At 71.5% G+C, this 56,390-nt stretch carries 57 protein-coding genes; 36 read left to right on the forward strand and 21 right to left on the reverse strand.

The annotated features are described in order from the left end of the window. Positions 1–103 precede the first annotated feature (103 nt). The gene (locus AWC30_RS13275; protein WP_085110705.1) at positions 104–526 is read right to left on the reverse strand and encodes a metallopeptidase family protein; all 423 of its coding nucleotides are present in this window, start codon (positions 524–526) and stop codon (positions 104–106) included. 131 nt (positions 527–657) lie between these two features. On the opposite strand from AWC30_RS13275, the gene AWC30_RS13280 reads away from it, so the two are divergent. The 12 genes from AWC30_RS13280 to AWC30_RS13335 all read left to right on the forward strand — a co-directional run bounded on the left by AWC30_RS13280 (position 658) and on the right by AWC30_RS13335 (position 13,590). Next, positions 658–1,050: a DUF3499 domain-containing protein gene (locus AWC30_RS13280; protein ID WP_109562065.1), complete on the forward strand. Its 393-nt coding sequence runs from the start codon at positions 658–660 to the stop codon at positions 1,048–1,050. Between the two features lie 91 nt (positions 1,051–1,141). Further along, positions 1,142–2,530 (forward strand): phosphomannomutase/phosphoglucomutase, encoded by a 1,389-nt coding sequence (locus tag AWC30_RS13285; RefSeq protein ID WP_085110706.1) that lies wholly within the window; start codon positions 1,142–1,144, stop codon positions 2,528–2,530. Between the two features lie 10 nt (positions 2,531–2,540). Then, positions 2,541–3,617: a TobH protein gene (locus tag AWC30_RS13290; RefSeq protein WP_085110707.1), complete on the forward strand. Its 1,077-nt coding sequence runs from the start codon at positions 2,541–2,543 to the stop codon at positions 3,615–3,617. Positions 3,618–3,626: 9 nt separating this feature from the next. Continuing rightward, complete coding sequence (gene manA, locus AWC30_RS13295) at positions 3,627–4,883, forward strand: mannose-6-phosphate isomerase, class I (protein ID WP_085110708.1); 1,257 nt, start codon at positions 3,627–3,629, stop codon at positions 4,881–4,883. Further along, entirely contained in the window at positions 4,880–5,806 is a 927-nt protein-coding gene (locus tag AWC30_RS13300; protein ID WP_085110709.1) for a cation diffusion facilitator family transporter, read from the forward strand. Before manA ends, AWC30_RS13300 begins: the two co-directional genes overlap by 4 nt. Beyond that, the gene (locus AWC30_RS13305; RefSeq protein WP_085110710.1) at positions 5,803–7,317 is read left to right on the forward strand and encodes an APC family permease; all 1,515 of its coding nucleotides are present in this window, start codon (positions 5,803–5,805) and stop codon (positions 7,315–7,317) included. Before AWC30_RS13300 ends, AWC30_RS13305 begins: the two co-directional genes overlap by 4 nt. 77 nt (positions 7,318–7,394) lie before the next feature. Continuing rightward, a complete protein-coding gene (locus AWC30_RS13310) occupies positions 7,395–8,684 on the forward strand; it encodes an alkane 1-monooxygenase (RefSeq protein WP_085110711.1) in 1,290 nt (429 codons plus the stop codon). Further along, positions 8,681–8,863 (forward strand): rubredoxin, encoded by a 183-nt coding sequence (locus AWC30_RS13315; RefSeq protein ID WP_085110712.1) that lies wholly within the window; start codon positions 8,681–8,683, stop codon positions 8,861–8,863. The genes AWC30_RS13310 and AWC30_RS13315 overlap by 4 nt, the downstream gene beginning before the upstream one ends. 53 nt (positions 8,864–8,916) lie before the next feature. Further along, the gene (gene alkX, locus AWC30_RS13320; protein ID WP_085110713.1) at positions 8,917–9,546 is read left to right on the forward strand and encodes a TetR family transcriptional regulator AlkX; all 630 of its coding nucleotides are present in this window, start codon (positions 8,917–8,919) and stop codon (positions 9,544–9,546) included. Positions 9,547–9,638: 92 nt separating this feature from the next. Next, a complete protein-coding gene (gene ahcY / locus AWC30_RS13325; RefSeq protein ID WP_085110714.1) occupies positions 9,639–11,096 on the forward strand; it encodes an adenosylhomocysteinase in 1,458 nt (485 codons plus the stop codon). A gap of 102 nt (positions 11,097–11,198) precedes the next feature. Further along, positions 11,199–11,843, forward strand: a complete 645-nt coding sequence (gene dosR, locus AWC30_RS13330; RefSeq protein ID WP_085110715.1) for a hypoxia response regulator transcription factor DosR/DevR — start codon at positions 11,199–11,201, stop codon at positions 11,841–11,843. Between the two features lie 7 nt (positions 11,844–11,850). Then, positions 11,851–13,590, forward strand: coding sequence for a GAF domain-containing sensor histidine kinase (locus AWC30_RS13335; protein WP_085110716.1), 1,740 nt, complete (start codon positions 11,851–11,853; stop codon positions 13,588–13,590). Here AWC30_RS13335 and AWC30_RS13340 read toward each other — a convergent pair. Continuing rightward, positions 13,523–14,572, reverse strand: a complete 1,050-nt coding sequence (locus AWC30_RS13340) for an Acg family FMN-binding oxidoreductase (protein ID WP_085110717.1) — start codon at positions 14,570–14,572, stop codon at positions 13,523–13,525. The two genes, AWC30_RS13335 and AWC30_RS13340, sit on opposite strands and share 68 nt — an antisense overlap. 213 nt (positions 14,573–14,785) lie before the next feature. Here AWC30_RS13340 and AWC30_RS13345 point away from each other — a divergent pair, with 213 nt between their 5' ends. The 5 genes from AWC30_RS13345 to lpqB all read left to right on the forward strand — a co-directional run bounded on the left by AWC30_RS13345 (position 14,786) and on the right by lpqB (position 21,027). Next, positions 14,786–16,189: a WS/DGAT/MGAT family O-acyltransferase gene (locus AWC30_RS13345; protein ID WP_085110718.1), complete on the forward strand. Its 1,404-nt coding sequence runs from the start codon at positions 14,786–14,788 to the stop codon at positions 16,187–16,189. 28 nt (positions 16,190–16,217) lie between these two features. Beyond that, on the forward strand, positions 16,218–16,850 hold the full coding sequence (locus tag AWC30_RS13350) for a dTMP kinase (RefSeq protein WP_085110719.1): 633 nt from the start codon (positions 16,218–16,220) through the stop codon (positions 16,848–16,850). 79 nt (positions 16,851–16,929) lie between these two features. Continuing rightward, positions 16,930–17,616 (forward strand): two-component system response regulator MtrA, encoded by a 687-nt coding sequence (mtrA, locus tag AWC30_RS13355; RefSeq protein ID WP_085110764.1) that lies wholly within the window; start codon positions 16,930–16,932, stop codon positions 17,614–17,616. Positions 17,617–17,638: 22 nt separating this feature from the next. Continuing rightward, positions 17,639–19,282: an MtrAB system histidine kinase MtrB gene (gene mtrB / locus AWC30_RS13360; RefSeq protein ID WP_085110720.1), complete on the forward strand. Its 1,644-nt coding sequence runs from the start codon at positions 17,639–17,641 to the stop codon at positions 19,280–19,282. After that, positions 19,279–21,027 (forward strand): MtrAB system accessory lipoprotein LpqB, encoded by a 1,749-nt coding sequence (lpqB, locus tag AWC30_RS13365; protein WP_085110721.1) that lies wholly within the window; start codon positions 19,279–19,281, stop codon positions 21,025–21,027. The genes mtrB and lpqB overlap by 4 nt, the downstream gene beginning before the upstream one ends. Before the next feature lie 37 nt (positions 21,028–21,064). Here the strand turns inward: lpqB and AWC30_RS13370 are convergent, their stop codons facing one another. From AWC30_RS13370 to AWC30_RS13380, 3 genes are read right to left on the reverse strand one after another with little or no spacing between them, the layout of a single operon-like run. After that, positions 21,065–21,853 (reverse strand): slipin family protein, encoded by a 789-nt coding sequence (locus AWC30_RS13370; protein WP_275993825.1) that lies wholly within the window; start codon positions 21,851–21,853, stop codon positions 21,065–21,067. 8 nt (positions 21,854–21,861) lie between these two features. Beyond that, positions 21,862–22,494: a hypothetical protein gene (locus tag AWC30_RS13375; RefSeq protein WP_085110723.1), complete on the reverse strand. Its 633-nt coding sequence runs from the start codon at positions 22,492–22,494 to the stop codon at positions 21,862–21,864. A gap of 1 nt (position 22,495) precedes the next feature. Beyond that, entirely contained in the window at positions 22,496–24,835 is a 2,340-nt protein-coding gene (locus tag AWC30_RS13380) for a nitric-oxide reductase large subunit (protein WP_085110724.1), read from the reverse strand. A 205-nt stretch (positions 24,836–25,040) separates the two neighbouring features. On the opposite strand from AWC30_RS13380, the gene AWC30_RS13385 reads away from it, so the two are divergent. The 3 genes from AWC30_RS13385 (at position 25,041) to secA (ending at position 29,425) form a co-directional block, all read left to right on the forward strand. Continuing rightward, entirely contained in the window at positions 25,041–25,694 is a 654-nt protein-coding gene (locus tag AWC30_RS13385) for a ComF family protein (RefSeq protein WP_085110725.1), read from the forward strand. A gap of 161 nt (positions 25,695–25,855) precedes the next feature. After that, complete coding sequence (gene hpf, locus AWC30_RS13390) at positions 25,856–26,551, forward strand: ribosome hibernation-promoting factor, HPF/YfiA family (protein WP_085110726.1); 696 nt, start codon at positions 25,856–25,858, stop codon at positions 26,549–26,551. Between the two features lie 75 nt (positions 26,552–26,626). Continuing rightward, entirely contained in the window at positions 26,627–29,425 is a 2,799-nt protein-coding gene (gene secA / locus AWC30_RS13395; protein ID WP_085110727.1) for a preprotein translocase subunit SecA, read from the forward strand. Between the two features lie 25 nt (positions 29,426–29,450). Here the strand turns inward: secA and AWC30_RS13400 are convergent, their stop codons facing one another. Next, entirely contained in the window at positions 29,451–29,942 is a 492-nt protein-coding gene (locus AWC30_RS13400; protein WP_234808081.1) for an Rv3235 family protein, read from the reverse strand. A gap of 182 nt (positions 29,943–30,124) precedes the next feature. On the opposite strand from AWC30_RS13400, the gene AWC30_RS13405 reads away from it, so the two are divergent. From AWC30_RS13405 to AWC30_RS13425, 5 genes are all read left to right on the forward strand, one after another. Then, the gene (locus AWC30_RS13405) at positions 30,125–31,534 is read left to right on the forward strand and encodes a WS/DGAT/MGAT family O-acyltransferase (protein WP_085110728.1); all 1,410 of its coding nucleotides are present in this window, start codon (positions 30,125–30,127) and stop codon (positions 31,532–31,534) included. Beyond that, a complete protein-coding gene (ppk2, locus tag AWC30_RS13410; protein ID WP_085110729.1) occupies positions 31,531–32,361 on the forward strand; it encodes a polyphosphate kinase 2 in 831 nt (276 codons plus the stop codon). Before AWC30_RS13405 ends, ppk2 begins: the two co-directional genes overlap by 4 nt. 9 nt (positions 32,362–32,370) lie before the next feature. Beyond that, positions 32,371–32,871, forward strand: a complete 501-nt coding sequence (locus AWC30_RS13415) for a DUF6912 family protein (protein WP_085110730.1) — start codon at positions 32,371–32,373, stop codon at positions 32,869–32,871. Between the two features lie 47 nt (positions 32,872–32,918). Then, entirely contained in the window at positions 32,919–34,088 is a 1,170-nt protein-coding gene (locus AWC30_RS13420) for a ferredoxin reductase (RefSeq protein WP_085110731.1), read from the forward strand. Positions 34,089–34,177: 89 nt separating this feature from the next. Continuing rightward, complete coding sequence (locus AWC30_RS13425; RefSeq protein ID WP_085110732.1) at positions 34,178–35,452, forward strand: fatty acid desaturase family protein; 1,275 nt, start codon at positions 34,178–34,180, stop codon at positions 35,450–35,452. A gap of 11 nt (positions 35,453–35,463) precedes the next feature. Here AWC30_RS13425 and rsgA read toward each other — a convergent pair whose 3' ends face one another. Beyond that, a complete protein-coding gene (gene rsgA, locus AWC30_RS13430) occupies positions 35,464–36,444 on the reverse strand; it encodes a ribosome small subunit-dependent GTPase A (RefSeq protein ID WP_085110733.1) in 981 nt (326 codons plus the stop codon). Further along, entirely contained in the window at positions 36,441–37,730 is a 1,290-nt protein-coding gene (aroA, locus tag AWC30_RS13435; protein ID WP_085110734.1) for a 3-phosphoshikimate 1-carboxyvinyltransferase, read from the reverse strand. Before aroA ends, rsgA begins: the two co-directional genes overlap by 4 nt. Before the next feature lie 44 nt (positions 37,731–37,774). Between aroA and AWC30_RS13440 the strand changes: the two genes are divergently transcribed. Beyond that, positions 37,775–38,626 carry an SOS response-associated peptidase gene (locus AWC30_RS13440; protein ID WP_085110766.1) on the forward strand — a complete coding sequence of 284 codons (852 nt, stop codon included), beginning with the start codon at positions 37,775–37,777 and terminating at the stop codon, positions 38,624–38,626. A gap of 59 nt (positions 38,627–38,685) precedes the next feature. Here AWC30_RS13440 and AWC30_RS13445 read toward each other — a convergent pair whose 3' ends face one another. From AWC30_RS13445 to AWC30_RS13465, 5 genes are all read right to left on the reverse strand, one after another. After that, positions 38,686–38,868 carry a rubredoxin gene (locus AWC30_RS13445; RefSeq protein WP_085110735.1) on the reverse strand — a complete coding sequence of 61 codons (183 nt, stop codon included), beginning with the start codon at positions 38,866–38,868 and terminating at the stop codon, positions 38,686–38,688. Next, on the reverse strand, positions 38,865–39,038 hold the full coding sequence (locus AWC30_RS13450) for a rubredoxin (protein WP_085110736.1): 174 nt from the start codon (positions 39,036–39,038) through the stop codon (positions 38,865–38,867). The genes AWC30_RS13445 and AWC30_RS13450 overlap by 4 nt, the downstream gene beginning before the upstream one ends. Further along, positions 39,038–40,285 carry an alkane 1-monooxygenase gene (locus AWC30_RS13455; protein WP_234808082.1) on the reverse strand — a complete coding sequence of 416 codons (1,248 nt, stop codon included), beginning with the start codon at positions 40,283–40,285 and terminating at the stop codon, positions 39,038–39,040. The genes AWC30_RS13450 and AWC30_RS13455 overlap by 1 nt, the downstream gene beginning before the upstream one ends. Positions 40,286–40,438: 153 nt before the next feature. After that, positions 40,439–41,287: an SDR family oxidoreductase gene (locus AWC30_RS13460; protein ID WP_085110737.1), complete on the reverse strand. Its 849-nt coding sequence runs from the start codon at positions 41,285–41,287 to the stop codon at positions 40,439–40,441. A gap of 9 nt (positions 41,288–41,296) precedes the next feature. After that, positions 41,297–41,824 carry a YbaK/EbsC family protein gene (locus AWC30_RS13465; RefSeq protein WP_085110738.1) on the reverse strand — a complete coding sequence of 176 codons (528 nt, stop codon included), beginning with the start codon at positions 41,822–41,824 and terminating at the stop codon, positions 41,297–41,299. Between the two features lie 160 nt (positions 41,825–41,984). Between AWC30_RS13465 and AWC30_RS13470 the strand changes: the two genes are divergently transcribed. Together AWC30_RS13470 and rsrA are read left to right on the forward strand one after the other, a co-directional pair. Next, positions 41,985–42,686 carry a sigma-70 family RNA polymerase sigma factor gene (locus AWC30_RS13470; protein ID WP_085110739.1) on the forward strand — a complete coding sequence of 234 codons (702 nt, stop codon included), beginning with the start codon at positions 41,985–41,987 and terminating at the stop codon, positions 42,684–42,686. Further along, on the forward strand, positions 42,683–42,985 hold the full coding sequence (gene rsrA, locus AWC30_RS13475) for a mycothiol system anti-sigma-R factor (protein ID WP_085110740.1): 303 nt from the start codon (positions 42,683–42,685) through the stop codon (positions 42,983–42,985). The genes AWC30_RS13470 and rsrA overlap by 4 nt, the downstream gene beginning before the upstream one ends. A gap of 33 nt (positions 42,986–43,018) precedes the next feature. On the opposite strand, the gene AWC30_RS18325 is transcribed toward rsrA, so the two are convergent. Then, complete coding sequence (locus AWC30_RS18325; protein ID WP_011728008.1) at positions 43,019–43,093, reverse strand: 50S ribosomal protein bL37; 75 nt, start codon at positions 43,091–43,093, stop codon at positions 43,019–43,021. Between the two features lie 172 nt (positions 43,094–43,265). Here AWC30_RS18325 and AWC30_RS13480 point away from each other — a divergent pair, with 172 nt between their 5' ends. Both AWC30_RS13480 and AWC30_RS13485 read left to right on the forward strand, forming a co-directional pair. Next, positions 43,266–43,481: a biotin/lipoyl-binding carrier protein gene (locus AWC30_RS13480; RefSeq protein ID WP_085110768.1), complete on the forward strand. Its 216-nt coding sequence runs from the start codon at positions 43,266–43,268 to the stop codon at positions 43,479–43,481. A 15-nt stretch (positions 43,482–43,496) separates the two neighbouring features. After that, positions 43,497–45,005, forward strand: coding sequence for a two-component system sensor histidine kinase PdtaS (locus tag AWC30_RS13485; RefSeq protein ID WP_085110741.1), 1,509 nt, complete (start codon positions 43,497–43,499; stop codon positions 45,003–45,005). Positions 45,006–45,062: 57 nt separating this feature from the next. Here AWC30_RS13485 and AWC30_RS13490 read toward each other — a convergent pair whose 3' ends face one another. Beyond that, a complete protein-coding gene (locus AWC30_RS13490) occupies positions 45,063–45,317 on the reverse strand; it encodes a WhiB family transcriptional regulator (protein ID WP_085110742.1) in 255 nt (84 codons plus the stop codon). Between the two features lie 270 nt (positions 45,318–45,587). Further along, positions 45,588–46,562: a diacylglycerol/lipid kinase family protein gene (locus tag AWC30_RS13495; RefSeq protein WP_085110743.1), complete on the reverse strand. Its 975-nt coding sequence runs from the start codon at positions 46,560–46,562 to the stop codon at positions 45,588–45,590. Between the two features lie 251 nt (positions 46,563–46,813). Between AWC30_RS13495 and ectA the strand changes: the two genes are divergently transcribed. Genes ectA through AWC30_RS13520 form a run of 5 tightly spaced genes read left to right on the forward strand, consistent with a single transcriptional unit; the run spans position 46,814 to position 50,435 of the window. Continuing rightward, a complete protein-coding gene (gene ectA, locus AWC30_RS13500) occupies positions 46,814–47,386 on the forward strand; it encodes a diaminobutyrate acetyltransferase (RefSeq protein ID WP_085110744.1) in 573 nt (190 codons plus the stop codon). A gap of 21 nt (positions 47,387–47,407) precedes the next feature. Continuing rightward, complete coding sequence (ectB, locus tag AWC30_RS13505) at positions 47,408–48,688, forward strand: diaminobutyrate--2-oxoglutarate transaminase (RefSeq protein ID WP_085110769.1); 1,281 nt, start codon at positions 47,408–47,410, stop codon at positions 48,686–48,688. 27 nt (positions 48,689–48,715) lie between these two features. Next, positions 48,716–49,108: an ectoine synthase gene (locus AWC30_RS13510; protein WP_085110745.1), complete on the forward strand. Its 393-nt coding sequence runs from the start codon at positions 48,716–48,718 to the stop codon at positions 49,106–49,108. Then, on the forward strand, positions 49,105–50,007 hold the full coding sequence (thpD, locus tag AWC30_RS13515; RefSeq protein ID WP_085110746.1) for an ectoine hydroxylase: 903 nt from the start codon (positions 49,105–49,107) through the stop codon (positions 50,005–50,007). The genes AWC30_RS13510 and thpD overlap by 4 nt, the downstream gene beginning before the upstream one ends. Then, the gene (locus AWC30_RS13520) at positions 50,004–50,435 is read left to right on the forward strand and encodes a hypothetical protein (protein ID WP_085110747.1); all 432 of its coding nucleotides are present in this window, start codon (positions 50,004–50,006) and stop codon (positions 50,433–50,435) included. The genes thpD and AWC30_RS13520 overlap by 4 nt, the downstream gene beginning before the upstream one ends. Here AWC30_RS13520 and AWC30_RS13525 read toward each other — a convergent pair. From AWC30_RS13525 to AWC30_RS13535, 3 genes are read right to left on the reverse strand one after another with little or no spacing between them, the layout of a single operon-like run. Beyond that, positions 50,387–50,869, reverse strand: coding sequence for a GNAT family N-acetyltransferase (locus AWC30_RS13525; RefSeq protein WP_085110748.1), 483 nt, complete (start codon positions 50,867–50,869; stop codon positions 50,387–50,389). The two genes, AWC30_RS13520 and AWC30_RS13525, sit on opposite strands and share 49 nt — an antisense overlap. Continuing rightward, positions 50,866–51,987, reverse strand: a complete 1,122-nt coding sequence (locus AWC30_RS13530; RefSeq protein WP_085110749.1) for an isochorismate synthase — start codon at positions 51,985–51,987, stop codon at positions 50,866–50,868. The genes AWC30_RS13525 and AWC30_RS13530 overlap by 4 nt, the downstream gene beginning before the upstream one ends. Then, positions 51,984–52,586 carry an acid phosphatase gene (locus tag AWC30_RS13535; protein ID WP_234808083.1) on the reverse strand — a complete coding sequence of 201 codons (603 nt, stop codon included), beginning with the start codon at positions 52,584–52,586 and terminating at the stop codon, positions 51,984–51,986. The genes AWC30_RS13530 and AWC30_RS13535 overlap by 4 nt, the downstream gene beginning before the upstream one ends. Positions 52,587–52,707: 121 nt before the next feature. Here AWC30_RS13535 and AWC30_RS13540 point away from each other — a divergent pair, with 121 nt between their 5' ends. Further along, positions 52,708–53,508, forward strand: coding sequence for a ParA family protein (locus tag AWC30_RS13540; RefSeq protein WP_085110750.1), 801 nt, complete (start codon positions 52,708–52,710; stop codon positions 53,506–53,508). Between the two features lie 11 nt (positions 53,509–53,519). On the opposite strand, the gene AWC30_RS13545 is transcribed toward AWC30_RS13540, so the two are convergent. Then, positions 53,520–54,734, reverse strand: a complete 1,215-nt coding sequence (locus AWC30_RS13545) for an Rv3212 family protein (RefSeq protein ID WP_085110751.1) — start codon at positions 54,732–54,734, stop codon at positions 53,520–53,522. Positions 54,735–54,749: 15 nt separating this feature from the next. Then, entirely contained in the window at positions 54,750–56,285 is a 1,536-nt protein-coding gene (locus AWC30_RS13550) for a DEAD/DEAH box helicase (RefSeq protein ID WP_085110752.1), read from the reverse strand. Positions 56,286–56,390 lie beyond the last annotated feature (105 nt).

Consider the following 56,390-nt stretch of genomic DNA (forward strand, 5'->3'; position numbering starts at 1 on the left):
CCAGACACATCCACTCCGTCAGGAGGTCCTCCCCATTTCAAGCAGGCACGCCGTCAACAACCTCTCAGGTCACAACATCAGACCGCGGCGACCGCCACCTCGCTCAGTGGTCGTCGATCGTCGGGTCGATCACCGACGGATCGATGTCGAGGTAGGTGGCGACCTGGGCCACCAGGATTTCGTGCAGCAGGTCGGTGAGGTCCTCTGAGTCCTTGGCGCGTCGCTCGATGGGCTTGCGGAACAACAGGATCCGGGCTCGTGTTGCGTTACCCCGGACGTCCACCCCGGCCGGGATCAGCCGGGCCAGCGCGATCGGACCATCGGCGACCACCTCCGGCGGCCACTGCACGTTCTCCGGGTCGCGCGGGGAGATCCGCGGGATCTCGTCCACCGCGACGTCCAACTCCGCGATCCGCTCACCGAGTCGTTGCTCGATGGGCTCGTAGGCCTCCAACACCGCCATGTCGAAACGCTCTGCCCGGCTTCGCCAGCCCGGCACCGTGGGCGGCAACAGCGGACCCCGCACGTCGCGACCACGCCGGGCGGCGGCGGCACGCCGATCCCTCATCGGGCTGATGATAACGGTTCCACATCGCCGCACCCCCGCATGCGCGTGTCCGGCGCGGCGCGACCGCGCGCCCACGATAGCCTTCCGGCGTGAGTGTTGTTCGTCGCTGCTGTCGGCCCGGATGCCCGCACTATGCGGTGGCGACGTTGACGTTCGTCTACTCGGATTCCACCGCGGTGGTCGGCCCGCTGGCGACCGCACGGGAGCCGCACTCCTGGGATCTGTGCGTCAGCCACGCCGGGCGTATCACCGCTCCCCGCGGGTGGGAACTGGTCCGCCACGCCGGGCCGCTGACCGCCCCCGCCGAAGACGACGACCTGGTGGCGCTGGCCGACGCGGTGCGGGAAAGCCGCACCGGGGTCGCCGCGACCGCCGCCGGATTCGTGCCGCCGGCGGGGCCGCCGGCCCACGACCCGGGTGGCCCGGTCCGCGGCGGCGGGCGTCGCCGCGGACATCTGCGGGTCCTGCCCGACCCCAGCTGATTACACCCGGTGAGGTGGCCTCGCACCGCCCGGACCGGCCGGTAGGCTGACAGCCACACGACTCGAGCCCGTCACCGTCAGGAGCACCGCCATGTCCCGGCCCGCCGCGGCTGTCCACCGCGTGATCAAGGCGTACGACGTGCGCGGCCTGGTCGGCAGTGAACTCGACGAGGCGTTCGTCGCCGACGTGGGCGCCGCCTTCGCGGCGCTGATGCGCACAGAGGGGGCCGCCCGGGTGGTGATCGGCCACGACATGCGCGACAGCTCGCCGTCGCTGGCCGCCGCGTTCGCCGGCGGGGTCCGCGCCCAGGGCCTCGATGTGGTGCGTATCGGACTGGCCTCCACCGACCAGCTGTACTTCGCCTCCGGGAGCCTCGACTGCCCGGGCGCGATGTTCACCGCCAGCCACAACCCGGCGGCCTACAACGGCATCAAACTCTGCCGGGCGGCGGCCCGCCCGGTCGGCGCCGACACCGGGTTGCGCGAGATCGGCGACGCCGTGATCGCCGGGGTGCCCGCCCACAACGGCCCGGCCGGGGCGATCACCGACACCGACGTCCTGGCCGACTACGGCGCGCACCTGCGGGCGCTGGTCGACACCACCGGGCTGCGGGCGCTGCGGGTGGCCGTCGACGCGGGCAACGGGATGGCCGGGCACACCGCACCGGCGGTACTCGGACCGATCGCCGGGGTCACGGTGCTGCCGCTGTACTTCGAACTCGACGGCACCTTCCCCAACCACGAGGCGAACCCGCTGGACCCGGCCAACCTGCGCGACCTGCAGGCCCACGTCCGCGAGACCGGCGCCGACATCGGGCTGGCATTCGACGGCGACGCCGACCGGTGTTTCGTCATCGACGAACGCGGCGAGCCGGTCTCACCGTCGGCGGTGACCGCACTGGTCGCCGCCCGCGAACTCGACCGCGAACCCGGCGCCACCGTGATCCACAACCTGATCACCTCGCACGCCGTGCCGGAACTGGTCACCGAACGCGGCGGCACCCCGGTGCGCTCCCGGGTCGGGCACTCCTACATCAAGGCGCTGATGGCCGAGACCGGCGCCGTCTTCGGTGGCGAGCACTCCGCGCACTACTACTTCCGGGATTTCTGGGGCGCGGACTCGGGCATGCTGGCCGCCCTGCACATGCTGGCCGCGCTGGGCGGTCAACAGCGGCCGCTGTCGGAGTTGACCGCCGACTACCAGCGCTACGCGGCCTCCGGCGAGATCAACTTCACCGTCGCCGACGCGGATGCGGCGGTGGCCTCGGTGCTCACGGCCCTCGACGGGCGCATCCGCGACGTCGACCGGCTCGACGGGGTGACCGTCGACCTCGGCGACGGCAGCTGGTTCAACCTGCGCAGCTCCAACACCGAGCCGCTGCTGCGGCTCAACGTCGAGGCGCCCGACGCCGACGCGGTGGCCGAGCTGGTGGCGCAGGTCGGCGGGCGGATCACCGCCGCCGAGAAGGCGCCGCGGTGAAGGCGCCGCGGTGACCGCGAGCCACGCGGCGATCGACCTCGACGACGGCGACGACCTGCTCGCCGCCGACACCGACGGGCTGCTTCGGGCGGTCGCGATGGCCGGCGCGCAGGTTCGGGCGGCCGCCGCCGCGGTCGAGGAGGGCGCGCTCGCCGCGCTGGGCGGCGAGCCGGCGCGCACGCTGATCCACCTGGCCGGCCGGGGCTGCGCCGGGACCGCCGGTGCGCTGCTGGCCGCCACCCAATCGGGCTCGGTGGCCACCCCGCTGGTGCAGGCCGCAGAGGTGCCGCCATGGATCGGGCCGCTGGACGTGCTGGTGGTCGCCGGCGACGACCCCGGCGACCCGGCGCTGGTGACCGGGGCGGCGACCGCGGCGCGCCGCGGGGCGCGGGTGCTGATCGCCGCCCCCTACGAGGGCCCACTGCGCGACGCCGCGGCGGGACGCGCGGCGGTGCTGGCGCCGCGCATCCCGGTGCCCGACGAGTTCCGGCTGCCCGGCCACCTGGCGGCCGGGCTGGCCGCCATCGGGGTCGTCGACCCGCGCAGCCGCACCGACCTGGCCGCGCTGGCCGACGTGCTGGACGAGGAGGCGCTGCGCGACGGGCCGGGCCGCGAGGTGTTCACCAACCCGGCGAAGAACCTGGTCGAACGGCTGACCGGGCGGGCGGTGGCGCTGGCCGGTGACGACCCGGTCGGCCTGGCGCTGGCCCGGCACGGCAGCGCCACCCTGCTGCGGGTGGCCGGCATCGCCGCCGGCGTGGGCGGGCTCGGTGACGCGATCGCAGCCCAGCGGTCGGCCCCGACCGCTAGCATCTTCCACGACGATCAGATCGACGGACCGGCACCGCGCCGGCCGCGTGTGCTGGCGCTGGCGTTGGCCGAGCACCGCATGGTGGTGGCCGCCCGGATCGGCGGGCTCGACGACGTCGACCTGGTCACCGCCGACGTCGACCCGGCCACCGCCGGCGACGCCGATGCGGCCGCCGGGGCGGGCCGGGCGCCGGCCGAACAGCAGGCGGCGGTGCTGGCCGTGCGGCTGGAGCTGGCCGCGGTGTACCTGCGGCTGAGCGGGGAGAGACGGGGATAGTTCAAGACAGTGGAACTGCTACGCGGTGCGATACGCACCTACGCCTGGGGGTCGCGTACCGCGATCGCCGAGTTCACCGGCCGCCCCACCCCGACGGTGCACCCGGAGGCCGAACTGTGGCTGGGCGCCCACCCCGGTGATCCGGCGTTCCTGGCCACCGAGGGCGGGGAGACCTCGCTGCTGGAGACCCTGACCGCAGACCCGGAGGGCCAGCTCGGGGCGGCCACCTGCGACCGGTTCGGCGACACGCTGCCGTTCCTGGTCAAGATCCTGGCCGCCGACGAACCGCTGTCCCTGCAGGCCCACCCCAGCGCCGCCCAGGCGGCCGAGGGCTTCCGGCGCGAGGAGGCCACCGGAGTGCCGGTGGGCGCGCCGGTGCGCAACTACCGCGACACCAGCCACAAACCGGAGCTGCTGGTGGCGCTGCAGCCGTTCGAGGCGTTGGCCGGGTTCCGCCCGGTGGCCCGCACGATCGGGCTGCTGCGCGCCCTGGCGGTCTCCGACCTGGACCCGTTCATCGACCTGCTCGGTGCCGGCGCGGACGGTGCCGCCACCGACGGCGACCAGCCCGACGCCGACGGGCTGCGGGCCCTGTTCACCACCTGGATCACCGCACCGCAACCCGACCTGGACGTGCTGGTGCCCGCCGTGCTCGACGGCGCGATCCAGTACGCCGCGTCCGGGGCGCAGGAATTCAGCGCCGAGGTGCGCACCCTGCTGGAACTGGGGGAACGCTATCCCGGTGACGCCGGGGTGCTGGCCGCCCTGCTGCTCAACCGGATCCGCCTGGAGCCGGGGGAGGGGCTGTTCCTGCCGGCCGGCAACCTGCACACCTATCTGCACGGCGTCGGCCTGGAGGTGATGGCCAACTCCGACAACGTGCTGCGCGGCGGGCTGACCCCCAAACACGTCGACGTCCCCGAACTGCTGCGGGTACTCGACTTCAGCCCCACCGACGAGGCGGCGCTGCGCACCCCGACCCGCTCGGACGGCTTCGCGCTGGTCTACCAGACCCCGGCCGAGGAGTTCGCGGTGGCCGCGCTGCGTCTCGACGGGGCCGACCTGGGCCACGAGGTCGACGCGCCCTGCCCCTACGACGGCCCGCAGATCCTGGTCTGCACCGAGGGGGCGATGACGGTCCATGCCAAGGCCACCACGCTGACGCTGGAGCGCGGCATGGCCGCCTGGGTGGGTGCCGAGGACGGGCCGATCCGGCTGCTGGCCCGGTACCCGGCGACGGTGTTCCGGGTCACCGTGGGCGCGTGAGCAGCGGCAGCACCCGCGCCATCCTGGCGGCGCTGGGCGCCAACGCCGGGATCGCCGCGGCCAAGTTCCTCGGCTTCGCGGTCACCGGCAGTTCGGCGCTGCTGGCCGAGGCGGTGCACTCGGTGGCCGACACCGGCAACCAGACACTGCTGCTGTGGGGCCAGCGGGCCGCGCGCCGCGCCGCCGACGCCGACCACCCGTTCGGCCACGGCCGCACCCGCTACTTCTGGTCGTTCGTGGTGGCGCTGGTGCTGTTCACGCTGGGCGCGGTGTTCGCGCTCTACGAGGGCTACCACAAGATCGTCGCGCCCACCGCGATCAGCGCCCCGGTGGTGGCGCTGAGCATCCTGGCGGTCGCCATCGCCCTGGAGACCTACAGCTTCAGCACCGCGGTCCGGGAATCGCGGCCGCTGCGCGGCACCGGCAGCTGGTGGCAGTTCATCCGCACCTCCCGCAGCCCGGAGCTGCCGGTGGTGCTGCTCGAGGACACCGGGGCGCTGGTGGGGCTGTGCTTCGCGCTGGCGGGCGTCGGGTTGACCGTGCTCACCGGCGACCCGGTTTGGGACGGCGTGGCCACCGTCGGCATCGGCGTGCTGCTGGGGGTGATCGCGGTGATCCTGATGGTCGAGATGTACAGCCTGCTCATCGGGGAGGGCGCCACCGCGGCCGAGGACGCCGCGATCCGCGCCGCGGTCACCGGCACCGACAACGTCGACCGGCTGATCCACCTGCGCACCCAGTACCTGGGTCCCGACGAGCTGCTGGTGGCCGCCAAGATCGCGGTGGCCGCCGACGTCGACCTGGCCACCGTCGCCGCCACCATCGACGACGCCGAGGCCCGCATCCGCGCCGCGGTGCCCGCCGTGCGGCTGATCTATCTCGAACCCGACCTGGACCGCACGCCGCCCGGGGGCCGGCGATGAACCGGTGGCGCACCAAGTCGGTGGAACAGTCCCTGGCCGACACCGAGGCGGCCGGCACCCGGCTGCGCCGCGACCTGACCTGGCGCGACCTGACCGTGTTCGGCGTCTCGGTGGTCGTCGGCGCGGGCATCTTCACCGTCACCGCCTCGACGGCGGCGGACCTGACCGGCCCGGCCATCTCGGTCTCGTTCGTGATCGCCGCGGTCACCTGCGGGCTGGCCGCGTTGTGCTACGCCGAGTTCGCCTCGACGGTGCCGGTGGCCGGCAGCGCCTACACGTTCTCCTACGCCACCTTCGGCGAGTTCATCGCCTGGATCGTCGGCTGGAACCTGGTGCTGGAGTTCGCGCTGGGCACCGCGGTGGTCGCCAAGGGCTGGTCGAGTTATCTGGGCACCGTCTTCGGGTTCGGCGGCGGAACGGTGCGGCTTTGGTCGCTCACCCTGGACTGGGGGGCACTGCTGATCGTGGTCGTGGTCGCGGTGCTGCTGGCGGTGGGCACCAAGCTGTCCTCGCGGTTCTCGGCGGTGATCACCGCGGTCAAGGTGGGGGTGGTGGTGCTGGTCGTGGTGGTCGGCGCCGGCTACGTCAAGGCCGCGAACTTCAGCCCGTTCCTGCCGCCCGCGGAGACCGGCGGCACCACCGGGACCGGGATGGAGCAGTCGGTGCTCTCCCTGCTCACCGGTGCGCAGGGCAGCCAGTACGGCTGGTACGGGATGCTGGCCGGCGCCGCGATCGTTTTCTTCGCGTTCATCGGTTTCGACGTGGTGGCCACCACCGCCGAGGAGACCCGCAACCCGCAGAAGGACGTCGCGCGCGGGATCCTGGCCACCCTCGCGGTGGTGACCGTGCTCTACATCGCGGTCTCGGTGGTGCTCTCCGGGATGGTCTCCTACACCGAGCTGCGGACCGGCGCCGGCGGCGCCCCGCCGAACCTGGCGACCGCATTCGCCCTCAACGGGGTGGGGTGGGCCAGCGGCGTCATCTCGGTGGGTGCGCTGGCCGGGCTGACCACCGTGGTCATGGTGCTCATGCTCGGCCAGTCGCGGGTGCTGTTCGCGATGGCCCGCGACGGACTGCTGCCCCGGCCGCTGGCCCGCACCGGCGCGCGCGGCACCCCGGTGCGCATCACCGTGCTGGTCGCGGTGCTGGTGGCGGTCGCCGCGTCGGTGTTCCCGATGGACAAGCTCGAGGAGATGGTCAACGTCGGCACGCTGTTCGCGTTCGTGCTGGTCTCGGCCGGGGTGCTGGTGCTGCGGCGCACCCGCCCCGACCTGCCGCGCGGCTTCCGGGCGCCGTGGGTCCCGGTGCTGCCGGTCGTGGCGATCCTGGCCTGCCTGTGGTTGATGCTGAACCTGACCGCGCTGACCTGGCTGCGGTTCGGGATCTGGATGGTGGCCGGGGTGGCGGTCTACCTCGGCTACGGCCGACGGCACTCGGTGCTGGCGGCGCGGGCGGCCGAGGACCGGTCGTCCGATCCGGACGCCCCCGACCAGCATGTTTTACAAACATAGGGTGAATGTCTAGACAAACGACATAGACATCGGTAACGTCCACGGTGAGTGGTGAGACTCACAAGGAGGTTGGCCCGATGCGGACCGAAACACGAACCGACGCGAACACCCCGGAGACCCCGGCCTGGCGGGACCGGAAGCGCTACCTGTGGCTGCTCGGCCTGATCGCCCCCACCGCGCTGTTCCTGGTGCTCCCGTTCGTGTGGGGTCTCAACCAGGCCGGCTGGTCGACCGCCGCACAAGCGCTGTTCTGGATCGGGCCGATCCTGATCTACCTGCTGCTGCCGGCGCTGGACCTGCGGTTCGGCGCCGACGGCCAGAACGCCCCCGACGAGGTGATGGCGGCGCTGGAGAACGACAAGTACTACCGCTACTGCACCTACGCCTACATCCCGTTCCAGTACGCCAGCGTGGTGCTGGGCGCCTACCTGTTCACCGCCTCGAACCTGAGCTGGCTGGGCTTCGACGGCGGCCTGGGCTGGCCGGCCAAGATCGGGCTCGCCCTGTCGATCGGGGCGCTCGGCGGCATCGGCATCAACACCGCCCACGAGATGGGGCACAAGAAGGAGTCCCTGGAGCGCTGGCTGTCGAAGATCACCCTGGCCCAATCCTGCTACGGCCACTTCTACGTCGAGCACAACCGCGGCCACCACGTGCGGGTCGCCACCCCGGAGGACCCGGCGTCCGCACGGTTCGGCGAGACCTTCTGGGAGTTCTTGCCGCGCACCGTGTTCGGCAGCCTGCGCTCCGCGCTGCACCTGGAGGCTCAACGCATCCGCCGGCTCGGCAAGAACCCGTGGAACCCGCGGACCTGGCCCGGCAACGACGTGCTCAACGCCTGGGCGATGTCGATCGTGCTGTGGGGTGTGCTGATCGCGGTGTTCGGGCCGGGCCTGATCCCGTTCGTACTCATCCAGGCCGTCTACGGCTTCTCGCTGCTGGAGTCGGTGAACTACCTCGAGCACTACGGCCTGCTCCGCCGGAAACGCGACAGCGGACGCTACGAGCGCTGCACCCCCGAACACAGCTGGAACTCCGACCACATCGTGACCAACCTGTTCCTCTACCACCTGCAGCGCCACAGCGACCACCACGCCAACCCGACCCGGCGCTACCAGACCCTGCGCAGCATGGCGGAGGCGCCCAACCTGCCCAGCGGCTACGCCTCGCTGATCGGGGTGACCTACTTCCCGCCGGTGTGGCGGAAGCTGATGGACCATCGGGTGCTCGAGCACTACGACGGTGACATCACCCGGGCCAACATCCACCCGCGGGTGCGCGACAAGGTGCTCGCCCGCTACGGCGGGGACCCGCGAATCCCACCGCGCGAGGCTTCCGGCCGCGCCGACCTGGAGGTGACCCGATGAGCGACTACAAACTGTTCGTCTGCGTGCAGTGCGGCTTCGAGTACGACGAGGCCAAGGGCTGGCCGGAGGACGGCATCGACCCCGGCACCCGCTGGGCCGACATCCCCGAGGACTGGAGCTGCCCGGACTGCGGCGCCGCCAAAACCGACTTCGAGATGGTCGAGGTCGCCCGCCCGTGACCGCGCCGGGAGCACCGGCGACTAGTCTCGCCCGGGTGAGCCGAAACCCGCGGATGCCCTACGCCGAGGCATCCCGTGCGCTGCTGCGGGACTCGGTGCTCGACGCGATGCGCGAACTGCTGCTGGCCCGCGACTGGTCGGCGGTGACCCTGGCCGACGTGGCCGGGGCCGCCGGGGTGAGCCGGCAGACCATCTACAACGAGTTCGGGTCGCGGCACGGCCTGGCCCAGGGGTATGCGCTGCGGCTGGCCGACCAGCTCGTCGACGTCATCGACGCCGCCCTGGACAACAACGTCGGCGACATCCACGGCGCCTTCCTGGAGGGCTTCCGGCTGTTCTTCGCCCGGTCGGCCGCCGACCCGCTGGTGATCTCCCTGCTCACCGGTGTCGCCAAACCCGATCTGCTGCAGATCATCACCACCGACAGCGCGCCGATCATCACCCACTGCTCGCAGCGGCTGACCACCACCTTCACCCACAGCTGGGTGCAGGTCAGCGACACCGACGCGGGCATCCTGGCCCGCGCGATCGTGCGGCTGGCGATCAGCTACGTGTCGATGCCGCCGGAATCCGACCACGACGTCGCCGCCGACCTGGCCCGGCTGTTCACCCCGGCCGCCGAGGCCTACGGCACGGTGCGCGACGACGCCGCGGTGCGGGACACCGACCGCGGCCACCGCTAGCGTCGGGTCGGCCGCACCGGCAGCGCCGGGTGGTTCCGCCGTCGGTAACGTGTAGGCGAGCTATCCGATTCGACTTCGACGAAGGGCCCCTGATGACTGTGACCGCCGACAGCCGCAACGGCATCGAGTACAAGGTCGCCGACCTGTCGCTGGCCGAGTTCGGCCGCAAGGAGATCCGGCTGGCCGAGCACGAGATGCCGGGCCTGATGGCGCTGCGGCGCGAGTACGCCGACGTCAACCCGCTGAAGGGGGCCCGAATCTCCGGGTCGCTGCACATGACCGTGCAGACCGCGGTGCTGATCGAGACGCTGGTCAGCCTGGGGGCGGAGGTCCGGTGGGCGTCCTGCAACATCTTCTCCACCCAGGACCACGCCGCCGCCGCGGTCGTCGTCGGCCCGCACGGCACCCCCGAGGAGCCGCAGGGCACCCCGGTTTTCGCCTGGAAGGGCGAGACGCTCGAGGAGTACTGGTGGGCCGCCGAGCAGGCGCTGACCTGGGAGGGGGAGCCGGCCAACATGATCCTCGACGACGGCGGCGACGCCACCATGATGGTGCTGCGCGGCGCCCAGTACGAGAAGGCCGGCGTGGTGCCGCCGATCGAGGAGGACGACCCGGCCGAATGGAAGGTGTTCCTCACCCGGCTCGCGCAGCGGTTCGAGACCGACAAGACCAAGTGGACCCGCATCGCCGAGGCGGTGCGCGGGGTCACCGAGGAGACCACCACCGGGGTGCTGCGGCTCTACCAGTTCGCCGCCGCCGGTGAGCTGACCTTCCCCGCGATCAACGTCAACGACTCGGTCACCAAATCGAAGTTCGACAACAAGTACGGCTGCCGGCACTCGCTGATCGACGGCATCAACCGCGGCACCGACGTGCTGATCGGCGGCAAGAAGGCGCTGGTCTGCGGCTTCGGTGACGTCGGCAAGGGCTCGGCGGAGTCGCTGGCCGGTCAGGGGGCGCGGGTGACGGTGACCGAGATCGACCCGATCAACGCACTGCAGGCGCTGATGGAGGGCTATGACGTGGAGACCGTCGAGCAGGCCATCGCCGACGCCGACATCGTCATCACCACCACCGGCAACAAGGACATCATCACCCTCGAGCACATGAAGGCGATGAAGGACCAGGCGATCCTGGGCAACATCGGCCACTTCGACAACGAGATCCAGATGGCCGCCCTGGAACGCTCCGGCGCGGTCCGCGACACCATCAAACCGCAGGTCGACCAGTGGACCTTCCCGGACACCGGCAAGTCGATCATCGTGCTCTCCGAAGGCCGGCTGCTCAACCTGGGCAACGCCACCGGCCACCCGTCGTTCGTGATGAGCAACAGCTTCTCCAACCAGGTCATCGCCCAGATCGAGCTGTGGACCAAAAACGACCAGTACGACAACGAGGTGTACCGGCTGCCCAAGCACCTCGACGAGAAGGTCGCGCGCATCCACGTCGAGGCCCTCGGCGGCACCCTGACCAAGCTGACCAAGGACCAGGCCGAGTACATCGGCGTCGACGTCGAGGGCCCCTACAAACCCGACCACTACCGGTACTGACCGACCCGCCGGGCCCGCCTGCGTTGCCTCCGCCGTCGTGACATCGGAGAATCGGGACAGGCGAGGTCGGCGGCGGGGCCGCGGGCCGGCGAGGAGGCGGGCGTGGTCACGGTGTTCCTGGTCGACGACCACGAGGTGGTGCGGCGCGGGCTGATCGACCTGCTCGGCGCCGACCCGGACCTCGAGGTGGTCGGGGAGGCCGGCACCGTCGCCGAGGCGATGGCCCGCATCCCGGCCGCCCGGCCCGACGTCGCCGTGCTCGACGTGCGGCTGCCCGACGGCAACGGCATCGAACTGTGCCGGGAGCTGTTGTCGCGCATGCCCGACCTGCGGTGCCTGATCCTGACCTCGTTCACCTCCGACGAGGCGATGCTCGACGCCATCCTGGCCGGGGCCAGCGGCTACGTCGTCAAGGACATCAAGGGCATGGAACTGGCGCGGGCGGTCAAGGACGTCGGTGCCGGCCGCTCGCTGCTGGACAACCGGGCCGCCGCGGCGCTGATGGCCACCCTGCGCCGCGTCGACGAGCCCGCCGACCCGCTGTCGAGCCTGACCACGCAGGAACGCACCCTGCTCGGGCTGCTCGCCGAGGGGCTGACCAACCGACAGATCGCCGACCGGATGTTCCTGGCGGAGAAGACCGTCAAGAACTACGTGTCGCGGCTGCTGGCCAAACTCGGCATGCAGCGCCGCACCCAGGCGGCGGTGTTCGCCACCAAGCTGTCCCAGACCCGGCCGTCGCGGTGAACCGCCGATGACCGGTCCCGCCCATCCCGAAGACCCGCACCGGCAGATGCGCGACACCCTCTCGCAGCTGCGGCTGCGCGAACTGCTCGGCGAGGTGCAGGAGCGCGTCGAGCAGATCGTCGAGGGCCGCGACCGTCTCGACGGGCTGATCGAGGCGATGTTGCTGGTGACCTCCGGACTCGACCTCGATGCCACGCTGCGGGCCATCGTGCAATCCGCCACCAGGCTGGTCGAGGCCCGCTACGGTGCGATCGAGGTGCACAGCCGCGACAACCGGCTGATGGAGTTCGTCTACGAAGGTGTCGACGAGGAGACCGTGGCCCGCATCGGCCAGCGCCCCCGCGGCCGCGGGGTGGTCGGGGCGCTGATGGCCGACCCGCGACCGACCCGGCTCGACGACATCGCCGATCACCCGGCGTCGGTGGGCTTCCCGCCGCACCACCCGCCGATGCGGACCTTTCTGGGCGTGCCGATCCGGATCCGCACCCGGGTGCTGGGCAACCTCTACCTCACCGACAAGTCCGGCGGCCAGCCGTTCACCGAGGACGACGAGGTGTTGGTGCAGGCGCTGGCCGCCGCCGCGGGCAGCGCCATCGCCAACGCCCGGCTCTACGAACAGGCCACCGCCCGCCAGTCCTGGATCGAATCCACCCGCGACATCGCCACCGAACTGCTCTCCGGCGCCGACCCCGCGGAGGCGTTCCGGGTCATCGCCACGGACGCGGCCAAGCTGACCGGCGCCGACGCCGCCCTGGTGGCGGTGCCGACCGACACCGAGAACCCGCACACCGAGGAGCTGCAGGTCATCGAGACCACCGGCGCGGCCCTGGCGGCGTTGGACGGACTCACCGTGCCCGCGGGCGGCACCGTGATCGGGGAGGCGTTCACCGCCCGCGCCCCGCGCCGGCTGGACCGGCTCACCCTCGACCTCGTCCTGGGCGGCGCACTCGACCCCGCCCGGCACGGCCCCGGTGAACTCGGCCCGGCGCTGGTGCTGCCGATGCGGGCCACCGACACCGTCGCCGGCGTCGTGCTGGTGCTGCGCGGCCGCCACGCGGTGCCGTTCCGCGACGACCACCTGGAGATGGCGGCCGCCTTCGCCGACCAGGCGGCGCTGGCCTGGCAGCTGGCGACCTCACAGCGGCGGATGCGCGAACTCGACGTGGTCGCCGACCGGGAGCGCATCGCCCGCGACCTGCACGACCAGGTCATCCAGCGGCTCTTCGCGGTCGGGCTGTCCCTGCAGGGCACCATCCCGCGGCTGCGCGCCGGGGCGGTGACCGACCGGCTCACCGCCGCCGTCGACGACCTGCAGGACGTCATCTCCGACATCCGCACCACCATCTTCGACCTGCACGGCGGTGACACCCCCGGGCTGCGGCACCGCATCGACGAGGTGCTCGCCCACTTCGCCGGGGCCGGCCCGCGCAGCACCGTGCAGTACACCGGCCCGCTGTCGGTGGTCGACGGGGAGCTGGCCGACCACGCCGCCGCGGTGGTCCGCGAAGCCGTCAGCAACGTGGTGCGCCACGCGCAGGCCTCCACCCTCGCGGTGCAGGTGCGGGTCGACGACGAGCTGCGCATCGAGGTCAGCGACAATGGCCGCGGCATGCCCGAGGCGGTGTGCCGCAGCGGGCTGCGGAACCTGGCCCGCCGCGCCGAACAGAGCGGCGGGCGGTTCAGCGTGGACAGCCGGCCAGCCGGCGGGACGGTGCTGCGGTGGTCGGCGCCGCTGGTGACCGGGTAGCGCCGCGCTCCCACACCTCGGTCAGTGCGCGGCGCGGGGCGGCGGGCAGCGGGTCGGCGTTGACCGGGGCCCAGCCGACCCGCACCAGCATCTGCGGGTGACCGGCGTCGCCGAACACGTCGGTGCGCACCGCGGCGCGGGTCTGCTCGACCTCCAGCGGCTCGGTCACCGGGCAACTGGCCAGCCCCAGCGCCGTGGCGGTCAACAGCACCACGCTGGTGGCCTCCCCGGCCCGCAGCCACGCGGTCGGGTCGTCGGTCGCGGTGCCCAGTGCCAACAGCACCGAGTGGTCGTCGGCCGGATCGGCGTCGGGCGGCTGCGCCAGCGCCGGACCGGCGAACACCCGGGCGGGTAGGCCCGCGGCGGGATCGGGTCGCGGTGTGTTGCCGGCCGGGACGCCCGCGGTCGAGCCGTACCGCCCGCTCCACGCGGTCAACTCGGCCAAATAGGCGGCGTCGGCGACGTGGTGGCGCACCGCCGCGGCGATCACCGGGCGCAACCGGTCCACCGAGTCGAGCCGGCGCAGCATCACCCCGCCGCGTGCCGCGCGTGCGGCCATCAGCGCGATATCGCCGTCGGCCACCGGCCAGCTGCTGTACAGCCTGCGGTCGGTGCGCCGCCGCGGGATCGCCGCGGCCAGCCCGACCGTGGCCGCCTCGGCCCGGTCGCGTCGCAGTTCCAGCACCGCCAGGTGGGTCGGGTCCGACGGGTCGGGCAGCCGGCCCACGGTGGCGTGCCAGCCCAGCGCGGCGAACGCGACCACGGCGTGGTGCAGGGCGGCGCCACAGCTGATCAGCAGATCCCGGCCGGCCGGGTCCACCCGGCGCAGCCGGCGCGCCGGGTCGGCGAACAGGTGCACCCGCGCTGGGCTGGCCGGGTCGGTGCGCCAGCGCCAGGGCTGGGAGTTGTGCACCGACGGCGCCCGCACGGCCAGCTCCAAAGCGGTGCCGACCGTGACGGCGTCGGGGTGTGGGGCGTCCATCGGCCTGCCTTCCCTCGGCCGGGCCGTCGCCCGGCTGCTGCTCCCAGCATGGCCTGCCGTGGGGCGCGTGCGCAGGGGCCGAAGGTCCCGGCCGGCAGGGACTTTCCCCGCCAGGTCGGGACTTCCGGCCCTGGTGCGGGCCCCCCGGCGGCACCGATAGTGAAGTCGTGGGTCGCGCCCGTATCGGCCCCGAGACCTCGGGAGGTCACCGCCATGGATCGGATGGGAGTGCTCGACGCCGGATTCCTGCAGGCCGAGGATTCCGACCGCCACGTCAGCTTGGCCATCGGCGGGCTGGCCGTGCTGGAGGGGCCGGCCCCCGACTACGACCGGCTGCTGACCACGCTGGGGGCGCGGATGTCGGCGTGCCCCCGCTTCAAGCAGCGGATCCGGTTGCGCCCGTTGGACATCGGGCCGCCGGAATGGGTCGACGACGAGGACTTTCAGTTGCGGCGCCATGTGCGGCGCGTCGGTGTGCCCGCTCCCGGCGGTGAGGCCGAACTGCACGCGCTGGTCGCCGAGATGATGTCGTGGCGGCTGGACCGCACCCGCCCGCTGTGGGAGATCTGGATCATCGAAGGTCTGGCCGAGAACCGCTGGGCGATGCTGATGAAGGTGCACCACTGCATCGCCGACGGCATCGCGACCGCGCACATGCTGGCCGGACTGTCCGACGACGGCGTGGCGGCCGCCTACCCGCCGCCCGAGGCGCCCGGCCCGGTCGTGGCGGCGCAGGCCGCCCGCGCCGACGGGGGGAGCGGCTGGCTGGCCGGGCTGCGCGACGCCTCGGTGTCGGCGGCAGCGGTGACCGCCCGCGCGGTGCGCGGGGCGGGGGAGATCACCGCCGGGCTGCTGCGCCCGGCCGCCACGTCGTCGCTCAACGGTCCGATGACCGGCCGCCGCCGCTACGCCGCGGTCCGGGTCCCGCTCGCCGATGTGCGGCGGGTCTGCCGGACCTTCGACGTCACCGTCAACGACGTGGCGCTGGCGGCGCTCGCCGAGAGCTACCGCGACACCCTCATCCGGCACGGCGAGATCCCGCAGCACGATTCGCTGCGCACGCTGGTCCCGGTGTCGGTGCGCGGCGACGACGAGGCCGACCGCACCGACAACCGGGTGTCGGTGATGCTGCCGTACCTGCCGGTGGAGGAGGCCAACCCGGTGCAGCGGCTGCGGATGGTGCGGGCCCGGATGGCGCGCACCAAATCCGCCGGCCAGCGGCAGGCCGGGAGCGCCGCGGTCGGCATCGCCAACGCGGTGGTGCCCTACCCGCTGACCGCGTGGGCGGTGCGGCTGGCCACCCGGCTGCCGCAGCGCGGCGTCGTCGCACTGGCCACCAACGTGCCCGGCCCGTCGCGGCCGCTGTCGATCATGGGCTGCCGGGTGCTGGCCGTGCTGCCGGTGCCGCCGATCGCGATGCGGCTGCGCACCGGGGTGGCGATCCTCAGCTACGCCGACGAGCTGTACTTCGGGGTGCTGGCCGACTTCGACGCGCTGCCCGACATCGATGAGCTGGTCGGTGGTATCCGGGTGGCGGTCAGCCGGCTGGTGGCGGCCGGCAAGCGGCGCAAGACCGCGCGTGACCGCCGCGGACTGCAGCTGGTCGTCAACGCCTGAACGCGGCGCACCGCGCTAGGCTGCGCGGGTGCTGATCGCGATCGAAGGGGTGGACGGCGCCGGCAAGCGCACCCTGGCGGCGGGCCTGCGGGCTCGCTGGGAGCAGCGGGGCCGCTCGGTGGCGGCACTGGCGTTCCCGCGCTACCGGCAGTCGATCACCGCGGACCTGGCGGCCGAGGCGCTGCACGGCGAGCACGGCGACCTGGCCGACTCGGTGTACGCGATGGCGGTGCTGTTCGCCCTGGACCGCGCCGCCGCGCGCGCCGACATCGCCGCGGCGTGCCGCGACCACGACATCGTGCTGCTGGACCGCTACGTCGCCTCCAACGCCGCCTACAGCGCCGCGCGGCTGCACCAGGACGCCGGCGGCCCGATGGTCGACTGGGTGCACCGCCTCGAGTACGACCGGTTGGCGCTGCCGGCACCGGACCGGCAGGTGTTGCTGGCGGTGCCCACCGAGCTCGCCGGCGAACGGGCCCGGCACCGCGCGCGACACGAGGCCGACCGGGCCCGCGACAGCTACGAACGCGACACCGGTTTGCAGGCCCGCACCGGGGCGGTCTACGCCGGGCTGGCCGCCGCCGGCTGGGGCGGGCGCTGGCGGGTGGCCGGCGTCGACACCGACCCGGGTGAACTGGCGGCCGAGCTCGTCGGCGACTGAGGTCGAACACGCCGTTTCGGGCTGATCGGTGCAGCTACCGGCGTGTGGTAGCCGGGTTTTGTCACGATCTGGTGACACCATAGACGCCATGAAACAAAGGATCCTTGTCGTCGACGACGACGCCTCGTTGGCCGAGATGCTCACCATCGTGCTGCGTGGGGAGGGTTTCGACACCGCGGTCGTCGGTGACGGCACCCAGGCGCTGACCGCGGTGCGCGAGTTGCGGCCTGATCTGGTGCTGCTGGATTTGATGTTGCCGGGCATGAACGGCATCGACGTCTGCCGGGTGCTGCGTGGCGACTCCGGCGTGCCGATCGTGATGCTCACCGCCAAGAGCGACACCGTCGACGTGGTGCTGGGGCTGGAGTCCGGCGCCGACGACTACATCGTCAAACCGTTCAAGCCCAAGGAACTGGTGGCCCGGGTGCGGGCGCGGCTGCGGCGCAACGACGACGAGCCCGCCGAGCTGCTCTCGATCGGCGACATCGAGATCGACGTGCCCGCCCACAAGGTGACCCGCCAGGGCGAACAGATCTCGCTCACCCCGCTGGAGTTCGACCTGCTGGTGGCGTTGGCGCGCAAGCCGCGGCAGGTGTTCACCCGGGATGTGCTCCTCGAGCAGGTGTGGGGATACCGGCACCCGGCCGACACCCGGCTGGTGAACGTGCATGTGCAGCGGTTGCGGGCCAAGGTGGAGAAGGACCCGGAGAACCCGCAGGTGGTGCTGACCGTCCGAGGGGTGGGGTACAAGGCCGGACCCCCGTGATCGGAGCCGGGGTGCGCCGCCGATGATCTGGAGTTCACGGCGGCGCATCCGCCGCTCCACCCCGCTGCTGCGGGGCCTGACGGCGCTGAGCCGCGCGGTGAGCGTGGTGTGGCGGCGTTCCCTGCAACTGCGGGTGGTGGTGCTGACCCTGGGGCTGTCGCTGGCGGTGATCCTGGCACTCGGGTTCGTGCTCACCAGCCAGGTCACCGACCGGGTGCTCGACGTGAAGGTGCGCGCGGCCACCGAGCAGATCGAGCACGCCCGCGCCACCGTCAGCGGCGTCGTCGGCGGCGAGGAGGCCCGGTCGCTGTCCTCGAGCCTGCAGCTGGGTCGCAACACCTTGACCTCCAAGACCGACCCGAGTTCCGGTGCGGGGCTGGCCGGGCCGTTCGACGCCGTGCTGGTGGTGCCCGGCGACGGTCCGCGGGCGGCCACCGCCGCAGGCCCGGTCGATCAGGTCCCGCCCGCCCTGCGCGACTTCGTGCGCGCCGGGCAGGTCAGCTACCAATACACCACCGTGCACACCGACGGTTTCTCCGGACCCGCGCTGATCGTCGGCAGCCCCACCATGTCCAAGGTCAGCAACCTCGAGCTGTACCTGATCTTCCCGCTCAACAGCGAACAGACCACGATCAAGCTGGTGCGGGGCACGATGGCCACCGGCGGGCTGGTGCTGCTGGTGCTGCTGGCCGGCATCGCCCTGCTGGTGTCCCGGCAGGTGGTGCTGCCGGTGCGGGCCGCGGCGCGCACCGCCGAACGGTTCGCCGAGGGTTACCTCTCCGAGCGGATGCCGGTGCGCGGTGAGGACGACATGGCCCGGCTGGCGGTGTCGTTCAACGACATGGCCGAGAGCCTGTCCCGCCAGATCGAGCAGCTGGAGGAATTCGGAAACCTGCAGCGCCGCTTCACCTCCGACGTCAGCCACGAGCTGCGCACCCCGCTGACCACGGTGCGGATGGCCGCCGACCTCATCTACGACCACGTCGACGAACTGGACCCGGCGCTGCGGCGCTCCACCGAACTGATGGTCAACGAACTCGACCGGTTCGAACTGCTGCTCAACGACCTGCTGGAGATCTCCCGCCACGACGCCGGGGTGGCCGAGTTGTCGGTGGAGGCCATCGACCTGCGGGCCACGGTCAGTGCGGCGCTGGACAGCGTCGGGCACCTGGCCGCCGAGGCCGGGGTCGAACTGGAGCAGGACCTGCCCGACCACGAGGTGATCGCCGAGGTCGACACCCGCCGGGTGGAACGCATCCTGCGCAACCTGATCGCCAACGCCATCGACCACGCCGAGCACAAACCGGTGCAGATCCGGATGGCCGCCGACGTGGACACCGTCGCGGTCACCGTCCGCGACCACGGGGTGGGGCTGCGCCCCGGTGAGGAGAAGCTGGTGTTCAGCCGGTTCTGGCGCGCCGACCCGTCCCGGGTGCGCCGCTCGGGCGGCACCGGCCTGGGCCTGGCGATCAGCGTCGAGGACGCCCGGCTGCACCAGGGCCGGTTGGAGGCGTGGGGGGAGCCGGGCAACGGCGCCTGCTTCCGGCTGACCCTGCCGCTGGTGCGCGGCCACAAGGTCACCACCAGCCCGCTGCCGCTGAAACCGATCCTCCCTGAACGCAACCCCGCCGCCCGGGCGCCCGAGACGGTCGAGGACACCCCATGACCGCGCGGCTGCTGACCGTCCTGCTGGCGGCGGCGCTGGCGCTGTCCGGCTGCGCCGGGGTGCCGAGTTCCTCGGCGCCGCAGGCGATCGGCACCGTCAAGCGGGCCGCGCCGCCGAACCTGCCCAAACCCACCCCGGACATGGAACCCGAGGTGCTGCTGCGCGAGTTCCTCAAAGCCACCGCCGACCCGGCCAACCGGCACCTCGCGGCCCGGCAGTTCCTCACCCAGGCCGCCTCCGACGGCTGGGACGACGCCGGTCGCGCCACCCTGATCGACAACGTCCGGTTCGAGCAGACCCGTGACCCGCAGAAGGTGTCGGTGGCGATGAGCGCCGACATCCTGGGCACCCTGTCGGACATCGGGGTGTTCGAGACCGCCGCGGGCCGGCTGCCCGACCCGGGGCCGATCGAACTGGTCCGGACCGCGGAGGGCTGGCGCATCGACCGGCTGCCCAACGGCGTCTTCCTGGACTGGCAGCAGTTCCAGGAGACCTACAAACGCAACACCCTGTACTTCGTCGACCCCACCGGGCAGACCATGGTGCCCGACCCGCGCTACGTCGCGGTCTCCGATCCCGACCAGCTGGCCACCGAACTGGTCTCCAAGCTGGTCGCCGGACCGCGCCCGGAGATGGAGCGCAGCGTGCGCAACCTACTGGCCTCGCCGCTGCGGCTCAACGGCCCGGTGACCCGCGCCGACGGCGGCAGCACCGGCATCGGCCGCGGCTACGGCGGGGCGCGCATCGACCTGCAGGGGCTGACCACCACCGACCGGCAGAGCACCAAACTGCTCGCGGCGCAACTCATCTGGACCCTGGTGCGCGCCGACATCAAGGGCCCGTATGTGATCGACACCGACGGTACCGCGCTCGACGACCGGTTCGCCGAGGGCTGGAGCACCGCCGACGTGGCCGCCACCGACCCCGGCTCGGCCGAGGGCGCCGCCGCCGGCATCCACGCGCTGGTCGGCGGGGCGCTGGCCGGTGTCGACGGCCAGCGCTCGGTCACCGTGCCCGGGGCTTTCGGCGCCACCACCGATCAGCTGTCGGCGGCGCTGTCCCGCGACGGCCGGCGGGCCGCCTCGGTGGTCGGCGAGCCGGACAAGGCCACGCTGTGGATCGGGGAGCTGGGCGGCGGGGCCGGGCAGGCCGCCGAGGGCCGCACCCTGTCGCGGCCCAGCTGGTCGCTGGACGACGCGGTGTGGGTGGTGGTCGACGGCAAACTGGTGCTGCGGGTGATCCGGGAGGCCGCCTCCGGGCGCCCGGCGCACCTGCCGGTGGACAGCTCCGCGGTCGCCGCCCGCTTCCCGGGCGAGATCGCCGAACTGCAGCTGTCCCGCGACGGCACCCGCGCGGCGATGGTCATCGGCGGCGAGGTCGTGCTGGCCGGGGTGGAGCAGACCTCGACCGGCCAGTTCGCCCTGGTCTACCCGCGCCGGCTGGGATTCGGGCTGGGCTCGTCGGTGGTGTCGCTGTCCTGGCGCACCGGCGATGACATGGCGGTCAGCCGCACCGACCCGGAGCATCCGGTGTCCTACGTCAACCTCGACGGGGTCAACTCCGACGCCACCGCCCGCAACCTGCACGCACCGGTGTCGGTGATCGCCGCCGATCCGTCGGCGGTCTACGTCGCCGACCCGCGCGGGGTGATGGTGCTCTCGGCGGTCAACCCGCCGCAGGAGCCGGCCTGGACGCCGGTGGCGCCGTTCCAGTCGCCCGGCGCGGTACCGGTGCTGCCCGGGTAGCACCCCGGCGAGGCCCGCCGGGCGGCTCGGATGCGGTTCAGTCGTCGCGGCCGTTGACCGCGTCGGCGACCTCGGCGAGCAGCCGCGGGTGCCGCAGGAACGGGGTGATGATGTCGACCGGCAGCGGGAACACCACCGTCGAGTTCTGGTCGGCGCCCAACTCCAGCAGCGTCTGCAGGTAGCGCAGCTGCAACGACGCCGGGCTCTTCGACAGGGTCTCGGCGGCCGCCCGCAACTCCTCGGAGGCCTGCAGCTCGCCGCGGGCGCTGATCACCTTGGCCCGCCGCTCCCGTTCGGCCTCGGCCTCCCGCGCCATCGCCCGCTGCATCGACTCCGGGATCTCCACGTCCTTGATCTCGACGACCCGGACCTGCACCCCCCACGGTTCGGTCTGCTTCTCGATGATCACCCGCAGGTCGGCGTTGAGGTCCTCACGGTGGGCCAGCAGGGTGTCCAGGTCGGCGCGCCCGAGCAGTGAGCGCAGCGTGGTCTGGGCGATCTGGGAGGTTGCGACCGCGTAGTTCTCCACCGCCATGATGGCCTTGACCGGATCGATCACCTGGAACATCACCACCGCGTTGACCCGCGCCGGCACGTTGTCCCGGGTGATGAGTTCCTGCGGGGGGATGGTCAGGGTCACCACCCGCTGGTCCACCCGGTCCATCTTGTCGGCCAGCGGCAGCAGGAATTTCAGCCCCGGCTGGTACAGCGGGCGCAGATGGCCCATCCGGAACACCACGCCGCGCTCGTACTCGCGCAGCACGGTCAGCGACAGCACGGCGAGCACCGCCAGCACCGTCAGCACACCGGCGACCACGATGACCATCGGTCCGCTCACGTCTCGTCGGTCTCCTTCTCGGCGTAGCCCCCACCCCAGCGGGTGGAGTAGCGGTCGATGGTGGCGGCGACCTGGTCCTCCAGGCCGCTGCGGTGCGGCAGCGCCTCCGGCGGCGCGTTGCCCGGCGTCTTCCACAGGTGGCGGGCCAGCGGCAGGCTCAGCAGCAGCACCACCGCGATGGTGGCCAGCAGCACCAGCACGTCGGCGGTGTCGTGCTTGCCCAGCAGCATCCCGGCCGGCATCACCACCCCCAGCAAGGCCACGAAGCAGGCGATGCCGCGGTTGAACCGGCCGGCCTCGGAGTGCGGCCACGGGTCGATCTCGCGGCTGATCTCGCGGCCGTGGTCGGAGGCGGTGCACGAGTCCTTGACCGGGCAGCTGTTGCACACCACCGCCGAGGCCCGGTATCGCATCACCCGGTTGGTGGGGTCATAGGAGGTCGGCCACAGCCAGTGGTCCTCGGGGCAGACCCAGGCGTCGTGGTCGGGGCGGTAGGTGAACTGACCGCTGCGCCACTGGGCGGCCCGCGCCGAGGCGCGTTTGGCCATCCCGTCGAACGCCCAGGCGATGGCCACCAGGACCAGCGCGTAGCCGGCGACCATCAGCACCGAGGTCGAGGGCGGGGCCATCTCAGTCCTTCGCGGTCGCGTCGGCCGCCGCGACCGGCACGAACAACGGGTCCTCGGGCATCTCGTCGATGACCTTGCCGGCCCGGAAGTAGCGCAGCGCCAGCAGCGAGACGTAGACGAACGGCAGGACCCCGCCGCCGATGAGGATGACGTCGCCGGGCAGGCGCAGCCACTCGATCAGGGCGTTGCCCGGTTGGGTGATGTAGCCCAACGACCGGGCTTCGAAGTAACCGTCGCTGACCGAGTGGAACAGCTGCAGGATGCCCAGCGGCAGCAGGGTGGCGAACACCATCCAGGCCAGGCCCAGGTTCATCGACCAGAACGACAGCCGCACCCACTTGGTCGGCCACTTCTCCGGCGGGATCACATAGCGGTAGGCGAAGATCGCCAGGCCGACGGCCAGCATCCCGTAGACCCCGAACATCGCGGCGTGCGCGTGGTTGGCGGTCAGTGCGGTGCCGATCTGGTAGTAGGACACGATCGGCAGGTTGATCAGGAAGCCGAAGATGCCGGCGCCGACGAAGTTCCAGAAGCCGACCGCGACCAGGAACATCACCGCCCACCGGGCCGGGAACGGCTTGTTGTCGGCGGTCTGCTGGCGGGCGCCGAGTTGCAGGAACGCCCACGCCTCCACGGTGAGGAACGTCAGCGGGATCACCTCGGCGGCCGAGAAGAACGCACCCAGGGCCATGTGCTCGGCCGGTGTCCCGGAGAAGTACAGGTGGTGCATGGTGCCGATGACGCCGCCGGCCGAGTACAAGATGATGTCGAGGAAGATCACGCCCAGCGCGATCCGCTCCCGCACCACCCCGAGCAGCACGAAGATGTAGGCCACCATCACCGTGGTGAACAGCTCCAGGAAGTCCTCCACCCACAGGTGCACCACCCAGAACCGCCAGAAGTCGGCGACGGTGAAGTGGGTGTCGCTGGAGGCGAGCAGCCCGACCGCGTAGAACATCGGGATCGCCAGCCCGGCGAACAGGAACATCCACGGCATGTTCATCTTCGATTCGCCGCGCAGCCGGGAGCGCATCCCGCGCCAGATGATCGCGATCCACAAGAACAGCCCCACCACCAGCAGGATCTGGAAGATCCGCGGCAGGTCCAGGTACTCCCACTGCTGGGACAGCAGGTGGCCTTCGGGGATGATCCCGTAGACCGACAGCGCCTCGAACAGCATCGAGCCGAACACCACCACCGCGACCGCGCCGAGCAGCGCGTAGGTCAGCACCGACTGCTTGCGCGGTTCACGCCGGGCGATGAACGGCACCAGGAAGATGCCGCCGGCCAGGAACGCCGCCGCGGTCCAGAACAGCGACAGCTGCACGTGCCAGGTGCGGGCCAGGTTGTAGGGCAGGATGCGGGCCAGGTCGATGCCGAAGAACGTGGACAGGTCGGCGCGGTAGTGCTGCGCGGCCGCGCCCAGCAGCGTCTGGGCCAGGAACAGCACGGCGACCACCACGAAGAACCACACGGTGGCGCGCTGGGAGCGGGTCAGGCCGACCTCGCCGGGTTGGCGGAAGGTGAGGGTGTCGGCCTCCGCGGAGTGCCAGCCGACCTTCTGGCTCCACCGCCCGTAGACGGCGAACATGATGCCGATCCCGCCGAGCAGCGCGATCAGCGACAGCGTCGACCACACCACGATCGCGGCGGTGGGGCCGTTGTCGACCCGGGACTCGGCCGGCCAGTTGTTGGTGTAGCTGTAGGTGTGGCCGGGCCGTTCAGCCGCCGACGCCCACGCGGTCCAGGCGAAGAACGCGGTCAGGTCTCGGATCTCGGTCGGGTCGGTGATCATCTTGGGCAGCAGCCCGTATTTGGTGGAGTCCTCACCGAAGTAGTCGGCGTAGTGCTGCTGGATGCGTTCGAACGCCGCGACCTGTTTGTCGGTGAAGGTCAGGGTCTTGGTCGCCGGGTCGTAGCGGTTGGTGCGGAACTCGGTGACCACCCGGTCGCGGGCGTCGTCGGCGCCCTCGGCGCGGAACTGGTCGGCGACGTCGTCGGTGGCGCGGCGCAGGTAGTCGGCGGTGTAGTCCGGGCCCAGGTAGGCGCCGTGGCCCAGGATCGAGCCGTACTGCATCAGCCCGCGGGCCTGGAACAGCTCCTGACCGCGGGTGATGTCGGCCGCGGTGAACACGGTCTGGCCGGATTCGCCGACCACCTTCTCCGGCAGCGGCATCGAGGCGGTGTAGGTGCGGTAGATCAGGATCCCCATCACGAAGAACCCGAAGATCATCACCAGCGCGACCCCTTGCAGCCAGGCGCGGCTGACCAGCGGTTCGGCATGGGTGACCGATTCGGAATGCGTGCCCGGGGTCGACGGTGCAGAGTCGGTGGTTGCCATATCGAAAGGCTCCTTGTCGGCGACCGGTGGAGGGGCTGGAATACTCTCGTCGAGATGGCGTGACGGTGGCCGTAACGTAGCACCGACACACCCGGATGGGGTCGGAAATCGATCTTCTACTACGCGTCGTAGTTCTGTCTAGGGACTTTCGTCACGTGCCGTCCGAGCCGGCGGCGGTGTCGGGGGCGGGGGGCAGGCTCGCGGTGTGTTCGACCTGGTCCTTCCCGCCGAATGCGGCGGCTGCGCGGCACCGTCGACCCCCTGGTGCCCGCGCTGCGCCGCGGAGTTGGCGCTGCACCCCGATCAGCCGCACCTGATCACCCCGCGCACCGACCCGGGCGTACCGGTGTTCGCGCTGGGCCGCTACGCCGGGGCCCGCCGCCACGCGATCGTGGCGGTCAAGGAGCGCGGCCGCGCCGACCTGACCGCGCCGCTGGCCGCCGCACTGGCCGACGGCGTCTGCCGGCTGTGCCGCTGGGGGATGCTGGCCGCCCCGGCGGTGCTGGTGCCCGCCCCGACCCGCTGGCCGGCCGCCCGCCGCCGCGGCGGCGACCCGGTGACCCGGATGGCCCGCACCGTCGCCGCCGATCCGCGCCTGCGCACCCGGGTCGCGGTGACGCCGCTGCTGCGGATGGCGGTGCGGGCCCGCGACTCGGTGGGTCTGGACGCCGCCGCCCGCCAGCGCAACCTCACCGGGCGGGTGCTGTGGCGCCGCGCCGCCCAGCCGCCACCCGCCGGGACCGAGGCGCTGCTGGTCGACGACATCGTCACCACCGGCGCCACCGCCGCCGAATCGGTGCGGGTGCTGCACAGCCGCGGGGTGGCGGTGGCCGCGGTGCTCGTCCTCGGCTTCGTGTGATCGCGGCGTCCGGGACCGGCGAAACGATCGGGCATCGGCTCGGCCAAACCGGTGGCAGACCCGGTCGGGATCGGGCTACCGTCGGAGTCAGGCGGAGTGGCTCCGAGCGGCGCGCACCGCGCGTCCCACGACAGGACACGACAGGAAATGGGTTGAGCAGCATGGCACGGAAGACTGCGGAAATCGACCAACTCGACGCCGGCGCGGGCGCGGCGGGCGACGGCCCGAACGCCGAGGTGGTGGTGAAGGGGCGCAACGTCGAGGTGCCCGACCACTACCGGGTCTACGTGGCCCAGAAGCTGGCCCGCTCGGAGCGGTTGGACCGCAGCATCTACCACTTCGACGTCGAGCTCAAACATGAACGCAACCGCCGCCAGCGCAAGGCCTGTCAGCGGGTGGAGATCACCGCGCGCGGCCGCGGGCCGGTGGTGCGCGGCGAGGCCCGCGCGGACAGTTTCTACGGCGCGTTCGAGGCCGCGGTGGCGCGGCTGGAGAGCCGGCTGCGCCGGGACAAGAGCCGCCGCACCGTCTCCTACGGTGACAAGACCCCGGTGTCGGTGGCGCAGGCGACCGCGATGGTGCCGCTGCCCGAGCAGGGTCCGGCCGCCTGGGAACGCACCGTCGACCGCGACGCGATCGACGATCAGCGCGACGGCCACGATCTCGCCGACGCCGGGCCCGGACAGATCGTCCGGGTCAAGGAGTACGAGGCCGCGCCGATGACCGTCGACGACGCCCTCTACGAGATGGAACTGGTCGGCCACGACTTCTTCCTGTTCCACGACAAGGAGAGCGGGCGGCCCTCGGTGGTCTACCGCCGCCACGCCTACGACTACGGTCTGATCCAGCTGACCTGACCCACGGGCCGGCGCCGGTTGGTCCTCTAGGATGGTGGTCGCCCGGAACTCCACAATCCACGGGGGACACAAGCTGTGCTGAGTAAGTTGCTGCGTCTCGGCGAAGGACGCATGGTCAAGCGCCTCAAGAGGGTCGCCGACCACGTCAACACCCTGTCCGCCGACGTGGAGGGGCTCACCGACGCCGAACTGCGGGCCAAGACCGATGAGTTCAAGAAGCGGGTCGCCGACGGCGAGAGCCTCGACGACCTGCTGCCGGAGGCGTTCGCGGTCGCCCGCGAGGCGGCCTGGCGGGTGCTGAGCCAGCGTCCCTTCGACGTGCAGGTGATGGGTGCGGCGGCGCTGCACTTCGGCAACGTCGCCGAGATGAAGACCGGTGAGGGCAAGACCCTGACCTGTGTGCTGCCCGCCTACCTCAACGCGCTGGGCGGCGACGGCGTCCACGTCGTGACCGTCAACGACTACCTGGCCAAACGCGACAGCGAGTGGATGGGCCGGGTGCACCGGTTCCTGGGCCTGGAGGTCGGGGTCATCCTGGCCGGGCTCACCCCGACCGAGCGGCGCGCCGCCTACGGCGCCGACATCACCTACGGCACCAACAACGAATTCGGTTTCGACTACCTGCGCGACAACATGGCCCACTCGGTGGCCGACATGGTGCAGCGCGGCCACAACTTCGCCGTCGTCGACGAGGTCGACTCGATCCTCATCGACGAGGCCCGCACCCCGCTGATCATCTCCGGCCCGGCCGACGGCGCCTCGCACTGGTACACCGAGTTCGCCCGGCTCGCCCCGATGATGGAGAAGGACACCCACTACGAGGTCGACCTGCGCAAGCGCACCATCGGTGTGCACGAGGCCGGCGTCGAATTCGTCGAGGACCAACTCGGCATCGACAACCTCTACGAGGCCGCGAACTCGCCGCTGGTCAGCTATCTGAACAACGCGATCAAGGCCAAAGAGCTCTTCGTCCGGGACAAGGACTACATCGTCCGCGACGGCGAGGTGCTCATCGTCGACGAGTTCACCGGCCGCGTGCTCGTGGGCCGGCGCTACAACGAGGGCATGCACCAGGCCATCGAGGCCAAGGAGCACGTCGAGATCAAGGCCGAGAACCAGACGCTGGCCACCATCACCCTGCAGAACTACTTCCGGCTCTACGACAAGCTGGCCGGGATGACCGGTACCGCCCAGACCGAGGCCGCCGAGCTGCACGAGATCTACAAGCTCGGGGTGGTGTCGATCCCCACCAACAAGCCGATGGTGCGCGCCGACCAGACCGACCTGATCTACAAGACCGAGGAAGCCAAGTTCCTCGCCGTCGTCGACGACGTCGCCGAACGTCATGCCAAGGGCCAGCCGGTGCTCATCGGTACCACCAGCGTGGAGAAGTCGGAGTACCTGTCCCGGCAGCTCACCAAGCGCCGGGTGCCGCACAACGTGCTCAACGCCAAATACCACGAGAAGGAGGCGGCGATCATCGCCGAGGCCGGCCGCCGCGGCGCGGTCACCGTCGCCACCAACATGGCCGGCCGCGGTACCGACATCGTGCTGGGCGGCAACGCCGACTTCCTCACCGACCAGCGGCTGCGCAACCAGGGCCTGGACCCGGTCGAAACCCCCGACGAGTACGAGACGGCCTGGGACGAGCTGCTGCCGCAGATCAAGGCCGAGGTGGCCGCCGAGGCCGAGGAGGTGCTCGCCGCCGGCGGGCTGTACGTGCTGGGCACCGAACGCCACGAGTCGCGGCGCATCGACAACCAGCTGCGCGGCCGCTCCGGCCGGCAGGGCGACCCCGGCGAGTCCCGTTTCTACCTGTCGCTGGGCGACGAACTGATGCGCCGGTTCAACGGCGCGATGCTGGAGAGCATGCTCACCCGGCTCAACCTGCCCGAGGACGTGCCGATCGAGGCCAAGATGGTCACCCGGGCGATCAAGAGCGCCCAGACCCAGGTCGAGCAGCAGAACTTCGAGGTCCGCAAGAACGTCCTCAAATACGACGAGGTGATGAACCAGCAGCGCAAGGTCGTCTACGCCGAGCGCCGCCGCATCCTGGAGGGGGAGAACCTCGCCGAGCAGGCCCACGACATGGTCGTCGACGTGGTCACCGCCTACGTCGACGGGGCGACCGGCGAGGGGTACGCCGAGGACTGGGACCTGGAGAAGCTGTGGGAGGCGCTCAAGACGCTCTACCCGGTCGGCATCGACCACGGCGAGTTGTTCGACCCCGACGCCGACGGCGACCCCGGTGAGCTGACCCGCGAGGAACTGCTGTCGGCGCTGCTCGAGGACGCCGATCGGGCCTACGCGGCGCGGGAGGCCGAACTGCAGGAACTCGCCGGTGAGGGCGCGATGCGGGAACTGGAGCGTAACGTGCTGCTCAGCGTCATCGACCGCAAATGGCGCGAGCACCTCTACGAGATGGACTACCTCAAGGAGGGCATCGGCCTGCGGGCGATGGCCCAGCGTGACCCCCTGGTGGAGTACCAGCGGGAGGGCTTCGACATGTTCGTCGGGATGCTCGAGGGGCTCAAGGAGGAGTCGGTCGGGTTCCTGTTCAACGTGGCGGTCGAGGCCACGCCCGCGACGCCGGCGGTGGCGCCGGTGGCCGCGCCCGACGGTCTGGCCGAGTTCGCCGCCCAGTCCGCCGCCGGTGCGCGGCAGCAGCCGGCGCCGGCGTTGCACGCCAAGGGAATCGACGACGACAAGCCGCAGCTGACCTACTCCGGCCCGGCCGAGGACGGCTCCGCACAGGTCCAGCGCGGCAATGGCCAGCCCGCCGGGGTGGGTGCCGGCAGCAGGCGGGAACGCCGCGAGGCCGCCCGCAAGCAAAACCGCGGCACCAAGCGACCCAAGTCGGCCAAGAAGCGCTGAGCCGGCCGGTCCGGGCCGGGCCGGGTCAGCCGATGTGCAGCGCCACCACGCGCCAGCCCGGTCCGGCCTGCTCGACGCGCCCGGCGATCGCGTGTACCCGCCCGCCGCGGCGATAGGTGCCGAACACCTCGGCCGCCCCCGGCGGCTCGCCGGCGCCGGAGGCCTGCAGCCGCACCCGCTGCAGGGCTGCGGTGGTGCGGGCCGGTCCGCCGGTGGCGGTGGCGTGCCCGCCGGCCAGCAGCGACTCGAACAGCCCGGCGCTCAGCAGCGGACGCAGATGCTGCACCGGACGGCGCCGGTCGATGACCTCCAGGATCCGGCGCAGCGCGGCGTCGGCGAACCGGGCCGCGGGCAGCAGGCCGGGCTGCGGTACACGGGCGGGACGCGGCCGCGACGGACGGGACCGGCGGCGCAGCGGCGCAGGCGGGCGACCGCCCGGCAGCGTCCGCGGCGGCGGCTCGTAGTCGGCAACCGGGGCCACCGCCCGCTGTGGGGCCGGACCGATGGGCTGGATCAACGTCGCCTCCCCTGGCTCGACCGGTGCACACCGGTGGGGAACGGCGATGGTGGGCTCATCATCGCACGCCCGGCGGATCGGCGTGTACCCGCTCCACACCGCTGCGGCGGCGCCGGTTACGGTGATCCGAGGAGTGTTTTCAGCCCGCCGGAGTTGGGCTTGCAAGGGGAGGACCAGTCGCGATGGTGACCCGGTTGTCCGCATCCGACGCGTCGTTCTACCGGCTGGAGAACACCGCCACCCCGATGTACGTCGGCTCGCTGATGATCCTGCGCCGGCCCCGCGCCGGGTTGAGCTACGAAACCCTGCTGGCCACCGTCGAGGAGCGCCTGCCGCAGGTTCCGCGCTACCGGCAGAAGGTCCGGGAAGTCACGGCGAAACTGGCCCGGCCGGTCTGGATCGACGACCCCGACTTCGACATCACCTACCACATCCGCCGCTCGGCGCTGCCCTCGCCGGGCAGCGAGGAGCAACTGCACGACCTGATCGCCCGGCTGGCGGCGCGACCGCTGGACAAGTCCCGCCCGCTGTGGGAGATGTACCTGGTCGAGGGCCTGGCGCAGAACCGCATCGCGATCTACACCCGCTCGCATCAGGCGCTGGTCAACGGGATGCGGGCACTGGAGATCGGCCATGTGCTCGTCGACCGGACCCGCAGGCCGCCGGATTTCGGGGAGGACATCTGGATCCCGGCCCGCGAGCCGTCCGCCGGCGATCTGCTGTTCGGTGTGCTCGGTGACTGGGTGGCGCGGCCGGTCGCCTCGGTGGCCGCGCTGCGTTCGGCCGTCAGCGGGGTCGCCACCAACGCCGGCTATCTGGCCGACGTCGGCCGCGGCGCGGTCAACACCGCGCGCACCGTGCTGCGCGGCACCGCGCCCAGCAGCCCGCTGAACACGACCGTTTCCCGCAACCGCCGGTTCACCGTCGCCAGCGCCGACCTCGACGACTTCCGGAAGGTGCACGCCCGCTACGACTGTCACGTCCACGACGTGGTGCTGGCGGTGGTCGCCGGGGCGCTGCGCAACTGGCTGCTGTCGCGTGGCGAGCCGGTGGCGCCGACCACCACGGTGCGCGCGATGGCCCCGCTGTCGGTCTACCCCGAAGACGAATTCGGTTCGGCCGGGCCCAGTCAGGCCATCAGCGAGGTCGACCCGTACCTGGTGGACCTGCCGGTCGGGGAGGGCAACGCGGTGGTGCGGCTCTCCCAGATCGCGCACGCCACCGAAACCCACGCCCCGTCGGCGCAGCCGGTCGCCGCCCGAACGATCTTGACACTGTCCGGTTTCGCCCCATCGACCCTGCACGCCATGGGTATCCGGGTCGCCACCACCTACTCGGCGCGGGTGTTCAACCTGCTGATGACCAACGTCCCAGGTCCGCAGGCCCAGATGTACGTCGCGGGCACCAAGCTGTTGGAGGCCTACGCGGTGCCGCCGCTGCTGCACAACCAGGTGCTGGCCATCGGGGTGACCTCCTACAACGGCCGGATGTACTTCGGGATCAACGCCGATCGGGAGGCGATGCGCGACGTCGAGATGCTGCCCGCGCTGCTGCGCGAGTCCCTCGACGAGCTGCTGGAGGCCGCGCGGTGAACGCACCGGCCGGCACCAGGAAGGTGCCCAAGAAGATCTACCGGAGCGAATTGCGGCGCCTGCAGATCGAATTCGTCAAACTGCAAGGCTGGGTGCGCAAGACCGGAGCGCGTGTCGTGGTGGTCTTCGAGGGCCGTGATGCCGCAGGCAAGGGCGGTGCGATCAAACGCATCACCGAGCATCTGAGCCCGCGGGTGACCCAGGTGGTGGCGCTGCCGGTCCCGACCGAGCGGGAACGCACCCAGTGGTACTACCAGCGCTACATCGCGCATCTGCCCGCCGCCGGGGAGATCGTGCTGTTCGACCGGTCCTGGTACAACCGGGCCGGGGTGGAACACGTGATGGGGTTCTGCACCGAGGAGGAGCACAACCGGTTCCTGCGGCAGACCCCGGTGTTCGAGCAGATGCTCATCGAGGACGGCATCCTGTTGCGCAAATACTGGTTCTCGGTGTCGCAGGAGGAGCAGCTGCGCCGCTTCCAGGCCCGCCGCAAGGACCCGGTGAAACGCTGGAAGCTCTCGCCGATGGACGTCGAGTCCGTCGACCGGTGGGCCGACTACGGGCGCGCCCGCGACCAGATGATGGCGCACACCGACACCTCGGTCAGCCCCTGGTATGTGGTCGAGTCGGAGATCAAGCGCAACGCCCGGCTCAACATGATGGCGCACCTGCTGTCGACCATCGACTACCACGACGTCAAGCACCCGAAGGTGACGCTGCCCGACGAGCCGGTGCGCGCCGACTACGTCCGCCCACCGCGCGAGCTGTACAACTACGTCGACGATCACGCCGCCGCGCTGATCCGCGCCGCGGACGAACGCGGCTAGGGTCGGCGCATGCGGGTGTACATCCCGGCGACCCTGGCCATGCTCGAGGCGCTGGTCGCCGACGGGGGACTGCGGCCGGTCAGCGGCACCGCGTTCGCGGTGACCCCGACGCTGCGCGAGGCCTATGCCAGCGGCGGTGACGACGAGCTGGCCGAGATCGCGCTGCGCGACGCCGCGGTGGCCTCGCTGCGGCTGCTGGCCGGTGACCGGGGCGAGCCGGACACCCGGCCGGTGCGCCGGGCGGTGCTGGTCGCCGACGCCGAGGCCGTCGCCCGCCCCGACCTCGACGACGCGGTGGTGCGGCTGACCGGGCCGGTCGCCCTCGACGACGTGGTCGCCGCCTACGTCGACAACGCCGAGGCGGAACCGGCGGTGCGGGCCGCGGTGGCGGCGGTGGATGCCGCCGACCTGGGCGATGAGGACGCCGAACTGCTGGTCGGTGACGCCCAGGACCACGACCTGGCCTGGTATGCAACCCAGGAGCTGCCGTTCCTGCTGGAACTTCTGTGATCCACCGCTGGCTGAAAAGCCGTAACCTACGGTACCGTAGGTTGCCCATGGGGAAGAAATACATGAAGGTCCGCGCCCAGGTAGCCGACACGGTACGGCCCACGGTGGCCGGCGCCGAGCGGCACCGCGGCTGGCATCTCGCCCGCACGCTCGCCGCCCGGATCACCACGCCGCTGCTGCCCGACGACTACCTGCGCCTGGTCAACCCGCTGTGGTCGGCCCGCGAGTTGCGGGGCAGGGTGCTCGAGGTGCGCCGGGAGACCGAGGACGCGGCCACCCTGGTCATCAAACCGGGGTGGGGGTTCGACTTCGACTACGCCCCCGGCCAGTACATCGGGATCGGCCTGCTCGTCGACGGCCGCTGGCGGTGGCGGTCCTACTCGCTGACCTCCAGCCCGGTGACCGCGGGCACCGAGGCCGACGGGCGTACCATCACCATCGGCGTCAAGGCGATGCCCGAGGGGTTCCTCTCCAGCCATCTGGTCGGCGGGGTCCGGCCCGGCACCGTGGTGCGGCTGGCCGCCCCGCAGGGCAACTTCATCCTGCCCGACCCGGCGCCGCCGCAGATGCTCTTCCTCACCGCCGGTTCCGGCATCACCCCGGTGCTGTCGATGCTGCGCACCCTGGCCCGGCGCGGCCAACTCGACGACGGCGCCGACGTGGTGCACCTGCACTCCGCCCCCAGCTCCGGGGAGACCATGTTCGGCGCGGAGTTGGCGGCGCTGACCGAGGCCCACAGTGGCTACCGGCTGAGCCTGCGGGAGACCCGCGTCGCCGGGCGGCTGGATCTGGCCGGGCCGGCGGCCCTCGACGCGGCGGTGCCCGACTGGCGACAGCGCGAGACCTGGGCGTGCGGACCGCAGGCGATGCTCGACGACGCCGAACGGCTCTGGTCGGCGGCCGGTATCGACGACCGGCTGCACCTGGAGCGGTTCGCGGTGACGCGGGCGGCGCCCGCCGGTGTCGGCGGCACGGTGACGTTCGCCCGCAGCGGCCGCAGCGTCACCGTCGACGGGGCGACCTCGCTGATGGAGGCGGGGGAGGGCGTCGGGGTGCAGATGCCGTTCGGCTGCCGGATGGGCATCTGCCAGTCGTGTGTGGTCGGTCTGGTCGAGGGGCACGTCCGTGACCTGCGCACCGGCGCCGAGCATGATCCGGGCACCCGCATCCAGACCTGTGTGAGCGCGCCGTCCGGGGACTGCGTGCTCGACATCTGAGCGGCTACCCACTAGTAACCTACGGTGTCGTAGGTTACGCTGTCGTAGGTAGCGTGAAAGACCGGTCCGAGGAACTGAGAGGAGGCGCGATGGCCATCACCGATCTGCCCGCGTTCGCGCACTTGAGCGACGACGACGTGGCGAACCTCGGCATCGAACTCGACGCGATCCGCCGGGACGTCGAAGACTCGCTGGGGGAGCGCGACGCCCGCTACATCCGGCGCACGATCGCCGCCCAACGGCTGCTGGAGGTCTCCGGACGGCTGCTGCTGGCGGCCAGCGCCAAGCGGTCGGCGTGGTGGGCCGGGGCGGCGACCCTGGGCGCGGCCAAGATCATCGAGAACATGGAGATCGGCCACAACGTCATGCACGGCCAGTGGGACTGGATGAACGACCCGGAGATCCACTCCTCGAGCTGGGAGTGGGACATGACCGGCGCGTCCAAGCACTGGCGGTTCACCCACAACTTCCAGCACCACAAGTACACCAACGTCATGGGCATGGACGACGACGTGGGCTTCGGGATGCTGCGCGTGACCCGCGACCAGCGCTGGCAGCGGTTCAACCTGTTCAACGTGGTGTTCAACACGATCCTGGCGGTCGGCTTCGAATGGGGGGTCGGGTTGCAGCACCTGGAGATCGGCAAGATCTTCAAGGGTCGCGCCAACCGGCAGGCCACCCTGGTGCGGCTGCGGGAGTTCCTGGCCAAGGCCGCCCGCCAGGTGGTCAAGGACTACCTGGCGTTCCCGGCGCTGACCGCGCTGTCCCCGGGCGCCACGTTCCGCTCGACGCTGACCGCCAACGCCACCGCCAACGTGATCCGCAACCTGTGGTCCAACGCGATCATCTTCTGCGGGCACTTCCCCGACGGTGCCGAGAAGTTCACCAAGGACGACCTGGAGAACGAAACCCGCGGCCAGTGGTACCTGCGGCAGATGCTGGGCAGCGCCAACATCGACGCCGGCCCGGCCATGCGGTTCTTCTCCGGCAACCTGTGCCATCAGATCGAGCATCACCTCTACCCGGACCTGCCCAGCAACCGGCTGGCCGAGGTCGCGGTGCGGGTTCGCGACGTCTGCGACCGCTACGACCTGCCCTACACCACCGGGCCCTTCCTGGTGCAGTACGCCAAGACGTGGCGCACCATCGCCAAGTTGTCGCTGCCGAACCGCTACCTGCTGGCCAGCGCCGACGACGCCCCGGAGACCCGCAGCGAGAAGATGTTCGCCGAGTTGGGCCCGGGTTTCGCGACCGTGGAGCGGGGCCGGCGCCGCGGGCTGAAATCGGCGATCGCCGCGGTGCGTGCCCGTAGCCGCGCCGAGGGGCCCACCGCGCCGCAGGCCGACGACAGCGTGGCGGCCTGAGCCGATTCGGCTCAGGCCTCCCGCAGCGCCACCAGCAGCCGCCGCGCCGCCTCGACGCGGCGGGCGGCCGGGCCGGTTACCGCGTCCAACGCGCACTCCGGGTCGGCGGGCGGCCCCAGATGCCCGCAGCCGCGCGGACATCCGGTGATCAGCTCGGCCAGATCCGAGAACGCCAGCAGCACGTCGTCGGGTTCGGCGTGGGCCAGCCCGAACGAGCGGATCCCCGGGGTGTCGATCACCCAGCCCCCGCCGGGCAGCGGCAACGCCACCGACCCGGTCGAGGTGTGCCTGCCCTTGCCGATCTCCGAGACCGCCCCGGTCCGCCGGTCGGCGTCGGGCACCAACCGGTTGACCAACGTGGATTTTCCGACCCCGGAATGGCCGAGCAGCACCGTGGTGTGGTCGGCGAGTGTGGCGGTGAGCGCGTCGAGCGGATCGTCGAGGCCGGCGACGAGCACGGTCAGATCCAGGTCGGCGAACTGTTCGCGGATCGGTTCGGCGGGCGCCAGATCGGATTTGGTCAGGCACAGGATCGGCGTGAGCCCGCCGACGTAGGCGGCGATCAGGGTGCGGTCGACCAGCCCGGTCCGTGGCGGCGGGTCGGCCAGCGCCATCACGATCAACAACTGGTCGGCGTTGGCGACCACCACCCGTTCGGTGGGGTCGGTGTCATCGGCGGTGCGCCGCAACACCGTTCGCCGCGGTCGGCGTCGGACGATGCGGGCCAGGGTGTCCGGGCGGCCGGACAGGTCGCCGACCATGTCGACGCGGTCGCCGACCACGATCGGGGTGCGGCCCAGTTCGCGTGCCCGCATCGCGGTGACGGTGCGCTGCGCAGCGTCGTCGAGCACACAGCCCCACCGGCCGCGGTCGACCGAGACCACCATCGCGGGCCGCGCGTCGGCGTGCTCCGGGCGGATCTTGGTGCGGGGCCGGGAGCCCCGCCCGGAGCGGATCCGGACGTCGGATTCGTCGTAGTCGCCGGGCCTCACCCGTGCGGCTCACCGTCGAGCATCCGGGCCCACAGCCCCGCGAAGTCCGGCAGGGTCTTGGCGGTGGTGTCGATGTCGTCGACTTCGACGCCGGGCACCCGCAGCCCCAAAATCGCACCCGCGGTGGCCATCCGGTGGTCGGCGTAGGATCGCCACAGCCCACCGTGCAGTTCGGTGGCGGTGATGACCAACCCGTCGGCGGTCTCCTCGCAGCGGCCCCCGAGGCGGGTGATCTCGGTGCGCAGCGCCGCCAGCCGGTCGGTCTCGTGGCCGCGCAGGTGCGCGATGCCGCTCAGCCGGGACACCGAACCGGGGGCGGCGAGCGCGGCCAGCGCCGCCACCGACGGAGTGAGCTCGCCGACGTCGTGCAGGTCGATGTCGAACCCGTCGTAGCCGGGCGCGCCGGTGACCGCCAGGTGCGGGTCCTCGGGCCCGGTGTGGTGGTGCACGGTGGCCCCGGTGTGGGCCAGGATCGCGGTGACCGCCTCCACCGGTTGGATGCTCGACGCGGGCCAGCCGGCGAGCCGCACGGTGCCGCCGGTGACCACGGCGGCGGCCAGGAACGGCACCGCGTTGGACAGGTCGGGTTCGATGACCCAGTGCCGGGCGGCGACCTGGCCCGGTGCGACCCGCCAGCGGCGGGCGGCGGAGTCGTCGACGCTCACCCCGGCCTGCCGCAGCATGGTCACCGTCATCGCCACGTGCGGGGCGGAGGGCACGGTCGCGCCGGTGTGCTCGACGGTGACGCCGTCGCGGAACCGCGCCCCCGACAGCAGCAGCCCGGAGACGAACTGGGAGGACGCCGAGGCGTCGATGGCGACGGTCCCACCGGCCACCGCACCCGCGCCGTGCACCACGAACGGCAGCCCGTCACCCTCGATCCGCACGCCGAGACCGCCGAGCGCGGCCAGCAGCGGTGCGATCGGGCGAACCCGGGCGGCCTCGTCGCCGTCGAAGGTGACCGCGGCACCCCCCAGCGCCGCCAGCGGCGGCACGAACCGCAGCACCGTGCCGGCCAGCCCGCAGTCCACCTTGGCGTACGGCTCCGGGCCGATGGCCCCGCTGAGGGCCAGTTCGGAGCCGTCGCCGTCGACGTGCAGCCCCAGCGTGCGCAGCGCCGCGATCATCAGGTCGGTGTCGCGGCTGCGCAGCGCGCCGCTGATCGTGGCCGGGCCGTCGGCGAGCGCGGAGAGCAGCAGCGCGCGGTTGGTCAGCGACTTCGAACCGGGCACCCGGACCGTCGCGTGCACCGGTGTCGCCGGGCGGGGAGCGGACCAGGTGTTCACGGCTCCATCCTGCCTTGTCGCCGGTTTCTGCCACCATGGACGGTGTGTGTGGACGATTCGCGGTGACGGTCGACCCGGCACTGCTGGCCGCCGAGATCGACGCCGTCGACGAGACCGCCGGAGCCGGTCCGGCCGCCGCGGCGGGCACCGGTCCCGACTACACCGTCCCCAATTACGCCGCCCCTAATTACACCGGCCCTAATTACAACGTGGCCCCCACCACCGCGATCGCCACCGTCGTGCGCCGCCACGCCCGCCCGGAGGAGCCGGAGCCACTCGATGACCCCGCCGGTGTCGCGACCCGGCGGGTGCGGTTGATGCGCTGGGGGCTGGTGCCGCCCTGGGTCAAACCCGGCCAGGACGGGGCGCCGCAGACCACCCGGCTGCTGATCAACGCCCGCGCGGACAACGCCACCAGTTCGCCGGCGTTTCGCGCCGCGGCCCGGTCCCGACGCTGCCTGATCCCGATGGACGGCTGGTACGAGTGGCGGGCCGAACCGCCCACCGCCGTCGCCGGGCGCGCCACCCGGGCCCGCAAGACCCCGTTCTACCTGTCCCGCACCGACGGGAAACGGCTGATGATGGCCGGGCTGTGGTCGGTGTGGCGACCCGACGAGCGGTCCGCGCCGCTACTCAGCTGCGCGATCATCACCACCGACGCGGTCGGCCCGCTCGCCGAGGTCCATGACCGGATGCCGTTGCCGATCGCCGAATCGGACTGGGACCGCTGGCTGGACCCCGACACCCCGGCCGACCCCGCCCTGCTGTCGGGGACCCCCGACGCCGCCGCGATCACCGCCCGTGAGGTCTCCACTCTGGTCAACAACGTCCGCAACAACGGCCCGGAGTTGCTCGACCCGGCCGGGCCGCAGCCCTGGCAGCCGACACTGCTGTAGCGCTCGGGCAGCAAAATGCCCCGGAACCGCGGGTTCCGGGGCATTTCGGCTGCGGCCGGTCAGGCCCGCTCGACCTCGACCATCTCGAAGTCGGTTTTGGCGGCGCCGCAATCCGGGCAGCTCCAGTCCTCGGGGATGTCGGCCCAGCGGGTGCCGGGCTCGATGCCGTCCTCCGGCCAGCCCTTGGCCTCGTCGTACTCGAAGCCGCACTGCACGCAGACGAACAGTTTGTAGTCGCTCATCGGGTCACCTCCAGCTCATCGAAATCGATCTTGTCGCGCACCGCACAGTCCGGGCAGGCCCAGTCCTCGGGAATGTCGGCCCACGCGGTCCCGGGCGGAAAGCCCTCCCGGGCCGCGCCGCGGGCCTCGTCGTAGAGGTAGCCGCAGCCCGGGCAGCGGTAGGCGGCCATCAGGCCACCGCCGGGTAGCGGGCGAGCACCCTGTCACGCACCCGCGGGTGGATGTTGGCCCGGGTGATGTCACCGTCGTAGTGCTCGAGCACCCGGTGGTCCATCAGCTTCCGCCACACCGGCGGGAAGTAGGTCACCGCGATCAGCGATCCGTAACCGGCCGGCAGGTTCGGTGACTCCGCCATGCTGCGCAGGGTCTGGTAGCGCCGGGTCGGGTTGGCGTGGTGGTCGCTGTGGCGCTGCAGGTGGTAGAGGAACAGGTTGGTGACCAGATGGTCGGAGTTCCAGCTGTGCTGCGGCGTGCACCGCTCGTAGCGGCCGTTCTCCCGCTTCTGGCGCACCAACCCGTAGTGCTCGAGGTAGTTCACCGACTCCAGCAGCGAGAACCCGTAGATCGCCTGGATGACGATCAGCGGGACCAGCGCCGGGCCGAAGACGGCGACCAGCACACCCCAGAACACGATCGACATCGCCCAGGCGTTGAGCACGTCGTTGCCCGGCCAGGTCCGCGGGTTCCACGGGTTCTTGCCGAGCCGGCGGATACGTTGGGCCTCCAGGCGCAGTGCGGAGCGCAGGCTGCCGAACACGGTGCGCGGCAAGAACTCCCAGAACGTCTCGCCGAACCGCGCGGACGCCGGGTCCTCCGGGGTGGCGACCCGCACGTGGTGGCCGCGGTTGTGCTCGATGTAGAAGTGGCCGTACCACACCTGGGCCAAGGTGATCTTCGACAGCCAGCGCTCCAGCTCGTCGCGCTTGTGCCCCATCTCGTGGGCGGTGTTGATGCCCACCCCGCCGACGGTGCCGACGGTGAACGCGACCCCGATCTTGCCCAGCCAGCCCAGGCCGCCGTCGAAGCCCAGCCAGCCCAGGTCCGAGGCGGTGAACAGGTAGGCACCGAACAGCACGCTGGCGTACTGGAACGGGATGTAGGCGTAGGTGGCGTAGCGGTAATACTTGTCGTTCTCCAGCCGCGCCATCGCCTCATCGGGCGGGTTGTGGCCGTCGACGCCGACCCACAGGTCCAGCGCCGGCAGCAGCAGGTAGATCAGGATCGGGCCGATCCACAGCGGCAGCTGCGCGGCGGTGTGCCAGCCGGCCTGGTTGAGGCCCCAGCTGATCGGCAGCACCAGGAACAGCATGGTGGGCACGAACAGGCCCAGCAGCCACAGGTAGCGTTTCCGGTCCCGCCAGGCGGCGGGGCCGGCTTCGGCGACGACGGCGTCGCCGGGGTGAGTTGTCGATGTCACGTCGGTTCCCTCTTCGTCGCGATGGGCGTTGCTGGTCTCAGCCTCGCAACGACACCGCCGGGGATCGACGTGTCCAGCCGATCAACTTCGGTCCGGCGCTTGGTCCCCGCCGACAAAAGGTTTCGCGCGATTCCCGCCGGGAAGCCGCCGGTGTCAGGGGCCGCAGTAGCCCGGCGGGTTGACCTCGTCGACCCACAGGTCCACACCGAGCTCCCCGCCGGGCACGCAGTCGTACACCGACAGGTCGGTCACGCCGGACTCGAGCAGCACGTCCTCACAGAGCAGCGAGTGGCCGGTGAACTCACCCGCCGGGCGGGTGATCACCGCGTAGGCGGCGTCGGCGTAGACCTCGGGTTTGCGGGCGCGGGCCATCGCCTCGTCCCCGCCGAGCAGGTTCTGCACCGCGGCGGTGGCCACCATGGTGCGCGGCCACAGCGTGTTGGAGGCGATGCCGTCGGCCCGCAGTTCCTCGGCGATACCCAGCGCGCACAGCGTCATCCCGAACTTGGCCATCATGTACGCGGTCGGCTTCAGCCACTGCGACTCCAGCCGGATCGGCGGCGACAACGTCAGGATGTGCGGGTTCTCCCGGCCGCGCAGGTGCGGGATGCAGGCCTGCGACACCGCGTAGGTGCCGCGCACCTGGATGCCGTTCATCAGGTCGAACCGTTTCAGCGGCACCTCGGTGACCGAACCCAGGTTGATCGCCGAGGCGTTGTTGACGCAGACGTCGATACCGCCGAACTGTTCGACGGCGGCGGCCACCGCCGCCGTCACCGCCTCGCCGTCGCGGATGTCGCCGACGATCGGCAGTGCCTGGCCGCCGGCCTCCTCGATCTCGGCGGCCGCGGTGTAGACGGTGCCGTCGAGTTTCGGATGCGGTTCGGCGGTCTTGGCGATCAACGCGATGTTGGCGCCGTCGCGGGCCGCCCGGGTGGCGATCGCCAACCCGATCCCGCGACTCGCCCCGGAGATGAACATGGTTTTCCCGGCCAGCGACATGCCGTCAGCCTAATGGCCCCCGGCCGGTCGTGGTGGCGTCTGGCCGGTACGGATATCGGCGGTGACCGCTGCGGTCAGCGCGACCAGGTCGCCCGGCGCCAGCGCCACATCCCAGCCGCGTCGGCCCGCCGAGCACAGGATCTCGGTGAACTCCAGCGCGGAGGCGTCGACGACGGCGGGCAGCGACCGGCGCTGACCGAGCGGGGAGATCCCGCCGGTGACGTAGCCGGTGGCGCGCTGCGCCTCGGCCGGGTCGGCCAACCGCACCGCGGCCAGGCCCAAGGCGGCCGCCGCGGCCTTCAGCGACAGCCGGGCGGGCACCGGCAGCACGGCCACCGCCAGGCCGGCTGGACCGGCCAGAATCAGGGTTTTGAACACCTGGTCGGGGAGGATTCCGGGGTGGTCGGGGCCGGTCAGCTGCGCGACGGCTTCGGCGCCGAATCCGCGCCGCCGCGGGTCGTGGTGGTAGCGCAGCACCCGGTGCGGCACCCCGGCGGCACGCAGGGCGGCCAGCGCCGGGGTCGCCGCGGAAGCCATCCGGCCAGGCTAGCGGGGGAACAACCGGCGATGAGCGTGGTGTTGTTGGGGGCAGTCGCCGCCGGCCGCCGCTGCGGGCCGCGGCCCGACCCGTAGGATCGAGCGAAGGAGAGCCGCGGTGTTGACTGCGTGTCTGCAACGCCCGAAGGAAGGGACGGCGATGGCCGACATCGATGGTGCGCGACCGGCACCGTCGCAGACCAGCCCCGACACCCCGGCCGAAGCACACCCCGAGGTGTCCGAGGAGGACACCAACCGCGCGCCCGACGAGACCGACGAGGAACTCACCGCCCGGTTCGAGCGCGACGCGATCCCGCTGCTCGACCAGCTCTACGGCGGCGCGCTGCGGATGACCCGCAACCCCGCCGACGCCGAGGACCTGCTGCAGGAGACCATGGTGAAGGCCTACGCCGGGTTCCGGTCGTTCCGGGCCGGCACCAACCTCAAAGCGTGGCTGTACCGCATCCTGACCAACACCTACATCAACAGCTACCGCAAGAAGCAGCGTCAGCCGGCCGAGTACCCCACCGAGGAGATCACCGACTGGCAGGTCGCCGCCGCCGCTCAGCACACCTCCCGCGGGCTGCGGTCGGCGGAGATCGAGGCCCTCGAGGCGCTGCCGGACACCGAGATCAAGGCGGCGCTGCAGGCGCTGCCGGAAGACTTCCGGATGGCGGTGTACTACGCCGACGTCGAAGGGTTCCCGTACAAGGAGATCGCCGAGATCATGGGCACCCCGATCGGAACGGTGATGTCACGGCTGCACCGTGGCCGCCGGCAACTACGCAACCTGTTGACCGACGTCGCCAAGGATCGGGGATTCATCCGTGGCGACCGCGCCGCCGAGGAGGTGTCGTCGTGACCGACTTCGCATGTGGGTGCGGCTCACCCGACGCCGACCACCCCGGCTCCGACGTCGACTGCGCCGAGGTGATGGCCGAGGTCTGGACGCTGCTCGACGGCGAGTGCACCGATGAGTCGCGCAACCGGCTGCGCCAGCACCTGGAGAACTGCCCCGGCTGCCTGCGCGAATACGGGGTCGAGGAGCGGATCAAGGTGCTCATCGCGACCAAGTGCAGCGGGGAGAAGGCGCCGACCGGGCTACGCGAACGGCTGCGGGTGGAGATCCGCCGGACCACCATCGTCCGCGAACTCCACTGATCCGGCGCTGACCCGGCGGCGCGCCGGCGCGGGTCAGGCGTTGGGGCGCTTGCCGTGATTGGCTTTGCTGTGCTTACGGTCGCGCTTCTTGCGGCCACGTTTGGCCATGGGAGCCACCTCCGGGCGGTCGGTTGGATCGGATCGGAGAACACCGATCGTTCCCCACCAGTTTCGCACGCCGCCCCGGCCGGACGCCGCGGTGCCCTGTTCGCGGGCACCGCGCGTCGGTTGTGGTTCGATAGACGGGCAGCGACTGACCACCGGAACGAGCGGAGTGAAGATGGCCGAAGACGTTCGGGCCGAGATCGTGGCGAGTGTGCTCGAAGTCGTGGTCTCCGAGGGCGACGAGATCAACGCCGGTGACACCGTCGTGCTGCTGGAGTCGATGAAGATGGAGATCCCGGTCCTCGCCGAGGTCGCCGGAACGATCACCAAGGTCAGCGTCGCGGTCGGTGACGTCATCCGGGCCGGCGACCTGATCGCAGTGATCGGCTAGCCCCGGAGCCCGGCGGTGTCGACCCTCGGCAACCTGCTCGCCGATCACACGGTCCTGCCCGGCGGCGCCGTCGACCACCTGCACGCCGTGGTGGGGGAGTGGCAGCTGCTGGCGGACCTGTCCTTCGCCGACTACCTGATGTGGGTGCGCCGCGACGCCGACACGCTGGTGTGCGTGGCGCAGTGCCGGCCCAACACCGCCACGACCATGCTGCAGACCGACGCGGTCGGCACCGTCGTCACCGCCGACGAGGTGCCGCTGGTCGACCGGGCGTTCCGGACGGGGGCGATCCGCCGCGAGCAGGTGACCCGCCGGCTGGCCCTGTCGGACACCGCGATGAACGTCGAAGCCGTCCCGGTCCGCTGCGGCGAACAGGTGGTGGCGGTGCTGACCCACCAGACCGCGGTCGCCGAGCGGCGCGGCTCCAGCCCGCTGGAGACCGCCTACCTCGACTGCGCGCGCGACCTGTTGCACATGCTCTCCGAGGGCACCTTCCCGGTCGGGGACCTGGCCATCTCGCGCTCCACTCCCCGTGCCGGCGACGGCTTCATCCGGCTCGGGGTCGACGGCACGGTGCGCTACGCGAGCCCCAACGCGCTGTCGGCGTATCACCGGATGGGGCTCAAGTCGGACCTGGAGGGCCGTAACCTCGTCGCGGCCACCCGGCCGCTCATCTCCGACTCGTTCGAGGCCGCCGAACTGGCCGAGCACATCGGCGAATCGCTGACCGGCGGGTCGGGGATGCGCATGGAGGTCGACGCCGGCGGCGCGGCGGTGCTGGTGCGGACGCTGCCGCTGCTGCGGCACGGGACGCCGGCCGGCGCGGCGGTGCTCATCCGCGACGTCACCGAGGTCAAGCGGCGTGACCGGGCGTTGCTGTCCAAGGACGCCACCATCCGCGAGATCCACCACCGGGTGAAGAACAACCTGCAGACGGTGGCGGCGCTGCTGCGCCTGCAGGCCCGCCGCACCACCAACCCGGAGGGACGCGAGGCGCTGATCGAGTCGGTGCGGCGGGTGGCCTCGATCGCCCAGGTCCACGACGCGCTGTCGATGTCGGTGGATGAGGAGGTCAACCTCGACGAGGTCATCGACCGCATCCTGCCCAGCATGAACGACGTCGCGACGGTGGACACCCCGATCCGCATCACCCGCGCCGGTGCGATGGGCGTGCTCGACGCCGACCGGGCGATGGCCCTGGTCATCGTGATCACCGAGCTGGTGCAGAATGCGATCGAGCACGCCTTCGACCCGGCCGCCGCACAGCGGTGCGTGACGATCAGCGCCGACCGGTCGGCGCGCCGGTTGGAAGTCGTGGTCCGCGACGACGGCCGCGGCCTGCCCGACGGCTTCAACCTGGAGAAGTCCGACCGGCTCGGCTTGCAGATCGTGCAGACCCTGGTCTCCGCGGAGTTGGACGGCAGCCTGGCGATGCGGCCGACCGGCGCCTCCGGCGGCACCGACGTGGTGGTGCGGATCCCGCTCGGCCGGCGCAATCGGCTGTCCCACCGGTCCCCGGCCTGACCCGGACACAACAATGCGGCCCCGACGAATCGGGGCCGCATCGGAGGAAATCGAAGATCAGACGCTGCTGCGCGCGCGGGTCCGCGCATTGCGCCGCTTGAGGGCGCGCCGCTCGTCTTCGCTCATGCCGCCCCACACGCCGGCGTCCTGTCCGGTCTCCAGCGCCCAGGCCAGGCATTCGGTGACCACCGGGCAGCGCGCACAGACCAGTTTGGCTTCGGCGATCTGCGCGAGAGCCGGGCCGCTGTTTCCGACCGGGAAGAACAGTTCCGGGTCCTCGTCGCGACAGACGGCCTTGTGGCGCCAATCCATAATCTCGTTACTCCTCACGTGTGTGCGCAGCACGGCGCACCGGCATTTCTCTTCGGCTGTTTTCCGGGCGCAAAAAAGTCTGTGAACTGTTGCATCCGACCGTGTGATCGTTGCACAGCCTCGACAGATGTCAATAGGAACACTTATCCAAGTGGGCGATATCACGTCCCGGTTACGGGCTGGTCACGCGGCGGTTCCGCGCACCGCACCCGGATCATCGGGGCCATTCACGGTGCACTAAACTAAACGCACCGGCACCCGGCCACGTCATTAATGCAGGTCGACGGGGGATTTTGCGGGTGGTGCAACCACGCTCAAAGCATTCGGCACCGAGCGGAAGGTCATGTCGGTTCGGGTCCCCAGGTAATCGCCGTCGATCTGGCTGGCGATCGGTGTGTCGTGGCTCACCACCCGCAGTTCGGCGACGTCGTCGTCGCGGATGAGGTGCTTGAACTCCAGCTTGGGTTTCTTGGCGAGCATCTGGCGGACCAGTCGCAGGCTCGGCAGCACCTTCATGCTGGTGGTGGCGAACACCCCGAGCCCGGCCTCGTAGGTGGTGGTCGGGTTGGTCCACACCGGGCGGGCGTTGGCATAGGTCCACGGGCTGGTGTTGGAGACGAAGACGAAATGCACCCCGGTCGCCGGCTCGCGGCCGGGCAGGTGCAGGGTCAGCTTCGGGTCCCGGCGGCTGCTGGCCAGCACCGCGGGCACCGCCGAACGCACGTAGCGCGACATGGTGACCCCGCGCCCGGCGCGGCGGCGGGCCTCGACCGCCGCCACCACCTCGCCGTCGACCCCCATCCCGGCGCCGAAGACAGCCCACCGCTCGCCGCAGTCGATCAACCCGACCCGACGCCAGGCGCGCTGCGGCCCGTACTCGTCGAGCAGCCCGATCAGCTGGTTGGTTGCGACCACCGGGTCCGCCGCGATGCCCAGCGAACGGGCGAAGACGTTCGCCGAGCCGCCGGGCACCACCGCGACCGCGGGCAGCGGGCCGGCGGGCAGCCGGCCCGGCGGGCCGAGCATCCCGTTGACCACACCGTGGACGGTGCCGTCGCCGCCGTGGACGATCACCAGATCCACCCCGTCGCGGGCCGCTGCCCGCACGATCTCCGCGCCGTGGCCGGGATGTTTGGTCTGCTCGACCTGCAGGTGCAGCCGGCTCTGCAGCGCATGGACCAGCAGGTCGCGGCCGGCCGGCGTGGTCGAGGTGGCGTTGGGGTTCACGATCAGTACGGCGCGCACGGCTGCCGAGTCTAGAGCGTCCGCCGCCCCCCGCCCTTATGTAACGATTTGATAACATAGTGAGGGTTGGCTAAGGGTGCGACCGCGCCATGCTTTGTGCTGGTTGAGTCGGTGCCGGGGTGGGTATCCGGTCGGCGTGCACTGTGGCGGCGGTTTGATCGGGAACTGAACATGTGCTTACGGTCGTTGTACCGAGAGCGCTGAGTTGATGACTGACGACGGAATCGGATTGTGGTGACTACTAACTCCTTATGTACCTCGATGGGCAAGTGAGCCGGCCTCCACGGACCGAGTCGTTACGTCCCCCCCAGGGAGCGGACGCACTGGGCATGCGCGATCTCGCCGAAGCCACCGGTGTGCTGGACGTCAACTCGACCTACGCGTACCTGCTGATGGCCACCGACTTCGCGGCCACCTCGATCGTCGCCGACCGCGACGGCGAGGTGTGCGGCTTCATCACCGGCTACCACCCACCCGACCGGCCCGAAGTGCTGTTCGTGTGGCAGGTGGCGGTGGCCGACTCTGCGCAGGGCACCGGACTGGCCAGCGCCATGCTCGACGCGCTGGTGCACCGGGTGCGCCGGGACCGCCACGGCCACCCGATCACCGTGGAGACCACGGTGACGCCGAGCAATGAAGCGTCGCGCGCTTTCTTCGGCGCCTTCGCCCGCCGCCACGGGGTCGCGATGACCGAACACGACGGTTTCAGTGCCGACCTCCTGGACACCGACGGTGGGCACGAGGACGAACCGATGCTCCGCATCGGTCCGCTCGCCGAACCGCTGGCGGAGACCCCGGCGACGACCAGCGCGAGCCCCAACTGATTTATGGAGATGGAGGATCCCATGACCACCCTGACCCCTGCGTCGGAAACCGATCTGCCCGCTGTGTTCAGCGAGGTCGAATCGGAGGTGCGCAGCTACTGCCGCGGCTGGCCGGCCACGATGGCCACCGCCACCGGCTCCTGGATCACCGACACCGAGGGCCGCAAATACCTCGACCTGTTCGGTGGCGCCGGGGCGCTGAACTACGGCCACAACAACCCGGTCCTCAAGGAGCCGCTGCTGGAGTATCTGGCCTCCGACGGGATCGTGCACTCGCTGGACATCGCGACGGTGGCCAAGCAGCGCTTCCTGGAGACCTTCCAGGGCACGATCCTCAAGCCGCGCAACCTGGACTACAAGGTGCAGTTCCCGGGGCCGACCGGCACCAACGCCGTCGAGGCGGCCCTGAAGCTGGCCCGTAAGGTGACCGGTCGCGAGTCGATCATCAGCTTCACCAACGCTTTTCACGGGATGACCCTGGGATCGCTGTCGGTGACCGGGAACTCGATGAAGCGGGCCGGCGCCGGTATTCCGCTGGTGCACGCCACCCCGATGCCCTACGACAACTACTTCGGCGGGGTCACCGAGGACTTCCAGTGGTTCGAGCGGGTTCTCGACGACTCCGGCAGCGGGCTGAACCGGCCTGCCGCGGTGATCGTCGAAACCGTCCAGGGCGAGGGCGGACTCAACGTCGCCCGGGTGGAGTGGCTGCAGGCGCTCGCCGAACTCTGCCGCAAGCGCGACATCCTGCTGATCGTCGACGACGTGCAGATGGGTTGCGGCCGCACCGGCCCGTTCTTCAGCTTCGAGGAGGCCGGGCTGACCCCTGACATCGTGACGCTGTCGAAGTCCATCAGCGGCTACGGCCTGCCGATGGCGCTCACCCTGTTCAAGAGGGACCTCGACGTGTGGACCCCCGGGGAGCACAACGGCACCTTCCGCGGTCAGAACCCGTCGTTCATCACCGCGACCAAGGCGATCGAAACCTACTGGGCGGACTCGCAGTTCGAGAAGGACACCATCGCCAAGGGCGACTTCATGCGGGAACGGCTGGACGGCATCGCGGCCAACCACGAGGGCATCAAGGCGCGGGGCCGCGGCATGGCGCAGGGCCTGAAGTTCGACACCGCCGAACACGCCAATGCGGTGTGCGCGGCGGCCTTCGAGCGCGGCGTGATGATGGAGACCAGCGGCCCGTCCGACGAGGTCGTCAAACTGCTGCCGCCGCTGACCACCTCGCACGCCGATCTCGACACCGGCATGGACATCATCGCCGACGCCGTGACAGCCGTTGTCCGCTGAGTCCGCTGACCGAGAGGAAACCAACCGATGATTGTTCGCACCACCGAAGAGATCACCGGCACCGAGCGCGACGTCTCCGACGGCACCTGGCGCTCCAAGCGCATCGTGCTCGCCGACGACGGCGCCGGCTTCTCGTTCCACGAGACCACCATCGAAGCCGGCTCGGTGAACCAGTTTCACTACCAGCACCACATCGAGGCGGTCTGGCTGGTGGAGGGCAAGGGCACCCTCACCAACCTGGAGACCGGTGAGGAGCACCCCCTCGCCGCCGGCTCGATGTACCTGCTCGACGGCCACGAACGGCACCGCATCGACTGCGAGGAGCAGATGCGGATGCTGTGTGTCTTCAACCCCCCGGTGACCGGACGGGAGGTTCACGACGAGAACGGCGCCTACCCCGCCCCTGCCCAGCAGGCATGACCCAGGCGACACTCACAGGCGTAGAAGACCGTTACCCCACCCGGCTCGGGCACGCGATCAGTCCGGTCCCGCGGACCGAGCCGACCGTGTGGGGTGACGCCCTGGACGGGCCGCTGAGTCGGGCGGAGCTGGACGGCTTCGCCGACCGCGGCTACCTGATCAAAGCCGGCACCGTCGGCGACGATCACCTGCCGCTGTTGCAGCGTGAACTGGAGTGGCTCGGCGCCGAACTCGCGGCCGACGACCCGCGGGCGGTCCGCGAGCCCGGCGGCGGGATCCGCTCGGTGTTCGCCCCGCACCTGCTGAGCGACCTGATCGCCGAGGTGGTCCGGCTGGACACCGTATTGCCGATCGCCCGGCAGCTGCTCGGCGGCGACGTCTACATCCATCAGGCCCGGATCAACATGATGCCCGGTTTCACCGGCAGCGGGTTCTACTGGCACTCCGACTTCGAGACCTGGCACGCCGAGGACGGCATGCCCGAGATCCGGGCGGTGTCGTGCTCGATCGCACTGACCGAGAACTACCCCTACAACGGGTCGCTGATGCTGGTGCCCGGCTCGCACCGGACCTTCTATCCGTGCGTGGGCGCCACCCCGGAGAACAACTACGAGACGTCGCTGGTCAGCCAGGACATCGGGGTGCCCGACCGGGACACCCTGGTCAAAGCCGTCGACCGGCACGGCATCGACCAGTTCGTCGGGCCTGCGGGCAGTGCGCTGTGGTTCGACGCCAACCTGCTGCACGGGTCGGGGTCCAACATCACCCCGCTGCCCCGCTCCAACGTGTTCCTGGTGTTCAACTCGGTGCACAATCCGCTGACCGAACCGTTCTGCGGCGCCCGGCGCCGACCCGAGTACCTCGCCGCCCGCGACCCGGTGACTACGCTGGCGCTGTGAGTGTTCTCCCCCCAGAAGGGGTGCGCAAAGCCGGGTTCATCGTCGCCGCCGAGGGGGCGCTGGCGCTGGCCGCGGCGCTGGTGCTGGTGCTGCGCGGCCTGGCGGGCACGGATCAGTCCCTGGTCAACGGGTTCGGCACCGCCGGTTGGTTCCTGCTGATCGGCGCGGCGGTGCTGGCCGCCGGTTTCGCTCTGGTGCGCGGTCGGGTGTGGGGCCGCGGCATCGCGGTGTTCGCCCAGCTGCTGTTGCTGCCGGTGGCCTGGTACCTGGCGGTCGGGTCGCATCAGTGGGGCTACGGCATCCCGGTCGCGGTGGTCGCCGTCACCGTGCTGGCGCTGCTGTTCAGCCCGGCCGCGATCGCCTGGACCGCCGGGCGCGGTCAGACCGATCCGGCCAACCCGGCCAGCGCCGGGCCCGACAACCGGTAGGTGGTCCACTCCCGCTGCGGCTGCGCGCCGAGCTGCTCGTAGAGCGCGATCGCATCGGTGTTCCAGTTCAGCACCGCCCACGACAGCCGGGAGTAGCCGCGGTCCACGCACAGCCGGGCCAGGCCGGCCAGCAGGGCGCGGGCCACGCCGCGCCGCCGGAACGCCGGCCGCACGAACAGGTCCTCCAGGTGGATTCCCGCCACCCCGTCCCAGGTGGAGAAGTTCGTGAACCACACCGCGATGCCGGCAGGCGCACCGTCGACGTGGGCCAGGTGCGCGTACGCACTCACCGGCTCGACGAACAGTGCGGCGTGCAGCGCGTCCTCGGTCACCGTGCACAACTCGGCGGCGTCCTCGAAGGCGGCGAGCTCATGCACCATCGCGGTGATCGCGACGACGTCGTCGGGGGTGGCGGGCCGGATCTCGGTGCTCACCGCGCCACCTCGAGAGCGTTGAGGATCGCACCGAATTTCGTTGTGGTCTCCGCCAGTTCATCATCGGGGTCGGATTCGGCGACGATGCCGCCGCCGGAGCGGGCCAGGGCGCCGCGGCGGTCGGCGCTCAGCTGGGCGCCGCGCAGCGAGACCATCCACCGGCCGTCGCCGTGGGCGTCACACCAGCCGACGGCCCCGGCGTAGAACCCGCGGTCGCCCTCGAGTGCGCTGATCATCGCCACCGCGTCGGTGGTGGGCACCCCGCCGACCGCCGGGGTGGGGTGCAGCAGCACCGCCAGATCCAGCGCGGTGGTCGACGGGTCGCGCAGCCGGCCGCTGATCGGCGTGCTCAGGTGCCACAGGGTGGCGGTGCGGCCCAGCCGCGGCGCGGCGGTGATGGTCAACTCGGTGCACAACGGTTCCAGCAGTGCCCGCATGGTCTCGATCACCAGTTGGTGTTCGTGTCGGTCCTTGCCGGAGGCGGCCAGCGCGGCGGCGTTGTCGCGGTCGTGGTCGGCGTCCGGCGAGCGCGGAGCCGAACCCGCGAACGGCCGGCAGCTGAGCCGGTCGCCGTGGCGGGTCACCAACAGTTCCGGGCTGGCGCCCACCAGCGCCGTCCCGAGGTAGGGCCCGCCGGCGGGGGAGAGGTCGACCAGGTAGCCGTCGGCGGCGGGGTCGGCGGCCACCAGCCGAGCCAGCACGGAGCGGGCGTCCAGCGGTTCCTCGGCGCTCAGGTGCAGGGCGCGCGCCAACACCACCTTCTGCAGCACCGGGTCCGGGCGGCGCAGCTCGGTCAGCGCGGCCGCGATCCGGCGCCGGTGGTCGGCGGTGCTGGGCTCCTCGGCGTCGACCCGCACCCGCGGCAGCGGCCGCACCGGCCAGTCCGGCAGCGTGTCGTGTCGGGTCAGCGATCGCGGGCTGAACAGGGCGGTCGGCGTACTGTCGCGAAACGGCAACGCCCCCACCACGATCGGTGCGTCGCCGGCGCGCAGTGCGGCGCGGGCGGCGGCGACGTCGAGGTAGCGGGCGGCGATCCCGCGACCGACCAGGGTGCCGTCCGGGCCGCTCAACACGAACTGCGGTTCGGTGTCGGGTTCGGGGTACTCGGGTGCGGTCACGGGCCGGCCAGCCCGAGGGCCACCAGTTGACGTCCGCCGTGTTCGAAACCGGCCACGGCGACCGAGGCGGCCGCCATCGCGAACCGGGCGCCGTCGGCGACCGGCAGCCGCAACCACCGGGCGACCACCGCCCGGGAGAAGTGGCCGTGGCCGACGAACACCACATCACGGTCGGCCATCCGGTCGAGGGCGACAGCGATCGCCGCGTCGGCGCGCAGGCCGACCTGCTCGACCGATTCCCCGTCCGGGCAGCCGTGAGTCCACACCAGCCACTCCGGCTCGCTGCGCCGGATCTGCTCGGTCGTCAGCCCCTCATAGGCGCCGTAGTCCCACTCCGCGAGCAACTCGGTGGTCTCGTCGACCCGCAGCCCGGCCAGTTCGGCGGTGGTGCGGGCGCGTTGGCGCGGGCTGCACAGCACCAGCGGGTCGACCGGGTCCAGTCCGCGCAGCACCGGCGCGGCCGCCTCGGCGCGCCGGCGGCCGTAGTCGGTGAGGGCCAGATCGGTCCGGCCGGTGTGTCGGCCGGACTTGGACCATTCGGTCTCACCGTGGCGCAGCAGCAACAGTCGGGCACCGGGCCGGGACAGCGCGAGGGTCACGCCGACCGATTCTGCCCGAACCAGCCCCCGCCGACACCGGTGGGCATGACAGGATGGCGGGGACCGCCGGTGACGGTGATTGCCGGTGACGGCGCGGAGCCGTGTTGCGGGGAGGAGTGGTGTGACACAGATGCGGGTGCTGGCGGTGGCCAACCAGAAGGGCGGGGTGGCCAAGACGACCACGGTCGCCTCGCTCGGCGCGGCGCTCGCCGATGCCGGATCGCGGGTGCTGCTCGTCGACTTGGACCCGCAGGGCTGTCTGACGTTCTCGCTGGGCACCGACCCGGATTCCCTGCCCGCCTCGGTGCACGAAGTGCTGCTCGGCGACGTCGAACCGGACGCGACACTGGTCGAGACCGCCGAGGGGATGACGTTGCTGCCGGCCAACATCGACCTGGCCGGCGCGGAGGCGATGCTGCTGATGCGTGCCGGACGCGAATACGCGCTCAAACGGGCGCTGGCCAAGCTCGCCGACCGGTTCGACGTGGTGCTCATCGACTGCCCGCCGTCGCTGGGCGTGCTGACCCTCAACGGGCTTACCGCCGCCGACGGGGTCATCGTGCCGCTGCAGTGCGAGACCCTGGCCCACCGCGGTGTCGGCCAACTGCTGCGGACCGTCACCGACGTGCAGCAGATCACCAACCCGGAACTGACCCTGCTCGGCGCGCTGCCCACCCTCTACGACTCGCGCACCACCCACAGCCGCGACGTGCTGCTCGACATCGCCGACCGGTACGGCCTGGCGGTGCTGGCGCCCCCGATTCCGCGCACGGTGCGTTTCGCGGAGGCCAGCGCCTCGGGCGCCTCGGTGCTCTCGGCGCGCAAGAACAAGGGCGCGGAGGCCTACCGTGAGCTGGCCGAATCGCTGGTCAAGCACTGGAAGACCGGCAAGGCCATGCCGACCTTCACCCCCGAGGCCTGACCGCACCGGCGCTATTCGCCGAGCGCCACCAGCGTCGGTCCGCGCTGCTCGAGGATCAGGGCGCCGGAGACGGCCGGATAGACCGCGGTGACGTCGGCCGGGCGGTCCACCGCGATCGTGCGCTCGTACTCGCCGGTGGCCGGGTTGTACACCGCGACGCCGCCGGTGACCGGGATCAGCATCCGGTTGGCCATCAGCGCGGCCGGCCCCAGCGGTCCCGCGCCGTCGCGGGCGCCGACGGTGTAGCGGTAGGACAGGTCGGCCGGGTCGAAAACCAGCACCGCGTCCCCGGTCCACCAGCTGATCACGTCGCCCGGCTTGGACACCGCGAACGCCGTCGGCGGCGCGGCCAGCGCCGTGCTGGACACCGTCGTCCCGGTCTCGTCGATGATGTCCACGTGCGGCGCGGGGGTCGGCAGGTACACCGCGGTGGTGGTGTCGGCGACGGCCACCACCCGGGCGCCCGAATCGGCCGCCAGGGTCGGCAGCGGCACGTCGCGCTGCTCGGGTTCGTCCTCGTCCTTGCCCGGCCGCAACAGCCTGAGCTGGAGTCCGGGCTGGTCGCGGCAGCTCTCCAGCACCGAGACCGCTGACGGGCCGGCCGCCGCGGAGAGCAGCGTGCAGCCGCTGTCCAACCGCCGCGCGGACGGCTTGACCGGCGCGTCGAGCTCGCCGTAGGACAGCATGCGGACCAGATCGGAGCGCCACATCTCCAGCCGGGTCGACCCGAGGGCGAGCACGATCGTGCCGTCGGCGGTCAGCCGGACCTGCTCGTCGGCGTAGCTGCTGCGGGTCGGTCCGCGCTGCCCGGTGGCGCCGTCGATGGCGCTGACCTGTCCGCACCCGCGGCGATCCGGGTAGACCGCCAGCGCGTACTTGTACACCCAACTGACCCCGCACAATTCGCCGCGGCGGCGGTAGCTCCACAATTCGGCGCCGGTGCGCGGGTCGCGTCCGCTCATCGTCGACCCCTCGCCGGTGACGACGACGCCGCCGACCAGCACCGGGCGGGTGGTGGCCGGGCTGGGCGTGCTCCACAGCTCGTGGACCGCGGTGGGCAGCGCGATGGCCGACGGGCGGCTGGCGGCCGGTTCGGCGGCCGGGCGGCTGACGGTGTGCCGGGCATCGCTGACCCACCAGATCACGGTGGCCGCGATCGCGAGCACCACGACGATGGCCGCGGCGGCGATCAGGTCGGCGGTGCTGCGGCGCTCCGGTCGAACCATCGGGGTCGGCGCGGGTCAGCTGGTGCCGGTCGCGGCGCTGTCCGCGGTGCTGCGCGGCCGGCGGCGCCGACGGCGTTTGCGCGGGGCCTCGCCGGACGCCCCCGCCGTCGGGCCCTCACCGGAGGCCGCGTCGGGGGCGGTCGGTGTTCCCGCCGGGGCCGCCCCGTTGTCGCTCACCGGTTTCCCGCCGCGGGTGCGCCGCCGCGACCGGGTGCGCGGCCGCGCACCACGCTCGCCCTGCGTCCGGTCGGCGCCGCCGCGCTCGGGACGGCGGCCCGGTGACCGGCGCGGCTTGCCCACCCGGCCGGTGATGTCGTCGGGGATGTCGAGTTCGGTGTACAGGTGCGGCGAGCTGGAGTAGGTCTCCGCCGGATCGGGGCAGTCCAGGTCCAGTTCCTTGTTGATCATCGACCAGCGGGCCAGTTCGTCCCAGTCCACCAGGGTGACCGCGACGCCGGTCTTACCGGCCCGGCCGGTGCGACCGATCCGGTGCACGTAGGTCTTCTCGTCGTCGGGGCACTGGTAGTTGATGACGTGGGTGACGTCGTCGATGTCGATGCCGCGGGCGGCGACGTCGGTGGCGACCAGCACGTCGTTCTCCCCGGAGCGGAACGCGCTGAGCGCGGTCTCGCGCGCCCCCTGCCCGAGGTCACCGTGCACCGCGCCGACCTTGAAGCCCCGCTCGGCGAGGTCGTCGGCGACCTTCTGGGCGGTGCGCTTGGTGCGGGTGAAGATCATCGTGGCGCCGCGCCCACGGGCCTGCAGCACCCGGCTGACCAGTTCCACCTTGTCCAGTGCGTGCGCGCGGTAGACGAACTGCTCGGTGGCGTCGTGCACCGCCGAGGAGTGCGGCGCCTCGGCGCGGATGTGGGTGGGCTGGTTCATGAAGCTGCGGGCCAGCGTGACGATCGGGTCCGGCATGGTCGCCGAGAACAGCATCGCCTGCCGCTGGTCGGGGATCTGGGCCAGGATGCGCTCGATGTCGGGCAGGAAGCCCAGGTCGAGCATCTCGTCGGCCTCGTCGAGCACCAGCACCGACAGCCCGCCGAGCTGCAGGTAGCCCTGCTGGGCCAGGTCGAGCAGCCGCCCGGGGGTGCCGACCACGACGTCGACACCGGCCTGCAGCGCCTCGATCTGGGGCTCGTAGGGCCGTCCGCCGTAGATCGACACCACCGACAGCGGCCGGATGGCGCCGTCCTCGCCCGGGTTGGCCTCGGTGCTGAGGTAGCGGGCCGCGCCGGCCAGGTCGTCGTAGACCTGCAGGCAAAGCTCGCGGGTGGGCACCACGATGAGGGCGCGTGGGGTGCCGGTGAGCGGGCGGGTGGTGTCGGTGCAGATGCGGTGCAGCAGCGGCACGCCGAACGCGAACGTCTTGCCCATCCCGGTGCGGGCCTGACCGATCAGGTCGTCACCGCTCAACGCCAGCGGCAGGGTCAGCTCCTGGATGGCGAACGGGCGCTCGATGCCGCGGTCGGCCAGCGCGCGCACGATCTCGTCGCGGACGCCGAGGTCGGCGAAGGTGTGTTCGGGATGGGTGGTGATAGGGGTCATGCGGGGGCAACAGCCTTTCGAGGTCGCGATCGCGGTTCATATCGTCGAGCGCGCACGAGTCCAGACTGCCGGATATGTCGCCGATTCGCGGGGCCGCGGAGTGGG

This window comes from Mycolicibacillus trivialis (assembly GCF_002102395.1).
Taxonomy (GTDB): domain Bacteria; phylum Actinomycetota; class Actinomycetes; order Mycobacteriales; family Mycobacteriaceae; genus Mycobacterium; species Mycobacterium triviale.

Excerpts from the sequence above, each read along its gene's own strand:
- hpf (WP_085110726.1), top strand. The coding sequence starts at position 25,856 with ATGGCACGGAAGACTGCGGAAATCGACCAACTCGACGCCGGCGCGGGC.
- mtrB (WP_085110720.1), top strand. The coding sequence starts at position 17,639 with ATGATCTGGAGTTCACGGCGGCGCATCCGCCGCTCCACCCCGCTGCTG.
- AWC30_RS13335 (WP_085110716.1), top strand. The coding sequence starts at position 11,851 with ATGACCGGTCCCGCCCATCCCGAAGACCCGCACCGGCAGATGCGCGAC.
- AWC30_RS13465 (WP_085110738.1), bottom strand. The coding sequence starts at position 41,824 with ATGGCTTCCGCGGCGACCCCGGCGCTGGCCGCCCTGCGTGCCGCCGGG.
- AWC30_RS13445 (WP_085110735.1), bottom strand. The coding sequence starts at position 38,868 with ATGAGCGACTACAAACTGTTCGTCTGCGTGCAGTGCGGCTTCGAGTAC.
- AWC30_RS13305 (WP_085110710.1), top strand. The coding sequence starts at position 5,803 with ATGAACCGGTGGCGCACCAAGTCGGTGGAACAGTCCCTGGCCGACACC.
- AWC30_RS13405 (WP_085110728.1), top strand. The coding sequence starts at position 30,125 with ATGGTGACCCGGTTGTCCGCATCCGACGCGTCGTTCTACCGGCTGGAG.
- AWC30_RS13510 (WP_085110745.1), top strand. The coding sequence starts at position 48,716 with ATGATTGTTCGCACCACCGAAGAGATCACCGGCACCGAGCGCGACGTC.
- thpD (WP_085110746.1), top strand. The coding sequence starts at position 49,105 with ATGACCCAGGCGACACTCACAGGCGTAGAAGACCGTTACCCCACCCGG.
- ectB (WP_085110769.1), top strand. The coding sequence starts at position 47,408 with ATGACCACCCTGACCCCTGCGTCGGAAACCGATCTGCCCGCTGTGTTC.
- AWC30_RS13450 (WP_085110736.1), bottom strand. The coding sequence starts at position 39,038 with ATGGCCGCCTACCGCTGCCCGGGCTGCGGCTACCTCTACGACGAGGCC.
- AWC30_RS13375 (WP_085110723.1), bottom strand. The coding sequence starts at position 22,494 with ATGGCCCCGCCCTCGACCTCGGTGCTGATGGTCGCCGGCTACGCGCTG.
- AWC30_RS13415 (WP_085110730.1), top strand. The coding sequence starts at position 32,371 with ATGCGGGTGTACATCCCGGCGACCCTGGCCATGCTCGAGGCGCTGGTC.
- lpqB (WP_085110721.1), top strand. The coding sequence starts at position 19,279 with ATGACCGCGCGGCTGCTGACCGTCCTGCTGGCGGCGGCGCTGGCGCTG.
- AWC30_RS13460 (WP_085110737.1), bottom strand. The coding sequence starts at position 41,287 with ATGTCGCTGGCCGGGAAAACCATGTTCATCTCCGGGGCGAGTCGCGGG.
- AWC30_RS13285 (WP_085110706.1), top strand. The coding sequence starts at position 1,142 with ATGTCCCGGCCCGCCGCGGCTGTCCACCGCGTGATCAAGGCGTACGAC.
- alkX (WP_085110713.1), top strand. The coding sequence starts at position 8,917 with ATGCCCTACGCCGAGGCATCCCGTGCGCTGCTGCGGGACTCGGTGCTC.
- AWC30_RS13340 (WP_085110717.1), bottom strand. The coding sequence starts at position 14,572 with ATGGACGCCCCACACCCCGACGCCGTCACGGTCGGCACCGCTTTGGAG.
- AWC30_RS13380 (WP_085110724.1), bottom strand. The coding sequence starts at position 24,835 with ATGGCAACCACCGACTCTGCACCGTCGACCCCGGGCACGCATTCCGAA.
- AWC30_RS13310 (WP_085110711.1), top strand. The coding sequence starts at position 7,395 with ATGCGGACCGAAACACGAACCGACGCGAACACCCCGGAGACCCCGGCC.
- AWC30_RS13315 (WP_085110712.1), top strand. The coding sequence starts at position 8,681 with ATGAGCGACTACAAACTGTTCGTCTGCGTGCAGTGCGGCTTCGAGTAC.
- AWC30_RS13370 (WP_275993825.1), bottom strand. The coding sequence starts at position 21,853 with ATGGTCATCGTGGTCGCCGGTGTGCTGACGGTGCTGGCGGTGCTCGCC.
- AWC30_RS13425 (WP_085110732.1), top strand. The coding sequence starts at position 34,178 with ATGGCCATCACCGATCTGCCCGCGTTCGCGCACTTGAGCGACGACGAC.
- AWC30_RS13545 (WP_085110751.1), bottom strand. The coding sequence starts at position 54,734 with ATGGTTCGACCGGAGCGCCGCAGCACCGCCGACCTGATCGCCGCCGCG.
- AWC30_RS13480 (WP_085110768.1), top strand. The coding sequence starts at position 43,266 with ATGGCCGAAGACGTTCGGGCCGAGATCGTGGCGAGTGTGCTCGAAGTC.
- ectA (WP_085110744.1), top strand. The coding sequence starts at position 46,814 with ATGTACCTCGATGGGCAAGTGAGCCGGCCTCCACGGACCGAGTCGTTA.
- AWC30_RS13550 (WP_085110752.1), bottom strand. The coding sequence starts at position 56,285 with ATGACCCCTATCACCACCCATCCCGAACACACCTTCGCCGACCTCGGC.
- AWC30_RS13490 (WP_085110742.1), bottom strand. The coding sequence starts at position 45,317 with ATGGATTGGCGCCACAAGGCCGTCTGTCGCGACGAGGACCCGGAACTG.
- ahcY (WP_085110714.1), top strand. The coding sequence starts at position 9,639 with ATGACTGTGACCGCCGACAGCCGCAACGGCATCGAGTACAAGGTCGCC.
- AWC30_RS13420 (WP_085110731.1), top strand. The coding sequence starts at position 32,919 with ATGGGGAAGAAATACATGAAGGTCCGCGCCCAGGTAGCCGACACGGTA.
- AWC30_RS13345 (WP_085110718.1), top strand. The coding sequence starts at position 14,786 with ATGGATCGGATGGGAGTGCTCGACGCCGGATTCCTGCAGGCCGAGGAT.
- AWC30_RS13470 (WP_085110739.1), top strand. The coding sequence starts at position 41,985 with ATGGCCGACATCGATGGTGCGCGACCGGCACCGTCGCAGACCAGCCCC.